General features: G+C 65.0%; 47 protein-coding genes and 1 other RNA gene (1 of these 48 running past the window's edge). 28 read left to right on the top strand and 20 right to left on the bottom strand.

Annotated elements, in window-relative coordinates; all coding sequences use genetic code 11:
• From bamB to ndk, 6 genes are all read right to left on the bottom strand, one after another.
• A protein-coding gene (gene bamB / locus XCSCFBP4642_RS0111180) for an outer membrane protein assembly factor BamB (protein WP_029219855.1) crosses the window boundary here: on the bottom strand, positions 1-951 show its 5' portion. 267 nt of this gene lie to the left of the window's left edge; the window shows 951 of its 1,218 coding nt (coding positions 1-951); it begins with the start codon at positions 949-951; the stop codon falls past the left edge of the window.
• A complete protein-coding gene (locus tag XCSCFBP4642_RS0111175) occupies positions 951-1,589 on the bottom strand; it encodes a YfgM family protein (protein ID WP_029219854.1) in 639 nt (212 codons plus the stop codon). The genes bamB and XCSCFBP4642_RS0111175 overlap by 1 nt, the downstream gene beginning before the upstream one ends.
• Positions 1,590-1,659: 70 nt before the next feature.
• Positions 1,660-2,514 carry a helix-turn-helix domain-containing protein gene (locus XCSCFBP4642_RS0111170; protein WP_029219853.1) on the bottom strand — a complete coding sequence of 285 codons (855 nt, stop codon included), beginning with the start codon at positions 2,512-2,514 and terminating at the stop codon, positions 1,660-1,662.
• Positions 2,511-3,299 carry a type IV pilus biogenesis/stability protein PilW gene (gene pilW / locus XCSCFBP4642_RS0111165; protein WP_029219852.1) on the bottom strand — a complete coding sequence of 263 codons (789 nt, stop codon included), beginning with the start codon at positions 3,297-3,299 and terminating at the stop codon, positions 2,511-2,513. Before pilW ends, XCSCFBP4642_RS0111170 begins: the two co-directional genes overlap by 4 nt.
• A 10-nt stretch (positions 3,300-3,309) precedes the next feature.
• Positions 3,310-4,515, bottom strand: a complete 1,206-nt coding sequence (rlmN, locus tag XCSCFBP4642_RS0111160) for a dual-specificity RNA methyltransferase RlmN (RefSeq protein ID WP_033898271.1) — start codon at positions 4,513-4,515, stop codon at positions 3,310-3,312.
• 18 nt (positions 4,516-4,533) lie between these two features.
• Complete coding sequence (gene ndk, locus XCSCFBP4642_RS0111155) at positions 4,534-4,959, bottom strand: nucleoside-diphosphate kinase (protein ID WP_029219850.1); 426 nt, start codon at positions 4,957-4,959, stop codon at positions 4,534-4,536.
• 216 nt (positions 4,960-5,175) lie between these two features.
• Here ndk and XCSCFBP4642_RS0111150 point away from each other — a divergent pair, with 216 nt between their 5' ends.
• From XCSCFBP4642_RS0111150 to XCSCFBP4642_RS0111140, 3 genes are all read left to right on the top strand, one after another.
• Positions 5,176-5,808, top strand: coding sequence for a TetR/AcrR family transcriptional regulator (locus XCSCFBP4642_RS0111150; RefSeq protein ID WP_029219849.1), 633 nt, complete (start codon positions 5,176-5,178; stop codon positions 5,806-5,808).
• A 24-nt stretch (positions 5,809-5,832) separates the two neighbouring features.
• On the top strand, positions 5,833-8,268 hold the full coding sequence (locus XCSCFBP4642_RS0111145; RefSeq protein WP_029219848.1) for a 3-hydroxyacyl-CoA dehydrogenase/enoyl-CoA hydratase family protein: 2,436 nt from the start codon (positions 5,833-5,835) through the stop codon (positions 8,266-8,268).
• A gap of 164 nt (positions 8,269-8,432) precedes the next feature.
• Positions 8,433-9,638 (top strand): acetyl-CoA C-acyltransferase, encoded by a 1,206-nt coding sequence (locus XCSCFBP4642_RS0111140; protein ID WP_029219847.1) that lies wholly within the window; start codon positions 8,433-8,435, stop codon positions 9,636-9,638.
• 311 nt (positions 9,639-9,949) lie between these two features.
• Here XCSCFBP4642_RS0111140 and crcB read toward each other — a convergent pair whose 3' ends face one another.
• From crcB to XCSCFBP4642_RS26965, 3 genes are all read right to left on the bottom strand, one after another.
• Positions 9,950-10,351 (bottom strand): fluoride efflux transporter CrcB, encoded by a 402-nt coding sequence (gene crcB, locus XCSCFBP4642_RS0111135; protein WP_029219846.1) that lies wholly within the window; start codon positions 10,349-10,351, stop codon positions 9,950-9,952.
• A 179-nt stretch (positions 10,352-10,530) separates the two neighbouring features.
• Positions 10,531-11,904, bottom strand: coding sequence for a replication-associated recombination protein A (locus tag XCSCFBP4642_RS0111130; RefSeq protein ID WP_029219845.1), 1,374 nt, complete (start codon positions 11,902-11,904; stop codon positions 10,531-10,533).
• Between the two features lie 4 nt (positions 11,905-11,908).
• On the bottom strand, positions 11,909-12,202 hold the full coding sequence (locus XCSCFBP4642_RS26965) for a hypothetical protein (protein WP_228325723.1): 294 nt from the start codon (positions 12,200-12,202) through the stop codon (positions 11,909-11,911).
• Here XCSCFBP4642_RS26965 and xopZ point away from each other — a divergent pair.
• The gene (gene xopZ, locus XCSCFBP4642_RS0111120; protein WP_084624784.1) at positions 12,131-16,186 is read left to right on the top strand and encodes a XopZ family type III secretion system effector; all 4,056 of its coding nucleotides are present in this window, start codon (positions 12,131-12,133) and stop codon (positions 16,184-16,186) included. The two genes, XCSCFBP4642_RS26965 and xopZ, sit on opposite strands and share 72 nt — an antisense overlap.
• 126 nt (positions 16,187-16,312) lie before the next feature.
• On the opposite strand, the gene lolA is transcribed toward xopZ, so the two are convergent.
• The 3 genes from lolA to XCSCFBP4642_RS0111105 form a co-directional block, all read right to left on the bottom strand.
• Positions 16,313-16,942, bottom strand: coding sequence for an outer membrane lipoprotein periplasmic chaperone LolA (lolA, locus tag XCSCFBP4642_RS0111115; RefSeq protein WP_029219843.1), 630 nt, complete (start codon positions 16,940-16,942; stop codon positions 16,313-16,315).
• Positions 16,943-17,049: 107 nt separating this feature from the next.
• Positions 17,050-18,975, bottom strand: a complete 1,926-nt coding sequence (locus XCSCFBP4642_RS0111110) for a DUF3857 domain-containing transglutaminase family protein (protein WP_033898269.1) — start codon at positions 18,973-18,975, stop codon at positions 17,050-17,052.
• A 285-nt stretch (positions 18,976-19,260) separates the two neighbouring features.
• Positions 19,261-21,618, bottom strand: a complete 2,358-nt coding sequence (locus XCSCFBP4642_RS0111105) for a DNA translocase FtsK (protein WP_029219841.1) — start codon at positions 21,616-21,618, stop codon at positions 19,261-19,263.
• A 285-nt stretch (positions 21,619-21,903) separates the two neighbouring features.
• Between XCSCFBP4642_RS0111105 and trxB the strand changes: the two genes are divergently transcribed.
• The 4 genes from trxB to infA all read left to right on the top strand — a co-directional run bounded on the left by trxB (position 21,904) and on the right by infA (position 25,319).
• Positions 21,904-22,872, top strand: a complete 969-nt coding sequence (gene trxB, locus XCSCFBP4642_RS0111100; RefSeq protein ID WP_029219840.1) for a thioredoxin-disulfide reductase — start codon at positions 21,904-21,906, stop codon at positions 22,870-22,872.
• Between the two features lie 57 nt (positions 22,873-22,929).
• Positions 22,930-24,048, top strand: a complete 1,119-nt coding sequence (locus XCSCFBP4642_RS0111095; RefSeq protein ID WP_029219839.1) for a GNAT family N-acetyltransferase — start codon at positions 22,930-22,932, stop codon at positions 24,046-24,048.
• A 222-nt stretch (positions 24,049-24,270) separates the two neighbouring features.
• Entirely contained in the window at positions 24,271-25,020 is a 750-nt protein-coding gene (gene aat / locus XCSCFBP4642_RS0111090; protein WP_029219838.1) for a leucyl/phenylalanyl-tRNA--protein transferase, read from the top strand.
• Between the two features lie 80 nt (positions 25,021-25,100).
• Positions 25,101-25,319 (top strand): translation initiation factor IF-1, encoded by a 219-nt coding sequence (gene infA / locus XCSCFBP4642_RS0111085; protein WP_002813418.1) that lies wholly within the window; start codon positions 25,101-25,103, stop codon positions 25,317-25,319.
• A gap of 200 nt (positions 25,320-25,519) precedes the next feature.
• Here the strand turns inward: infA and clpA are convergent, their stop codons facing one another.
• Positions 25,520-27,802 (bottom strand): ATP-dependent Clp protease ATP-binding subunit ClpA, encoded by a 2,283-nt coding sequence (gene clpA, locus XCSCFBP4642_RS0111080; protein ID WP_029219837.1) that lies wholly within the window; start codon positions 27,800-27,802, stop codon positions 25,520-25,522.
• Positions 27,803-27,944: 142 nt separating this feature from the next.
• The gene (clpS, locus tag XCSCFBP4642_RS0111075) at positions 27,945-28,265 is read right to left on the bottom strand and encodes an ATP-dependent Clp protease adapter ClpS (protein WP_029219836.1); all 321 of its coding nucleotides are present in this window, start codon (positions 28,263-28,265) and stop codon (positions 27,945-27,947) included.
• A gap of 238 nt (positions 28,266-28,503) precedes the next feature.
• On the opposite strand from clpS, the gene XCSCFBP4642_RS24615 reads away from it, so the two are divergent.
• The 5 genes from XCSCFBP4642_RS24615 (at position 28,504) to XCSCFBP4642_RS0111050 (ending at position 32,418) form a co-directional block, all read left to right on the top strand.
• Complete coding sequence (locus tag XCSCFBP4642_RS24615) at positions 28,504-28,962, top strand: NUDIX hydrolase (protein ID WP_033898268.1); 459 nt, start codon at positions 28,504-28,506, stop codon at positions 28,960-28,962.
• The gene (gene mnmA / locus XCSCFBP4642_RS0111065) at positions 28,959-30,095 is read left to right on the top strand and encodes a tRNA 2-thiouridine(34) synthase MnmA (RefSeq protein WP_029219835.1); all 1,137 of its coding nucleotides are present in this window, start codon (positions 28,959-28,961) and stop codon (positions 30,093-30,095) included. The genes XCSCFBP4642_RS24615 and mnmA overlap by 4 nt, the downstream gene beginning before the upstream one ends.
• Entirely contained in the window at positions 30,095-30,709 is a 615-nt protein-coding gene (hflD, locus tag XCSCFBP4642_RS0111060) for a high frequency lysogenization protein HflD (protein WP_029219834.1), read from the top strand. The genes mnmA and hflD overlap by 1 nt, the downstream gene beginning before the upstream one ends.
• Before the next feature lie 147 nt (positions 30,710-30,856).
• A complete protein-coding gene (locus XCSCFBP4642_RS0111055) occupies positions 30,857-32,047 on the top strand; it encodes a methyl-accepting chemotaxis protein (RefSeq protein WP_005914458.1) in 1,191 nt (396 codons plus the stop codon).
• An 86-nt stretch (positions 32,048-32,133) separates the two neighbouring features.
• Positions 32,134-32,418 (top strand): hypothetical protein, encoded by a 285-nt coding sequence (locus tag XCSCFBP4642_RS0111050; RefSeq protein ID WP_029219833.1) that lies wholly within the window; start codon positions 32,134-32,136, stop codon positions 32,416-32,418.
• Positions 32,419-33,284: 866 nt separating this feature from the next.
• Here the strand turns inward: XCSCFBP4642_RS0111050 and XCSCFBP4642_RS0111045 are convergent.
• Both XCSCFBP4642_RS0111045 and XCSCFBP4642_RS0111040 read right to left on the bottom strand, forming a co-directional pair.
• The gene (locus XCSCFBP4642_RS0111045) at positions 33,285-34,304 is read right to left on the bottom strand and encodes an IS5 family transposase (RefSeq protein WP_029219295.1); all 1,020 of its coding nucleotides are present in this window, start codon (positions 34,302-34,304) and stop codon (positions 33,285-33,287) included.
• A 272-nt stretch (positions 34,305-34,576) separates the two neighbouring features.
• Positions 34,577-37,363 carry a bifunctional diguanylate cyclase/phosphodiesterase gene (locus tag XCSCFBP4642_RS0111040; RefSeq protein WP_029219832.1) on the bottom strand — a complete coding sequence of 929 codons (2,787 nt, stop codon included), beginning with the start codon at positions 37,361-37,363 and terminating at the stop codon, positions 34,577-34,579.
• A gap of 159 nt (positions 37,364-37,522) precedes the next feature.
• Here XCSCFBP4642_RS0111040 and XCSCFBP4642_RS0111035 point away from each other — a divergent pair, with 159 nt between their 5' ends.
• Together XCSCFBP4642_RS0111035 and XCSCFBP4642_RS0111030 are read left to right on the top strand one after the other, a co-directional pair.
• Positions 37,523-39,616: a sensor histidine kinase gene (locus XCSCFBP4642_RS0111035; RefSeq protein WP_029219831.1), complete on the top strand. Its 2,094-nt coding sequence runs from the start codon at positions 37,523-37,525 to the stop codon at positions 39,614-39,616.
• A gap of 3 nt (positions 39,617-39,619) precedes the next feature.
• Positions 39,620-41,341, top strand: a complete 1,722-nt coding sequence (locus XCSCFBP4642_RS0111030) for an EAL domain-containing protein (protein ID WP_029219830.1) — start codon at positions 39,620-39,622, stop codon at positions 41,339-41,341.
• A 127-nt stretch (positions 41,342-41,468) separates the two neighbouring features.
• Here XCSCFBP4642_RS0111030 and XCSCFBP4642_RS0111025 read toward each other — a convergent pair whose 3' ends face one another.
• Positions 41,469-42,695 (bottom strand): ATP-binding protein, encoded by a 1,227-nt coding sequence (locus tag XCSCFBP4642_RS0111025; protein ID WP_029219829.1) that lies wholly within the window; start codon positions 42,693-42,695, stop codon positions 41,469-41,471.
• 133 nt (positions 42,696-42,828) lie between these two features.
• On the opposite strand from XCSCFBP4642_RS0111025, the gene XCSCFBP4642_RS26955 reads away from it, so the two are divergent.
• A non-coding RNA gene (locus tag XCSCFBP4642_RS26955) (sX9 sRNA) lies at positions 42,829-42,905 on the top strand.
• A 485-nt stretch (positions 42,906-43,390) separates the two neighbouring features.
• On the opposite strand, the gene XCSCFBP4642_RS0111020 is transcribed toward XCSCFBP4642_RS26955, so the two are convergent.
• The 3 genes from XCSCFBP4642_RS0111020 to flgA all read right to left on the bottom strand — a co-directional run bounded on the left by XCSCFBP4642_RS0111020 (position 43,391) and on the right by flgA (position 44,760).
• Entirely contained in the window at positions 43,391-43,723 is a 333-nt protein-coding gene (locus XCSCFBP4642_RS0111020; RefSeq protein WP_029219828.1) for a flagella protein, read from the bottom strand.
• Positions 43,724-43,737: 14 nt separating this feature from the next.
• Positions 43,738-44,049: a flagellar biosynthesis anti-sigma factor FlgM gene (flgM, locus tag XCSCFBP4642_RS0111015; protein ID WP_014503328.1), complete on the bottom strand. Its 312-nt coding sequence runs from the start codon at positions 44,047-44,049 to the stop codon at positions 43,738-43,740.
• Positions 44,050-44,115: 66 nt separating this feature from the next.
• Positions 44,116-44,760 (bottom strand): flagellar basal body P-ring formation chaperone FlgA, encoded by a 645-nt coding sequence (gene flgA, locus XCSCFBP4642_RS0111010; RefSeq protein WP_029219827.1) that lies wholly within the window; start codon positions 44,758-44,760, stop codon positions 44,116-44,118.
• Between the two features lie 338 nt (positions 44,761-45,098).
• Between flgA and XCSCFBP4642_RS0111005 the strand changes: the two genes are divergently transcribed.
• The 12 genes from XCSCFBP4642_RS0111005 to flgL all read left to right on the top strand — a co-directional run bounded on the left by XCSCFBP4642_RS0111005 (position 45,099) and on the right by flgL (position 57,359).
• Positions 45,099-46,043 carry a chemotaxis protein CheV gene (locus tag XCSCFBP4642_RS0111005; RefSeq protein WP_029219826.1) on the top strand — a complete coding sequence of 315 codons (945 nt, stop codon included), beginning with the start codon at positions 45,099-45,101 and terminating at the stop codon, positions 46,041-46,043.
• A gap of 319 nt (positions 46,044-46,362) precedes the next feature.
• On the top strand, positions 46,363-46,764 hold the full coding sequence (flgB, locus tag XCSCFBP4642_RS0111000) for a flagellar basal body rod protein FlgB (protein WP_029219825.1): 402 nt from the start codon (positions 46,363-46,365) through the stop codon (positions 46,762-46,764).
• 3 nt (positions 46,765-46,767) lie between these two features.
• The gene (flgC, locus tag XCSCFBP4642_RS0110995; protein ID WP_029219824.1) at positions 46,768-47,175 is read left to right on the top strand and encodes a flagellar basal body rod protein FlgC; all 408 of its coding nucleotides are present in this window, start codon (positions 46,768-46,770) and stop codon (positions 47,173-47,175) included.
• Positions 47,176-47,209: 34 nt separating this feature from the next.
• The gene (locus tag XCSCFBP4642_RS0110990) at positions 47,210-47,875 is read left to right on the top strand and encodes a flagellar hook assembly protein FlgD (protein ID WP_029219823.1); all 666 of its coding nucleotides are present in this window, start codon (positions 47,210-47,212) and stop codon (positions 47,873-47,875) included.
• 31 nt (positions 47,876-47,906) lie between these two features.
• Positions 47,907-49,130 (top strand): flagellar hook protein FlgE, encoded by a 1,224-nt coding sequence (gene flgE / locus XCSCFBP4642_RS0110985; RefSeq protein ID WP_029219822.1) that lies wholly within the window; start codon positions 47,907-47,909, stop codon positions 49,128-49,130.
• A 144-nt stretch (positions 49,131-49,274) separates the two neighbouring features.
• Complete coding sequence (gene flgF / locus XCSCFBP4642_RS0110980; RefSeq protein WP_029219821.1) at positions 49,275-50,030, top strand: flagellar basal-body rod protein FlgF; 756 nt, start codon at positions 49,275-49,277, stop codon at positions 50,028-50,030.
• Between the two features lie 412 nt (positions 50,031-50,442).
• Complete coding sequence (gene flgG / locus XCSCFBP4642_RS0110975) at positions 50,443-51,228, top strand: flagellar basal-body rod protein FlgG (protein WP_029219820.1); 786 nt, start codon at positions 50,443-50,445, stop codon at positions 51,226-51,228.
• Positions 51,229-51,266: 38 nt separating this feature from the next.
• On the top strand, positions 51,267-51,959 hold the full coding sequence (gene flgH, locus XCSCFBP4642_RS0110970) for a flagellar basal body L-ring protein FlgH (protein ID WP_016901722.1): 693 nt from the start codon (positions 51,267-51,269) through the stop codon (positions 51,957-51,959).
• A gap of 10 nt (positions 51,960-51,969) precedes the next feature.
• Positions 51,970-53,088 carry a flagellar basal body P-ring protein FlgI gene (locus XCSCFBP4642_RS0110965; protein ID WP_029219819.1) on the top strand — a complete coding sequence of 373 codons (1,119 nt, stop codon included), beginning with the start codon at positions 51,970-51,972 and terminating at the stop codon, positions 53,086-53,088.
• Position 53,089: 1 nt separating this feature from the next.
• On the top strand, positions 53,090-54,268 hold the full coding sequence (locus XCSCFBP4642_RS0110960) for a flagellar assembly peptidoglycan hydrolase FlgJ (RefSeq protein ID WP_029219818.1): 1,179 nt from the start codon (positions 53,090-53,092) through the stop codon (positions 54,266-54,268).
• Between the two features lie 11 nt (positions 54,269-54,279).
• On the top strand, positions 54,280-56,154 hold the full coding sequence (gene flgK / locus XCSCFBP4642_RS0110955; protein WP_029219817.1) for a flagellar hook-associated protein FlgK: 1,875 nt from the start codon (positions 54,280-54,282) through the stop codon (positions 56,152-56,154).
• Positions 56,154-57,359, top strand: a complete 1,206-nt coding sequence (gene flgL, locus XCSCFBP4642_RS0110950) for a flagellar hook-associated protein FlgL (RefSeq protein ID WP_029219816.1) — start codon at positions 56,154-56,156, stop codon at positions 57,357-57,359. Before flgK ends, flgL begins: the two co-directional genes overlap by 1 nt.
• The last annotated feature ends 171 nt before the right edge of the window (positions 57,360-57,530 follow it).

Genomic DNA, 57,530 nt, shown 5'->3' with positions numbered 1-57,530 from the left:
CCACACCGATCCAGCGTTGTCGGACACCACTACCACAGCGGAGGACACCCCAACGCCGCCGGCGCCGCCATGATCGCGCGTCCACAGCGGACGGCCGCTCGGGCCTTCCAAGGCGAGGGTTTCGTTCTTGAAACTGGTGGCGTACAGCGTGGTGCCATCCAGCACCGGTGCGCCGTCCACGTCGGACATACGCTCCAGCTCGGTACGGCCTTCCGGCACGCCAATGGCCTGCTCCCACAACGGACGACCGTCCTGCAGCGCCAGCGCACTCAAGGTGCCGCTGTCGTTGCCGACGAATACCACGCCCGGGCCGGTCACGATCGGCGCATTGCCACGCACCGACAGGGTCGGGCCTTCCTCGGCGTGGAACCAGCGGCGCTCGCCGGTAGCGGCATCGAACGCGGTCACGCGACCATCATTGCTGCGCACCAGCACCAGATTTTGCGCGATCGCCGGTGCGGCGATCACTTCGTTCGGCACCTTGGCGCGCCACTTTTCAGTGCCGTCGGCCTGGTTCAGGGCAATCACATCGCCGGACAGACTACCGATCACCACCAGCCCTTCGCCAACCCCGGGACCACCGGACAGGCGCTGCTTGAACTTGCGGTCGTTGCGCTCTTCCTTCTTGGGCGCGTATTCCCACACGCGCTTGCCGGTCTGCAGGTCCAGTGCCTGCACGCCGCCAGTGATGGCCGCTGCATACACCTTGCCATCGGCAACAGCCGGGCGCTGACGCACCCCGATATGCCCTTCGCCCTTGCCCACCCCGGTGGACCAGATCTTGTCGACCTTGACCGAAGGCTCGAACTTCACCAGCTCAGCCGGCTCCTGCGCCTTCTTGGCCGCCGCATCCTTGCCCGCAAACCAGCCCTTGACGGTGCTGCAACCGGCCAACGAGGCGCCCATCAGGGCGATCAACGCAATGCGCTTGTACATGGTGTCCTGCTTCATCAAATCTGCTCCGCCGGATCGGGCACCTTGCCGCCCACATCCATCAGCTTGGTTTCCAGCAAACGGCGCTGCGGCGAGGCCACATCCACCGTGGGCAGTGCCCGGGTATACAGCGCACGCGCCTCATCGGGCTTGCCCTGCGCGACCAGTGCATCGCCACGGATTTCCAGGCTGGCATGGTCCTGCGCATCGGCCAGCAGCTTGATCGCTTCGTCCGGCTTGCCGCTTTCGATCAGCACGCGCGCCAGGCGCTGCTGCACGATCTGCTTGAGCTCGCCTTCGGCGGGTACGTCACGCAGGGTCTTGATCGCTTCGGCATTCTTGCCGGCATCGACCTGGGCCTTGGCCAGACGCAGTGCCGCAAGCTCGGCGTAGATGCCGCCCTTGCCGTCGTCCAGTGCCACGATGTCCTTGGCGGCCTTGTCCAGGTTCTTGGCCTGGATCGACTTCACCACCGCCTCGTAACGGGTGTTGGCTTCAACCAGCTCGGTATTGGTGCGCTTTTGCCACCACTGCCAGCCCAGGATCAGTGCCAGCCCGAGCAGGACACCGCCCACCAGACCCGCACCATTCTTTCTCAACCAGGAACGAACGCGTTCGCCTTGTTCGTGTTCGTCCAGCAGATCGTCGATCGCCATGCGTACTCTCGCTCCGTCATCCCGGAGGCGCGGAACATCAAAAGGGAAAAATGAAAAACCGCAGTCCGCTTCACTCGGAAGCAGGCACCACGGAGCCGTCGGAGGATACCGCAAAACGTGCCACGTTAGCGCGCTGGAACGGTTTCACGTCGACGATACTGCCGCCTTGCTGAACCTCTACCGCCGACGCGTTGCCCAGCACGATGCGGCCTACCTGGCCCGGCGAATAGGTGCGATGTTCGCCGGAACGAATCAGCGCCTTCTCCACCGCAGTGCCATCCGGCGCCAGGATCTGTACCCAGCTGTCGCCCCTGAAACTCAGTGACAGGCTACCGCCAACGGCTGGCGCCGGCGTTTCGCTGGCCGGGGTCGCGCGCGGTACCGGCGTCATCGACGCGATATACGGCGCCGGCTGTTCGTGTGGCGCGGCCGCAGGCTGCGCTGCGGTGGCGGCCGGGTCACCGGCCTTGGTGGCCACGGGCATGCTGTCCAGCGACACCGTGCTTGGCGCCTTGCCATCCAGGTGCGAGCGGGTCGCGTACCAGACCGGCACGGCGAACACGCCGGTGATGACGACGTACATCGCCTTGCGCGCGGTACTTTCGAAAATACGGCGCGCACGCGGCGTATGGGTGTGGCTCACCAGCCTGACCGGCTCGACCGGCGCGATGGTGGCTTGCTGCAACAGCGGCTCCAGGTCGACCTGCAACAGGCGCGCATAACTGCGCAATTGCCCGCGCACGAACACCGGCGCGCCGAGGCGCTGCCAGTCTTCCTGCTCCAGCGAACGCACCACGTGGGCGGGCATGCGCAGCTTGCCCGCCACCTCGTCCACACTCAGACCTGCTGCCTCGCGCGCTTCGCGCAAGTGCTGTCCGCAGCCCTTTTCCTGCTCGAAAGGGTTCGGATTGGAATCACTGATCACAATGCATTGGCCCCGGGATTAGCGGTCGCTGCGTCAGGAAATTCCTTGACCAACCGCTGTTGGTAACGGCCGGCAGCTACCTTGTCGCCCAGCCCTTGCTCAATCTGAATGGCGAGTTGTAACACGGAAGCCGTTGCCGGTGCAGCCGCGAGCCTCCGCTCGACAAATGCGCGTGCCTCGAAAAAATTGCGGCGCCCCGCTTCCAGACGCGCCATCGATTCCAGCGCATAGGAATTGTTCGGGTCCAATTCCAGCGCCTTGCGCAGATCGCCGATCGCACGTTCGGGCTGACCAGCCTTCAACGCACAACCACCGGCATTACCGAGCGCAGACGCTGGCGATGCGTAGGTTCTGTCGGTGAGTGCCCGATCGAACCACAGCAGCGATTCGGCAGGCGAGCCATTCGCGCACAGCCAGGCACCGTAGTTATTCAGCACATCGCCACGCTGGGGAGCCAGCTCGGCAGCGCGGCGGTACGATGCGCCCGATCCGGTCACATCGCCCCTGGCGCCCTGGATCAGGGCCAGCATGCCGATGGCATCCACCGACTGCGCATCCTTCTTCAACGCCGCCCGCACCTGCTCCTCGGCACCGGCGTAATCGCCGGTCTGCAGCCGGTTGCGGGCCAGGCCGAGCTTCTCCTGGACGGCAAGACGATTCTTGGTGGCCTTGTCGTCGCGGAACGAATACACCGGCGCGACTTCTTCCACACTCTTGGCCGAACCGGCCTTGGCATTGCGCCCGCCGCAGCCGACCGCGCACAACGCGATCGCCACGGCCGCCATTAACGCGAGTTCACGCTGCCGCATCTCGACCGGCCTGCCCTTCCAATGTGCGGCGGAACTCCGCCTGGCGACGGGTGCGGTCCATGACCTGCCCCTTGAGCTGCCCGCAGGCCGCATCGATGTCGTCGCCGCGGGTACGGCGCACCATCGTCAGCACCTGAGCGTCGAGCAGGATCTTCTGGAATGCACGGATCTCGGTTTCGCCGGAGCGCTCATAGCGCGTGCCGGGGAATGGGTTGAACGGAATCAGGTTGACCTTGCCGGCGTCCTGGGACTGCACCGCATTGTCGAACTGACGCATCAGCCGGGCCAGCTGGCGCGCATGCTCCGGCTGGTCGTTGATGCCCTTCATCAAGGTGTATTCGAAGGTCACCGAATCGCGCTTCTTGCTGCCTCGCAGATAGCGGGCGCAGGACTCCATCAACTCGGCAATCGGGTACTTCTTGTTCAGCGGCACCAGGCTCTCGCGCAAGGTGTCGTTGGCAGCATGCAGGGACACCGCGAGCGAGACATCGCTCTCGGTGGACAGCCGGTCGATCATCGGCACCAGGCCGGAGGTCGACAGCGTGACCCGCTTGCTGGCCAGGCCGTAGCCCAGGTCGTCGCGCATCACGCTCATCGCGCGTACGACGTTGTCGAAATTCATCAGCGGCTCGCCCATGCCCATCATCACTACGTTGGTGAGGCGGCGCTGCTGGTGCGGCACGTTGCCCAGATGGCGCGCCGCCACCCACACCTGCCCGATGATCTCGGCGGTGGTCAGGTTGCGGTTGAAGCCCTGGGTGGCGGTCGAACAGAAGGTGCAGTTCAGGCCGCAACCGACCTGGGAGGACACGCACAGCGTGCCGCGGCCCTTGTCGGGGATGTAGACGGTCTCGATCGCATTCTTGCCGTCGGTGCCCATGGCCAGCAGCCACTTGTGGGTACCGTCGGTGGAGGGCTTGTCGAAGACGACATTCGGGACAAGGACCTCGGCATGCTGGTGCAACTTCGCACGCAATGCCTTGCCGAGGTCGGTCATCTGGTCGAAATCGGTGACGTAGCGGTGGTGGATCCACTTCATCACCTGATGGGCACGGTAACGCGCTTCGCCAAGAGTCTCGGCGAAGAAGCGCTCAAGTCCCTCGCGATCGAGGTCGAGCAGGTTCTGCTTGCGCACCGGCGCTGCGGGGACGGGAACGTCCTGCAGCACGGCGGGGATCACGACCTCATTCACGATTCGACTCTCTCGGCCTCAGCGCGAGACCACTTCCGTAGCGGCAAAGAAATACGCGACTTCGTTGGCAGCGTTCTCGACCGAGTCCGAGCCGTGGGCGGCGTTGGCATCGATCGAATCGGCGAAGTCGGCGCGGATGGTGCCCGGCGCAGCGTCCTTGGGATTGGTCGCGCCGAGCAGGTCGCGGTGCGCAACAACGGCGTTCTCGCCTTCCAGCGCCTGGATCATCACCGGGCCGGAGATCATGAACTCGACCAGCGCGTTGAAGAACGGACGCTCGCGGTGCACGGCGTAGAAGCCCTCGGCTTCACGGCGCGACAGCTGCTTGTACTTGGCGGCCACAACCTTCAGGCCAGCCTTCTCGAAACGGCTGTAGATTTCGCCGATGACGTTCTTGGCAACGGCGTCGGGCTTGATGATGGACAGGGTGCGCTCCAGCGCCATGGGAATTCTCCGTTGGGCGGGCCACTGAAGGCCCGAGGTTATCATGAAAAAAACCCGCGTCAAAACGCGGGCTTAGGCTTCTTTGCGATGGTCAATTCTATCTCGTTGGCCATTTGTTTGCATACCGCCCCCTGAATCGTGCTGCAGTGCCGCATGACCAGTGCACGATCCTGGCCGTAGACTCAAACAATCGTTTGATTGAGCCTGACCCGACGCATGCCCAAGCCAGCCCACTTCTCCACCAAGGACCGCATTCTCGGTGCGGCCGAGGAGCTGTTCGCCCAGCATGGATTTGCCGGCACCTCGCTGCGCCAACTCACCACCCAGGCCGACGTCAACATCGCCGCGGTCAACTACCACTTCGGCTCCAAGGAAAACCTGGTCAACGAGGTGTTCCGCCGGCGCATGGACGAGATGACCACCGTACGGCTGCAGCAGCTGGAAGCGGCGAAGAAGTCGCAGCCCGGCGAACTCACCGCGGTGCTGGCGGCGTTCGTCGAGCCCGCGCTGGCGATGGCGCAGGACCGCCAGAACGGCGGCGCCTTCGTGCGCGTGATCGCCCGCGCCTATGCCGAAAAGAACGACAACCTGCGCAAGTTCCTGTCCGACCACTACGGGCATGTGCTGCGCGAATTCGGCAAGGCCATCGCCGCCTGCGTGCCGGGCCTGAGCAAGGAGGAGCTGTACTGGCGGCTGGACTTCCTGGCCGGTGCGCTGACCTATGCCATGGCCGATTTCGGCCTGATCAAGCGCCCGGCCGGCGTCAGCGAGGCCGACCACCGCGCCCGCGCGGCGCGCGAACTCATTCGTTTCGCGGAACCCGGTTTCCGTGCTCATTCCACACCGTAAACGTTCCACCAAGAGGCTATTGCTATGTCCAATCCATTGCTAGTTCGTCGCGCCGCCGTGCTCGGTGCCGGCGTCATGGGCGCGCAGATCGCCGCGCACCTCACCAATGCCGGCGTCGACACCGTGCTGTTCGACCTGCCTGCCAAGGACGGTCCGGCCGACGGCATCGTGCTCAAGGCCATCGCCAACCTGGGCAAGCTCAGTCCCGCCCCGCTCGCCAGCAAGGCGCTGGCCGAAGCGATCACCCCGGCCAACTATGGCACGTCCGATGACAGCAGCGGCCTGGAGCAGCTGCGCGATTGCGATCTGATCATCGAGGCGATCGCCGAGCGGATGGACTGGAAGCAGGACCTGTACAAGAAGATCGCGCCGTTCGTCTCCGAGCATGCGGTGCTGGCCTCCAACACCTCGGGCCTGGGCATCAACAAGCTGTCGGACGTGCTGCCCGAGCAGTTGCGCCACCGTTTCTGCGGCGTGCATTTCTTCAACCCGCCGCGCTACATGCACCTGGCCGAGCTGATCCCGGCCAAGGGCACCGACAAGGCCGTGCTGGAAGGCCTGGAAGCGTTCCTGGTGACCACGCTCGGCAAGGGCGTGGTGTATGCCAAGGACACACCGAACTTCATCGGCAACCGCATCGGCGTGTTCTCGATCCTGTCCACCATTCACCACACGCAGGAGTTCGGCCTGGGCTTCGATGAAGTGGACGGCCTGACCGGCCCACTGGTCGGCCGCCCGAAGTCGGCGACCTACCGCACCTCCGATGTGGTCGGCCTGGACACCATGGCGCACGTCATCAAGACCATGGGCGATACGCTGCCAGACGACCCGTGGCACCGGTACTTCACCTCGCCGAAGTGGCTGGACGCGCTGATCGCCAAAGGCGCGCTGGGCCAGAAGGTCGGCGCCGGCATCTTCCGCAAGGTGGGCAAGGACATCGTGGTGCTTGATCTGGAAAATTTGAAGAGTCTGGCCAAGGATGACCAGGCTTCTGCGGAGGGATCCGCAAGTCCCTATCGTCCGGCTGACCGGGCCGCTGCGCCGGAAGTGATCGAGATCCTCAAGATCAAGAACCCGGCCGAAAAGTTCGCCAAGCTGCGCGAAAGCCAGCACCCGCAGGCGCAGTTCCTGTGGGCCACCTTCCGCGACCTGTTCCATTACAGCGCCTATCACCTGGCCGATATCGCCGAGACCGCGCGCGACGTGGACCTGGCGATCCGTTGGGGCTACGGCTGGTCGCTGGGCCCGTTCGAAACCTGGCAGGCCGCCGGCTGGAAGCAGGTGGCGCAGTGGATTGCCGAAGATATCTCCAACGGCAAAAGCATGAGCAGCGCGCCGCTGCCGAACTGGGTGTTCGATGGTCGCGATGGCGTGCATGGTGCCGAAGGCTCGTACAGCCCGGCACGCGACGCCAAGCTGCCGCGCTCGGCACTGCCGGTGTACAAGCGCCAGCGTTTCCCGGACCCGCTGCTGGGCGAGAAGTTCTCGCCGGGCGAGACCGTGTTCGAAAACGACGGCGTGCGCATGTGGCATGACGGCGACGACATCGCCGTGGTCAGCTTCAAGACCAAGATGAACACCGTTTCCGACCACGTGCTCAATGGCCTGCAGGAAGTGGTGGGCCGCGCGGAGAAGGACTTCGCCGGATTGGTGATCTGGCAGCAGAAGGAGCCCTTCTCTGCCGGCGCCGATCTGGCCGGCGCGCTGGGTCTGCTGCAGGCCGGCAAGGTCGATGCATTCGAAGCGCTGGTCGCCAACTTCCAGGCCACCAGCCAGCGCATCAAGTACGCGCAGGTGCCGGTGATTTCGGCTGTGCGCGGGCTGGCGCTGGGCGGCGGTTGTGAGTTCCAGATGCACAGCGCCAAGACCGTGGCCTCGCTGGAGAGCTACATCGGCCTGGTGGAAGCCGGCGTCGGCCTGCTGCCGGCCGGTGGTGGCCTGAAGGAGATCGCTGCACGCGCTTCGGTTGCGGCGGGTCCGGGCGGCGATGTCTTCGCCGAGCTGAAGAAGACCTTCGAAACCGTGGCGATGGCCAAGGTCTCCAATTCGGCCGTCAATGCGCAGGAACTGGGCCTGCTGCGCGCCACTGACAAGGTCGTGTTCAACAGCTACGAGAGCCTGCACATCGCCAAGGCCGAAGCGCGCGCCCTGGCCGAGGGCGGCTACCGCGCCCCGCTGCCGGCACGCCGCATCCAGGTCGCCGGCGATGTGGGTATCGCCACCTTCAAGATGCTGCTGGTCAACATGCTGGAAGGCCGTTTCATCAGCGACTACGACTACGAGATCGCCACCCGCATCGCCACGGTGGTCTGCGGCGGCGAAGTCGATCGCGGCGCGCTGGTGGACGAAGAATGGCTGCTCAAGCTGGAGCGCAAGCACTTCGTCGAACTGGCCCAGCAGGAAAAGACCCAGGCGCGGATTGGGCACATGCTCAAGACGGGAAAGCCGTTGAGGAACTGAGATTGGTGATTCGGGATTGGGGATTCGCAACGGCGATTCCCCAGTCCTGCACGACCTTCGCTTCCACCAAATTCATCCGCCGGGTTGGACCATTCGGACATTGGGATTCGCTTTGACGAATCCCAAATCCCAAATCCCGAATCCCGGCTATCGGAGATAGCCAAATGAGCAAGCAGATTCAAGAAGCCTACATCGTCGCCGCCACCCGTACCCCGGTCGGCAAGGCGCCCAAGGGCGTGTTCCGCAATACCCGTCCTGACGACATGCTGGCGCACGTGTTGCGTGCAGTCGTGGCGCAGGCGCCGGGGATCGATCTGTCGCGCATCGACGACGCCATCATCGGCTGCGCCATGCCCGAGGGCGAGCAAGGCATGAACGTGGCGCGCATCGGCGTGCTGCTGGCCGGCCTGCCCAACAGCGTGGCTGGCCAGACCATCAACCGCTTCTGCTCGTCCGGCATCCAGGCCGTGGCGATGGCGGCCGACCAGATCCGTCTGGGCAACGCCGACCTGATGCTGGCCGGCGGTACCGAGTCGATGTCGATGGTGCCGATGATGGGCAACAAGGTCGCGATGTCGCCGAGCGTGTTCGCCGACGATCACGTGGCCATTGCCTATGGCATGGGCATCACCGCCGAGAAGGTGGCCGAAGAATGGAAGGTCTCGCGTGAGGATCAGGATGCATTCGCGCTGGCCTCGCACCAGAAGGCCATCGCCGCGATCGCCGCCGGCGAGTTCCGCGACGAGATCATCCCGTATGAGATCCATTCGCACCAGCCCGACCTGGCCGGCAATGTCGTCGCCCTGCGCAAGCGCCTGGTCGACACCGACGAAGGCCCGCGCCCGGACAGCTCGCTGGAAGGCCTGGCCAAGCTGCGCCCGGTGTTCCGCAACGGCCAGTTCGGCGGTAGCGTCACCGCGGGTAATTCTTCGCAGATGAGCGATGGCGCCGGTGCCGTGCTGCTGGCCTCCGAGCAGGCGATCAAGGACTACGGCCTCACCCCGCTTGCGCGTTTTGTCAGCTTCTCGGTCGCTGGCGTGCGCCCGGAAGTGATGGGTATCGGCCCGATCGCCGCGATTCCAAAGGCGCTCAAGCAGGCCGGGCTGACCAAGGACCAGCTCGACTGGATCGAGCTCAACGAAGCCTTCGCCGCACAGGCGTTGGCCGTGATCCGCGACAGCGAGCTGGATCCATCCAAGGTCAATCCGCTGGGCGGCGCGATTGCACTGGGCCACCCGCTGGGCGCCACCGGCGCGATCCGTGCCGCCACGCTGGTGCATGGCCTGCGCCGTCGTCAGCAGAAGTACGGCATGGTCACCATGTGCATCGGCACCGGCATGGGCGCTGCGGGCATCATCGAAGCGCTGTAAGGCACGTTGAAGCGCGGGGTCGGCCTTCCGGGTCGACCTGGTGTTTCCGTCTGTGTAATCGACCCGCCGATATCAGGCTTTAGCGATTAAATCGCCATGCCGTCACCAAAAGGGCGTGCGCAAGCACGCCCTTTTCTTTCTCGATCAATGCGGTCTTGCCAAAGTCGTGGCGATCCAACGCATATCCCCCGCGTGCCCATTGAAACGCTATGCATTGCATTCTGATGCAATGGTCATGTCGCCGCGGCGACTGAAGCCGTCGATCTAGTTGCAATAGGTACGCCGCAGACCCCGCGACCAACTAGCGGCGCTCAGCGCGCCACCAACCATTGACCGGTCCGCGCACCTGCAAAGACCAGCGCCAGTCCAGCCAGCAAGGTCACCGCCAGATAGATGCCGATCATCGTCGAGCGGTCGGTGCGCGCAAACACCAGGCACTCCATCATCAGCGACGAAAACGTGGTCAGCCCACCGATCACGCCGACGATCAACAAGGCCCGCAGCGGCCAGCTCGAGGGCCCGCGTGCATCCAGCCAGACCAGCAACACGCCGGCCACGAACGACCCGAGCAGATTCACCGTCAGCGTTCCCCACGGGAAGCCGGTGCCGAAGCGCTGGATCAACGAGGCACCGATCGCAAAACGCAAGCCCGATCCCAGTGCGCCACCGGTCATCGCCAGCACCAGCTGTTGCCACCACACCGGTGCATTCATGCGCGCACCCCGCGACCAAAGCGTGTCTTCGACAAAAAAATGTGCAACATCGGCCTCATCCTTCCTGAGTCAAGAGCGATGCCGGGGCACAGACCTGCCGCCCCGGCGGGGCGGGCAGGCATCACCAGCGCGCAGGGTGCGTGCGGCTCGAGGAGGAATGCCATCTCCTGTGCGGCCGATTATGCCGTGGGCTTGTCGGCCTTGTCAGCCCGTGCCTGCGCGCGCGCCTCACGCAGCCGATCGAGCTTTTCCTTCAGCTTGATCTCCATCCCGCGCGGCACCGGATTGTAGTACACGCGCTCGCCCATCGCATCGGGGAAGCCGGTCTGATCCAGCGCGATGCCGCCCTCGGCATCATGGTCGTATTGGTAATCCTGGCCGTAGCCCAGCGTCTTCATCAACGTTGTCGGTGCGTTGCGCAGATGCAGTGGTACCTCCTGCGTGCCGGTGGCGCGCACTTCGGCCTTGGCCTGGTTGAAGGCAGCATAGCCGGCGTTGGATTTGGCGGTGCTGGCCAGGTACAGCACCAGCTGTGCGAATGCCAACTCGCCTTCCGGGCTGCCGAGGCGCTCGTAGATGTCCCAGGCTTCTAGCGCCATGCTCTGCGCGCGCGGATCGGCCAGGCCAATGTCCTCGATCGCCATGCGGGTCAACCGACGCGCCAGATACGCAGGGTCGCACCCGCCATCGAGCATGCGCGTCAGCCAATACAGCGCTGCATCCGGGTTGGAACTGCGTACGGACTTATGCAACGCCGAAATCTGGTCGTAGAACTGCTCGCCGTTCTTGTCGAAGCGGCGCGTACGGTCGGCCAGCACCTGCAGCAACGTCTGCGGCGTAATCTCGCCACCCTCGCCTGCCGCCAGTTCCGCGGCAATTTCCAACAGCGTCAGTGCCCGACGCACATCGCCGTCGGCGGCGCTGGCGATTTCCAGCAGCGACGCTTCGCTGACCCGGATCGTCTCCGTCCCCAAGCCGCGCTCGGCATCGCGCAAGGCACGCTGCAAGGCTTCGACAATATCCTGCGGCGACACGCCTTCCAGCACATGCACGCGGCAACGCGACAACAACGCTGAGTTCAACTCGAAGGACGGGTTTTCAGTGGTCGCACCCACGAACAAAATCGTGCCGCGTTCGATATGCGGCAAGAACGCATCCTGCTGGGCCTTGTTGAAGCGATGCACCTCATCGACGAACAACACGGTGCGGCGGCCACCGGCAAAACGCTGCGCCGCCTCTGCCAGCACCTGCCGCACTTCCGGCAAGCCGGAGAGGACGGCCGAGATCGCCTTGAATTCGGCGTCTGCGTAGTGCGCCAGCAACAAGGCCAATGTGGTCTTGCCGCATCCCGGCGGGCCCCACAGGATCATCGAGTGCACGCGCCCGGATTCGACCGCGCGCCGCAAGGCGCTGTCGGGAGCCAGCAATCGCTTCTGACCCACCATCTCGTCAAGCGTGCGCGGCCGCATCCGCTCTGCCAGGGGCCCCATGGCGCTGCGATCGACATGCAGCAGATCGGGTGTGATCGAGTCGGGGCGTTTGGCTTTGCTCACCCCTTCATTCTACGGCCTGCGCCGGACGTTCCACCACGCAGTGTTCGGCCATCGCTGAGACGCCGACGTTCTCTTTCCAAGCGACCACTTCGCTCAGGTGCAACGCATCGACTGCGCAACGCAATACTGTTACTGAGTAACGAGTGACCGCAATCGCTTGCCGGCATTCCGCATCGGCCACGAGCTGCGCCAGCGCAAGCATCAGGTTCAGCGTACAGATTTCACCATGCCCCGCATTCCGCTTCTCCCTTCCGTCATCGCCGCTTGTCTTCCAGGGATGGCCGAGACCATCGCGCATCCATCCAAGCCTTCTGCGCAGCGGCAGACGCACAACAAATTGGCGACTCCGGACCCATGCGCGTTCGAGGCGGAACTGATCCAGGCACAGGAAGATCCGCTGGGTTGGTCCGCGACGCTGCTTGAGCAAGCAAGACAGCCAAGCGTCGTCGACCCCGGATTGAAGGCCGCTCCCAAACGCAAACACGCTCTCCCGCGGCCCTGCAGGAAGGCCGCAGAGCGATTGGGGCTCAGTAGCGGTGCTCCAGAACCACATACGAGCCTGCTGCGCTATTCCTCGGTGCAGTACGAGCGGGACACACCAGCCGGCCCATCGGATCGCAACGCCGATGCCGCCCGTGATTTGCGAGCAGCCCCGCTGCTGTCCGATGCCACCCAGCATCTCAATGAGGCGCTGATCGCCCGCCTGGAGCAATCCAACAACGACCTGGCCGCACGCATCTCCCGGCGTCGCCAGGACGAACTGACCTACGCGCATGCACAAACGCTACAGGCTGCACGCGAGCAGTTGGCCCTGAGAGCCCGGCGCGCCGCCAACCTCAGCGACAGCATCAACGCGCTGACGCGCGAACGTGCCGAACTGCTGCAACAGCTGCATGGATGCAATGGGCAGACTGATGCCGTGGCGGCCGCGATCCACGATCTCGAGTCGGACATCCTCTCCGCACGCGCGGTATTGAACGCGCTACCGGGCGATCAGCCGGCGCGCGCGCGCAGCGATGCGCTGGCCAAAGCGGTGTTTTTCGGCCGCGGCTCGGCACAGGCAGCACAAGCAGAGCAAGCACTTGCGAAAGCTAACGCGGAGATCGATCAATTGCGAAGCGCGTATGCGCAAGCACGCGATGCGTTGCAGTCAGATCAAGCAGGCAGCTCTGCCAACATGCCGGCGTCTCGCACGCTCGGCTCGCACCTTGCCGCAGAACGAAACCGAGAAATCGAGGCACTGCGTCCACGGCTGGGGCGCAACGAGAACATGCTGACCCTGCAACGCACGCATGCCGAGCGCTGTCGGCGGCATGCGCGGCGCCTACAGCAGCGCCTCGACCAGGTCGAGGCAAAACTGCAGCAGGCGCGACATTCGTCGCGGATCAACACCGAGGAGTTGTGGCAGCACGAACAGACGGTCAGCACGCTGGAAGCTGCGAACGGCGACATGCGGCGCATGGTGGAACATGCAGCCGCGCAGCCGCCGGCCGATGAGGCCCGGCCCGTCGCTGCCGATATTTTCGCCAACACCATGGAGGCACTGCTCGAGGCCCTACCCGGCTTTGGCGAGGAAACCATCGACCCCGTGAGTCGACAGGTTCTGCGCGCCTGGGCTGACGGTCTGCATGGCCGCAGCGCCGCGTTCGGAAGCGACGCCTTGCAGCCGGTCGACGCGTTGCGCATCGCCCTGCAGGCCTTGGCCATCGCCAGCGGGGGCGATGCCACGGCAGCGGCCGACGTGCTGCGACGCCTGGGCGTGGTGCAGTTGCGTGAGCTGATTCCGCCGCCACAGGTCTCCATCGCTGCCGAGGCGGTCCAGCCAATGGAGACCCTCACCGCCTGCGTCGGCCTGTTGGCCAGCGTTCCGCGCGGCATGCAGGTTCTTTCGCACATGCTGCGCGAAGAACCCACGCCCCCCTCCAGGGAATGCTTGGAGGCGGCGCAGATTCACCTGCGTGCCAGCCACCGGCTTGCACTGACGCCGGACGCAGAACAGGCTGAACGCACCTGGCTGGGCGATGCGCAGATGGGAGCGCGCCATGCCGTGCATGGAAACTCCCCGCTGCAGGGCCTGCAGTCTGCAACCGATGCCCAGCGCAGCGCATTTCACGCATTCCGCAATGGCTACGAAACCACCCGGGCAGGTTCACCCTATGCGCGCGTCAACGCATGCCTGCAGATGTTTGCGCAATGGGCGGTAGCAGGCAGCGGACGGCGCGGCAAGCGCGCCCTCAATCCCTTCAACGCACTTGAGCTGGGAATGAAGGTCGGAGCCTCCGAAGCGCTTCCCACAGCCGTGCGGCGCGCCAACGACGCGTTTCGCGAAGCGGCCGGCCACCTGACCAGCTGGCTCGTCGCGCGCCGCCAGATCCAGCTGGCGGGCGGGCGAATGCCGTCGCAGGACGAACTGGCAATGCAGGCGCTATTGGAATACACGCAGTGGCTCCCACACGAGCAGAACGCGACCGACCTGACCTTCACCGCCAAGGTGCTGGGCACGATCGAACGGCGTGGCCAGGAGCTTCAGCGCTCGGTGGCTGCCTCCGTGAACGAGACCGACGATCTGCAGCTGGCGGCGTGCCATCCGGCGATTGCGTCCGCATGGGTTGCATTACGCGCGGGCCGCATGCGTCTGCCGGAAACGCTGCGTCTGATCCAGCGCGGCCTGCTCGACCATGCCGGACAGCCGAGCGACCTGCCGGTCGGTGCAGCGTCCCTGGATGTAGAATTGGCGTCGCACGCACGCAACCACTTTCATCGGGCCATTGGTCATGCCAGTCGCCTTCTGCATGAGGGCGACACCTCCCGCGTCAGATCGCCGCGTGCGCTGTTCGAATGCCTGCGCAACCTGATGGAACGGCTGGAATGGCGCGACAAGCTGCGTCTCACCGAGCAACGTGTGATCGGACTCAATACGACGCCGCTGTCGGCCGCGCTTGCGATCATCCCCAGCGGCCTGGGACTGAAACTCTCCGCGGGCGGCCAGACCAGTTCCGATCGCTCGGTGGAGATTTACATGGGGCGGACGGGGTTGTCGCTGCAGATCGGGCGGCAGAAGGCGCGGCAGTTCAACGCCAGTACCGGCATTAGCGCGGGCGTGCTGCTGCCGGGCACCGAACACGCACCGGTGGGTATCACGGGCGCAGCCGAGTGGCGCATCAAAAAAGAATCGGGCACCGAGCATGGCGTGCAAATCCGCGTACCACGGCGGGGCAAGGGCCAGGAGCTGGAGCAGCGCGCGCAATTCCTGGCCATGTTTGAACACTTGCTGCAACTGGCCGAGCAATCCGGCGGCGATGCAGGCCGGTTGAGCGAGCGCGATTTTCTGGGGGAACTGCTGGCGCACCACCCCAGCATCACCGTTGGCTTGATCGGCCATGCCGACCGCAACGCCTCGGCAACTGAATCCAGCCTCAGCGTCGCTGCCGGCGTGCGTATGGGAAACATGGACGGCCGACCGCGGCGCGCCACCCTGGGGGCGTCGCTCGGCGTGAAAGCGCGGCGGGAAGCCTCCCGTTCGCAGACTCCGATCGAAGGCTACATGACCATGGTGCTGAAAGATTCGAGCGCGCAATCCAGGGTAGAGATCGCAGGGCGCGCATCGGCCAGTGTCGTCGCCCGGCAGTGGACGCACCCAAGCACCGGCAATGCGCCGCCCACACCAGCGGCGCGGCTGTCCATGGCCACGCTGGATCTCGGCTACAGCAGGGAACTGCGCTCGGCCGGCAGCAATACGTTCTCCACCTTGTGGATGTTCAACAACGAAATCGATCCTGTGCGCACGGATCGCGGTTTCGAATTCTTCAATTTCGCCTCATTCGAACGCGAAGTGAAGCGCAACTGGCAGTTATGGATCCACTACGGAATCTCCAAACTGCAGGGCAAGGTCGACGACCAGCGGCTCTACATGGTGGCCGAGCGCCAGTTGCAGGACTTCATCGACCGGGTCCGCCTCCACATGCAAGACAACAAGTTCGCCTCGCTGATCGTGGACTGGGTGTTGCAGGCAGAGGCTGCACCACGTCTTGACGCGTTGCGCGCGCAGGCCCAGCTATTGCGGATCGCCGGATGCGAAGCGCAAGCGGCGGAAGCCGATCGCGCCTTTGATGAGCTGATCAGCCACCCGAGCATCTGGGAACCGACCATCCTGATCCTGCGCGAAAAGGGCAAACGCCAGCGCGAACGTGGCCTCGATTTCTTCATCAAACGCCAGACCAACCACGCGGCGGAGGCGAGTCGGACGGTTGGTCAGTGGATCCCGTACGAGCCAGTCCCGTAGCGCGCAGGCATCGCTCTTGTGCGGGTGCATCGGTCAGGTCACGACAACTGCCGCACGCTCGCAAGCACAGCCGCTCGCTGCACCATGCAGCATCATGCACTCATCTCGCGCGTCCCGCAGACGCTTCTACTGCGCGTCGCCCACCACGTCCACGCCCTGGGCCGGCGTATAGCGAAAGGTGTCTGCAGCAAACGCCGGATTGCGCTTCCAGCCGCTAAAGCTGATCGCAGTGCGCTGGCCGACCGCGTCCACCACGTCCATCCGGGCCAGGCCATTCTTGCCGAACCCCAGCGAGGCGATCTGGAAGCTGGCGTCGGTGTCCAGCTTGGGCGTCAACGACAACCATTGCAGGCCGTCGCGTGGCGCGGCTTCTTCGCTGACATCGTACTTCTTGTCCAGAAGCGCCGGGTCGATCAATGCAACCAGCGGGCTGTTCTGTTCTTCACTGCCCTGTGCGCGCACGGTGACCTGCTCCAGATCGGGGTCGAATACCCAGACCTTCGTGCCGTCGGCCACGATCAGCTGCTTGTAAGGCTTGGCATATTCCCAACGGAACCGACGCGGTGTCGCCAGTGCGACCCGCCCGCTCGAGGTTTCCTTGACCCGGCCGTTCGCGTCGGTCACCCGCTGACTGAACTGCCCATCCAGCCCCTTCAACCCTCGCGTGAAGGTGTCCAACTCCTGGCGCGCACCGGCAAACGCGGTGCTGGCAAACAGAGCAGTGGCGAGGACGGCATAACGGAGCTGGCGATGCATCGCGGTCTTCCAGAAGGACATGCGGTAGATTCTGATACTTCGCAGATGAATGGGCGAGCGCTATCGCACGACATGTTCAGATGGCAGCGTGTACGCGGCAATCCGCCTCATTGTGCCGTCTGCACCCTGGACAGATCGCCATAGACGATCTGCCCGCGAAACCCGCGCCGCACCTGTTGGTAGAGCTCGCGAAACGCGCGGTAATCCTGTGGCTGGCACAACGCCTGCGGCCCGCGCACGGCGGCACGCTGCAGGCGATGCACAGCGGTGACCGTCTGCCCCTGCCGTGTCCACTCAACCGTGTATTCGCCGGCGGCATTGCGAAAGGTGCTGCTGCGCGGAATGGCGATAATCGGCACCGTCTCGGGAAAGCTCACCACGTAGGTTTCCTCGCGCACGCTGTCGTTGCAGTAGAACGGGGTCAGATTGTCTTCGGCCGAGGTGGTCGTATAGACCGCGCGCGTGGATTCGGCACCTGGCATATCCGGCAAGGTCATGCCGCCGACCACCGAAAAGTCCACCGCGTCGCTGGCCTGGAAGGAGTAGCGATAGTTGAACGGCGTATCCAGATCCAGCGGATCGCCCTGGATCAGCAGATCGCCGGTGCCGACGAAGCCGGACTGGGCGATGATCGATTCTTCGATGCGGTTGCGGTTCTGCGCATTGAGCTGCGCGAACATCGCGCGCAACCCCACTTCGCCGGTCGGCCCGCTATCCAGCGTGGTCAGCCCTAGCAGCCCGCCCTGCGGGGTGAAGCGGTATTCGGTCCGCGCAACATAGCGATTGACCTTGCGGTCGTTCGGCGGCGTGTGGGTGAGCTTGCCGTCGCGCGTATGCACCACCGGCGCGCCCAGATCGCCGGCCGGCAGCTGGCCGAAGCGCGCATACGGGTTGGTGGAGTCGACGTACAGATCGAAGGCCGGGATATAGGTGATGGCGTGATTGAAACGCCCCAGCACCGGGATCGCCGGCAATGTCGGCCCGCCCTCGGCACCGATCAGGACCGGCGTACTGGCGATGCCCTTGGCCGCCAGCAACGCCTCCAGGATCACCGTGTGGTCCTTGCAGTCGCCATAGTGGTTGGCCAGGATGCTGTCGGCGCTGTTGGGCTCCAGCCCGCCATTGCCCAGGTACACCGCTACGTAGCGGATATTGCGCGCCACCCATTCGTACAGGGCCGCCGCCTGTGCACGCGGCTCGTCGATCCCCTTGGTGACCTGGTCGGCCAGTGCCTGGATCGCCGGGGTGACCGCTGCGGCGCGCCCGCCCTTGACGTGATACGCCAGGCCCATCTGCGACCAACTATCGAAAGTGCTGGCCATCAAGGTGGGGCTGAACTCCCAGCTCGCCGCGCTCCAGTTCTGGTTCTTCATCGGCGCGGCGCGCTGGTACCGCCATTCCCAGCGCGCCTGATCGCCGCGCACCACCGGTTTGGTGCCGCCCTGCAGCCCACGCACCGACAGATGCATCGGCAACGACTTCGGTGCCACCAGCGTGACCACCGCATCGTCGTACTGCGCAAAGACGCTGAAGGTTTCCCACAGGCTGAAATAGCCAGGGAAATACGGGGTGTTCTGCGCTCGCCGCACCCGGTAGACGATGCGCGCCCCCGGGGCCAGGTTCGGGAACACCACCACCTTGACCTTGCGGTCGGCGTACATCGCCGCCGAGGCGCTGGAATAGCTTTCCTGGGTATAGATCTTGTCGTTGGCCACCTCCTGGCGCAGGCCCTCGGCGGTGACGGTGTAGGCCTGAAGCACCTCGAGCGTTTCCATCTTCTCGCTATAGCTCAGGCGCACCTGGCTGAACTGCTCCACCGCCGACTTGGTCTTGAGCAGGATCTCGTATTCGTCGGTCTCCACGCTGCTGGCGTCCGCGCGCACCTCGTAGTCGGCGCGATAGCGCACGAAGCTGTAGTTGGTGTCGGCCTGGGCGCGAGCGGCCGCCGGGGCAGGCGTGGCCTGCTGCTGGGCCTGGGCCAGCAGCGGTGCGGAGTACAACAGCACGAGCAACAGCAAGGGACGATGCAGCATGGGTCTCGATCACGACAGGCCAAGGTGGCGCGTACTGCACAGGGTAGCCGTTGTGCCCGGCAATGACAGGCATGGACTTCCAACTCTGCCGCATCGTTGCGCATATAGACGCCACCGGCAACCGACGAGAGGCGCGGCGAACAACCCGGTGCGCGCACCTCGCCAGGCAAAGCGATGCACCCTTCGACCCAGGTCACGCAACCAACGCCTGCGGGCAACGCCGAGCCGCCATCGACCCGCAAAGGTCCGCTCCGGCGCGCTGCACGCCGGTAATGGTCGCGGCGCCTACTTCGGCGGCGGCGGTGCCAGCACGCTGCGGTCGCCGTTGTGCTCGGGCGGGCTGACCACACCGGCCGCTTCCATCGCCTCGATCAGGCGTGCGGCGCGGTTGTAGCCGATCTTCAAACGGCGCTGCACGCCGGAAATCGACGCGCGCCGGGTCTCGGTCACGATGCGCAGCGCCTCGTCGTACAACGGGTCCGATTCATCGCCGCCACCGCCAGTGCTTTCCGGCAGGCCGGTGGCGCCGACCACGGTGCCGTCACCCATCGTCTGCACTTCGTCCAGCACGCCTTCGACGTAGGACACCGGCCCGCTGGCCTTGAGGTGCTCGACCACCCGATGCACTTCTTCGTCGCTGACGAAGGCGCCATGCACGCGATCCGGCAGCGCCGTGCCTGGCGGCAGATACAGCATGTCGCCGTTGCCCAGCAGCGCTTCGGCGCCGGATTGATCCAGAATGGTGCGCGAATCGATCTTGGAGCTGACCTGGAACGCGACGCGGGTGGGGATATTGGCCTTGATCAGGCCGGTGATCACGTCCACCGACGGCCGCTGCGTGGCCAGGATCAAATGGATGCCGGCCGCGCGTGCCTTCTGTGCCAGGCGCGCGATGAGTTCTTCGACCTTCTTGCCGACGATCATCATCATGTCGGCGAATTCGTCGATGAAGATCACGATGAACGGCAGCGTTTCCAGCGGACGCGGCGCCTCGCCCAGCTCCGGGTTCGGCTTGAACAGCGGGTCCATCATCGGCTGGCCCGCGTCGATGGCGTCCTTGATCTTCTTGTTGAAGCCGGCCAGGTTGCGCACGCCCACCGCGCTCATCAGCTTGTAGCGGCGCTCCATCTCGGCCACGCACCAACGCAGGCCGTTGGCGGCCTCCTTCATGTCGGTGACCACCGGCGCCAGCAGATGCGGGATGCCCTGATAAACGCTCAGTTCGAGCATCTTCGGATCGATCATCAGCATGCGCAGTTCCTTGTGCGAGGCCTTGAACAGCAGGCTCAGCACCATCGCATTGACTGCCACCGACTTGCCCGAGCCAGTGGTACCGGCCACCAGCAAGTGCGGCATGCGCGCCAGATCGGCCACGGTCGGGCGGCCGGCGATGTCCTTGCCCAGGGCCAGCGTCAGCGGGCTGGCCGACTTGTCGTATTCCTTGGAGCGCAGCAGCTCGGACAGGAAGATCATCTCGCGGCTGACGTTGGGGATTTCCAGGCCGATCACCGACTTGCCCGGGATCACGTCGACCACGCGCACCGACTTCACCGACAGCCCGCGCGCGATGTCCTTGTCCAGCGAGCTGATCTGGCTGACCTTGATGCCCGGTGCCGGTTCGATTTCGAAACGGGTGATCACCGGGCCCGGATAGGCGCCGACCACCTGCGCCTCGATACGGAAATCCTTGAGCTTGAATTCGATCTGCCGCGACAGCGTTTCCAGGGTTTCTTCCGAATAGCCCTTGGCCTGCGGCTTGGGGTCGTCCAGCAGGGCAAGCGGCGGCAGATCCGAGCCATCGGTACTGACGCCCTGGAACATCGGAATCTGGGTATCGCGCTTGGCGCGTTCGCTCTTTTCCACCACCGGCGCCGGCGGCGGCTCGATCTTCACCGGCTCGCGCTTGGCCTGCTTGACCGCATCGACCTTGCGCACTTCCTCGCGCTCTTCGCGCATCACCCGGGTCTGCTGCCACTCGCTGGCCTGATGGGTCTTGCGCTGCATCAGCGGCCCCAGCGCCAGCACCCACGTGCCGATCCGCTCCATCACCGCGAACCACGACAACCCGGTGGCCAGCGTGATCGACACCAGCAACAACACCACCACGAACAGGTTGGCGCCCAGCGCGCCGAAGCCTGAGCTGAGCGAGCCGCTGACCAGCTTGCCAAGAATGCCGCCAGCCTCCGCCACCTCGCCCTGGAACAGGCGTAGATGCAGGAACCCGGTCGACGAGATCAGAAAGCCCACCATGCCGACAAGCCGCAGCGCCGGCCCAAGATCGCTCTGGCTCTGCTCCTCGCGCTCGCCGATCAGCGCGATCCAGGCCACCGCGCCCAGGATCACCGGCAACAGGAAGGCCACGTAGCCAAATAACTGCAGCAACACGTCAGCGGCCATGGCACCGAACCGGCCGCCCATGTTGTGGATCGGCGCGACCAGATTGCCGGTGCGCGACCACCCTGGATCGGTGGCCGAATAGGTAAACAGGCTGGCCAGCAGATACAGCAGCAGCGGCGCCACTGCGATCAATGCCAGATCACGCCACAGCTTCTGTCGGCGCGGATTGTCCGCCACCGCCGTCTTGCGCGACGACGCCTTGCCCTCTGCGGGCTTGCTGCTGCGTTCGGGAACCTGCTTTGCCACCTGTAGCCAGACCTTAGAAAAATGCTGTTAGTGGTTGATAATAAACGACTGCGGCTGCGGTTACAGTAGTCGGGCGAGCGCCGGCTGCCGCGGCAGGCGGCAGTCAACGAAAAACGCCGCACAAGGCGGCGTCGGACAAGCAATGTGGGGGGGCCATGCCATCTGCGGTTCAAGCAGTTCCATCGCGCCGCCTTGATTCACCGGGTGGGGACCGCCACTCTATGCCGCCACGGGGGCGCCAATCGTGCTGGCGCCATCCCACCAATTCCTAGATCGCGAGTATACATGAGCGCCTCTTCTGCCAGTCCCGCCAAGCATTCCCGCCTGCTGATCCTGGGCTCCGGCCCGGCCGGCTGGACCGCCGCGGTCTACGCCGCACGCGCCAACCTCAAGCCGGTGGTCATTACCGGCCTGCAGCAGGGCGGCCAGCTGATGACCACCACCGAGGTGGACAACTGGCCGGGCGACCCCCACGGCCTGATGGGTCCGGACCTGATGAACCGCATGCAGGCGCACGCCGAGCGCTTCGACACCGAAGTCATCTTCGACCACATCCACACCGCCGACCTGTCGCAGCGGCCGTTCCGGCTGATCGGCGATAGCGCCGAGTACACCTGCGACGCGCTGATCATCGCCACCGGCGCCACCGCCAAGTACCTGGGCATCCCGACCGAAGAGGCCTTCAAAGGCCGCGGCGTCTCCGCCTGCGCCACCTGCGACGGATTCTTCTATAAGGACCAGGACGTGGTCGTGGTCGGCGGCGGTAACACCGCGGTCGAAGAAGCGCTATACCTGTCCAACATCGCCCGCAAGGTCTACCTGGTGCACCGTCGCGACACCCTGCGCGCGGAAAAGATCATGCAGGACAAGCTGTTCGCCAAGGTCGCCGCCGGCAAGATCGAAACCGTCTGGCACCACGCAGTGGACGAAGTGCTGGGCAACGATGCTGGCGTGACCGGCGTACGGGTCAAGTCCACTATCGACGGCGGCACCCGCGACATCGATGCGCACGGCTTCTTCGTGGCCATCGGCCACCACCCCAACACCCAGTTGTTCGACGGCCAGCTGGCGATGAACAACGGCTACCTGGAGATCCGCTCCGGCCTGAACGGTGCCGCGACCGAGACCTCGGTGGCCGGCGTATTCGCAGCCGGCGACGTGGCCGACCAGCATTATCGCCAGGCCATCACCTCGGCCGGCTTCGGCTGCATGGCAGCGCTGGATGCCGAGCGTTATCTCGACAAGAGTGCCTGAGGTGACCATCGACCGCCGGTCGCGCCCTGCGACCGGCCTGCCCTGCGGGCAGCACGGATGAACGTCACCGCACGCTGGTGCCGTCGGCTGGACGAATTGCCGGCCGGCGCCTGGGACGCGTTGCACGATGGCACGCACCCCTTCATCGGCTACGCGTTTCTGGAAGGACTGGAGCGCGAGGGCTGCCTGCGCCCGGACTGGGGCTGGAACCCACTGCATCTGACCCTGTGGGAAGGCGACACGCTGGTCGCCGCAGCGCCGGGGTATCTGAAGAACAACTCGCACGGCGAGTTCGTGTTCGACCACGCCTGGGCCCACGCGTATGCGCGTTACGGGCAGGAGTATTTCCCCAAGTGGCTGTGCGGCGTGCCCTACTCGCCGGTGACCGGCCCACGCCTGCTGGGCGCGCCCAAGTGGCGGCCGCACCTGCTGGCGGCGATGCGCGAGCTGGTCGAGCGCAGCGGCCTGTCGTCGGCGCATGTGAATTTCCACCGGGCAGACGAAGACACCGCCTTTGACGGCGACTGGCTGGAACGCAACGACCTGCAGTACCACTGGCACAACAGCGCCGGCTGGACCGACTTCGAGGCATTCCTCGGCGCCATGGACCACAAGCGGCGCAAGAACATCCGCCAGGAGCGGGCCAAGGTGCAGCGCGCCGGTATCCGCCTGCGCGTGGTCCATGGCAACGACGCCAGCCAGGACGACCTGGCGGCGATGTACGGCTTCTATCTGAAGACCTTCAACGAGTACGGCAATTCGCCCGCACTCACGTCGCAGTTCCTGCGGCACCTGGCAACGGCCATGCCGCGCCAGCTGGTGATGTTCCTGGCCGACCTCGACGGCCGCCCGATCGCCGGCGCGCTGTGCCTGCGCGGCCACGACACCTTGTACGGGCGTTATTGGGGCGGCGACGCCCTGCCCGGCCTGCACTTCGAAACCTGCTACTACCAGGGCCTGGAATACTGCCTGCGCGAGGGCCTGACCCGCTTCGAGCCCGGCGCGCAAGGCCAGCACAAGATCGCGCGCGGCTTTCTGCCGACGCTGGTACGCAGCCGCCACTGGATCGCCGACCCCGGCTTTCGCGAGCCGCTGGCGCAATGGTGCGCGGACGAGCGCGTGGCGGTTGCCCACCATGCCCGCGAGCTGGCCGAGCACAGTCCGTTCCGAGACTGAGCCAGTGCGCCGACTTCAGCGGGCAATCCGCTGATCCATCCGCCCGAGGTAGATGCAAGGCAGAGTAAGAGTCGTCAGCAAAACTGCTGCGCAGCCGCCAGATGGACATGCCCGGTGTTCGGACTCGGCATGCACCATGCGCGACCCCAGGTGCTGAGCGCGTCGTCCACCCGCACCCGATGACTGCTCGCTACGTTCTGGTCGCCGCTCTAAACTCGCCGGATGTCGCGCGCCCTTCCCTTCCTGCTTTCCGCCGATCCCACCGCGCCGTTTCCGCCTGCCGAGCAGGCATTGCGCGAGCCGGATGGCCTGCTGGCGATCGGCGGCGACCTGTCGGTGCCGCGCCTGCTCAATGCCTATGCGCATGGCGCATTCCCCTGGTTCTCCGATGGCCAGCCGCTGCTGTGGTGGAGCCCGGACCCGCGCATGGTGTTCCGGACCGATGGCGTGCGCCTGTCCTCGCGCTTCAGGCGCCAACTGCGTACCAGCACGTGGACCGTGCGCGCCGACACGGCGTTCGAACACGTCATCGCGGCCTGTGCCGCGATTCCGCGCGCAGGCCAGGATGGCACCTGGATCACGCGCCCCATGCAACAGGCGTACGTCCGGTTGCACCACCTCGGCCATGCGCATTCGCTGGAGGTATTCGACGGCGCACACCTGGTGGGCGGCATCTATGGGGTGGCGATCGGCCGGATGTTCTTCGGCGAAAGCATGTTCAGTGCGCGCAGCGGCGGCTCCAAGGTGGCGCTCGCCGCCCTGGCTGCCGACCTGCATACGCGTGGATGGCCACTGCTCGATGCGCAGGTGGAAAACCCCCATCTACTGAGCCTGGGGGCAGAACGCCTGCCGCGGACTGACTTTCTGCAGCAGGTAAAGCAGCAGGTGGCGCAGCCGGAGCCGGCAGGCAGCTGGTCCGTGCGCTACGGCGAGCGGCTGGCGCGCGAGCTGTGCGAGGCGCGCTTAACATAAAATTTGCACCACCGGGAGATGGGGCGTAAAATGCCGTCCCTTACGGCCCTGTCGGGCCAGCCGTGATTGCACAGGATTACATGTCGAAAGACGACTCCATTGAATTCGAAGGCAGCGTCAGCGAGACGCTCCCCAACACCACGTTCCGGGTCAAGCTGGAGAACGGGCACGAGATCATCGCCCACATCTCCGGTCGCATGCGCAAGAACTACATCCGCATCCTGACCGGCGACCGGGTCAAGGTCGAGATGACGCCGTACGACCTCACCAAGGGCCGTATTACCTACCGCATGAAGTAAGCGGTTTTGGTGCTGAGACGCGAGGCGGCCCATGGCCGCTTTTTGTCGTGCCTGTCATTCGAAGTTTGGCGTCTACTCGGGGACTTGAGATTCTGCTGGTCACCTCATGGACGATAGATGGCCACTGATGGTTGCTACAGATCAGCAGGCATAAAAGAAGCCGCTCGCAAGAGCGGCTTCTTGTCGACCATGGCCTGCGATCAGTCGACCGTGGCAGGTAGCAAACGCTCCGGCTCTGGATGCGCCTCCACCACCAGCTCGCCATCCTTGACGTCGATGTTGACGCGACCGCCTTCCACCAGCTTGCCAAACAGCAGCTCGTCGGCGAGCGGACGCTTGATCTTCTCCTGGATCACGCGCGACATCGGGCGTGCGCCCATCAACGGGTCGAAGCCATGCTGGGCAAGCCAGTCGCGCGCGGTCGGGGTGGCCGACAGCGAAACATGCTTTTCCTGCAACAGCATTTCCAGCTCGATGATGAACTTGTCCACCACACGCAGGATGTGGTCGAAGCCCAGCGGCTGGAACTGCACGATGGCATCCAGACGGTTGCGGAACTCCGGCGTGAAGCCGCGACGGATCGACTCCATCGCATCGGTGGAATGGTCCTGCTTGGTAAAGCCGATCGACCGTCGCGATGCCTGGGTGGCACCGGCATTGGTGGTCATCACCAGGATCACGTTCTTGAAGTTGGCCTCGCGCCCGTTGGTGTCGGTCAGGATGCCGCGGTCCATGACCTGCAACAGAATGTTGAAGATGTCCGGATGCGCCTTTTCCACCTCGTCCAGCAGCAGCACGCAGTGCGGCGTCTTGACGATCTTTTCGGTCAACAGACCGCCTTGATCGAAGCCCACATAACCCGGAGGCGCGCCGATCAGGCGGCTGATCGAATGCGCTTCCATGTACTCGGACATGTCGAAGCGCACCAGTTCGATCCCCAGCTGCAGCGCGAGCTGCTTGGTGACCTCGGTCTTGCCGACACCGGTCGGGCCGGCGAACAGGAAGTTGCCGATCGGCTTTTCCGGATTTGCCAGGCCCGAGCGCGCGAGCTTGATCGAGCCGGCCAGCGTCTCGATCGCCGGGTTCTGCCCGAAGATCACCATCTTGAGGTTGCGCTCCAGATGCTGCAGCACGTCCTTGTCGGTCGCGCTGACCTGCTTGGCCGGAATCCGCGCCATCTTGGCGACGATGGTCTCGATCTCCTCGATATCGATCAGTTCCTTGCGCTTGCCTTCCGGCAGCAGACGCTGACGCGCACCGGCCTCGTCGATCACATCGATCGCCTTGTCCGGCAGCAGGCGGTCACCGATGTGCTTGACCGACAAGTCCACGGCCGCCTGCAGCGCGTCATCGGCATAGGTCACGCCGTGATGCGCCTCGTACTTGGGCTTGAGGCCCTGCAGGATTTCGAAGGTCTCGCCCACGGTCGGCTCGACGATGTCGATCTTCTGGAAGCGACGCGCCAGCGCACGGTCCTTTTCGAAGATGCCGCGGTATTCCTGGAAGGTGGTCGAGCCGATGCAACGCAGCTCACCCGAGGCCAGCGCCGGCTTGATCAGATTGGAGGCATCCATGGTGCCGCCCGATGCCGAGCCGGCACCGATGATGGTGTGGATCTCGTCGATGAACAGCACCGCGTTCGGCACCTTCTTCAGCGCGGTCAGCACACCCTTGAGGCGCTTTTCGAAGTCGCCACGGTATTTGGTGCCGGCCACGAGCGCGCCCAGGTCGAGCGAGAAGATCACCGCATCGGCCAGCACGTCCGGCACGTCGTTGTCGACGATGCGCTTGGCCAGGCCCTCGGCGATCGCGGTCTTGCCCACGCCGGCCTCGCCCACGTACAGCGGGTTGTTCTTGCGGCGGCGGCACAGCACCTGGATGGTGCGCTCGATCTCGTCGGCACGCCCCACCAGCGGGTCGATCTTACCGTTGCGCGCCTGCTCGTTGAGGTTGGTGGCGTACTCGGCCAGGGCATCGCCCTTGCCCTCGCCTTCCCCACCCTCGCTCTTGGGCTCGCCGTCGGACGCGGAGGGCTGCTCGCCGTCTTCGCCCAGCTTGGCGATGCCGTGGGACAGGTAGTTGACGATATCCAGCCGGGTGATGTCCTGCTGGTTCAGGAAATAGACTGCATGTGAGTCCTTCTCGCCGAAGATGGCGACCAGCACGTTGGCGCCGGTGACTTCCTTCTTGCCGGAGGACTGTACGTGGTAGACCGCGCGCTGCAATACGCGCTGGAAGCCCAGGGTTGGCTGGGTGTCGCGGCCGTCGTCTTCGGCAAGACGCGACACCGAGGCCTCGATGGCCTGCTCCAGGTCGTTGTGCAGGCGCAGCTGATCCGCGCCGCAGGCCTTGAGCACGGCCTGTGCGGAAGGGTTGTCCAGCAGCGAGAGCAGCAGGTGCTCGACGGTCATGAACTCGTGACGCGCCTCGCGTGCTCGCTTGTAGCACTGGCCGATGGTTTGCTCTAGGTCTTTGCTGAACATTGGTAACTCCGAACGGCTGTTGCCAACAATATGCGGCTTTTGTCGGGATTTTCCACAACCCTATCGAATAGGTATGTTCAGACGGCGTTAGCACGCGATTGCGGTCACACCGTTGCACTGCTGGAATGATCCGATGACGGTCTCAGCTCTGTTCCATCGTGCACAGCAGCGGATGCTGGTTCATGCGCGAAAACTCGTTGACCTGCGCAACCTTGGACTCGGCGACTTCGCGGCTGTAGACCCCGCAAACGCCGCGCCCGCGGGTGTGGACGTGCAACATGACCTGGGTGGCGCGCTCCAGGTCCAGGTTGAAAAACTGCTGCAGGACGGTCACCACGAAGTCCATCGGAGTGTAGTCGTCGTTCAGTAGCAACACCTGGTAGCGCGGCGGTGGCGCTACCTCCGGCTTGCTGGCTTCGACCGTGAGGCCGTGATCGTGTTCGTGGGAGGTCTTCCGAGGCATCCGGTCATTATACGGTTCATCGCCGCGCGCATTGGACGATTTGCGCCGCGGCCCGCACAATTTGTCTCTGATTCCATGGCTTGCCCTTGATGACCGATTCCCTGACCGCGCCGGCACTGGCGCCGTCGACGACTGCCGACACGCGTCGCTGCACGCCACGCTCCGCCCTGCGCCGCCCTTCCGGCTGCCGTCCTGCCGCAGTACCGGGCCGTGCACTGCCGCGCACCGGAGTCTTCCCATGAGCGCACAGGAACAGCGTTGGCATCCCGATGTCACGGTGGCCACCGTGGTGGTGCGCGACGGACGCTTGCTGCAGGTCGAAGAGCGCATCGGTGGCCGCCTGCTGCTGAACCAGCCGGCCGGGCATCTGGAGCCGGATGAGAGCCTGCTCGACGCAGCCGTGCGCGAAACCCTGGAAGAGACCGGCTGGGACGTGCGGCTGACCCACTTCATCGGCACCTATCAGTGGCTGGCGCCGAGCGGCCAGTGTTACCTGCGCTTTGCGTTCGTGGCCGATGCGCTCACCCACCATCCCGAGCGCAGGCTGGATACCGGCGTGGTGCGGGCACTGTGGATGACACCGGAGGAATTGCATAGCGCCAGCGAGCGCTTGCGCAGCCCTCTGGTGTGGGAGGTGGTGGCCGACAACCTGGCCGGGCAGCGGCATCCGTTGGCGCTGGTGCGGCACGTCGCATGAGCACGCCACGTATCGTGGTGGGCGTGTCCGGCGGGGTGGATTCGTCGGTGGCGGCCTGGCAGCTGGCGCAACAGGGCGAGTCGATCGCCGGGCTGTTCATGCAGAACTGGGCCGACGACGGCAGCGGCGATTGCCGCGCCGAAGACGACCGCCGCGACGCGGTCGCGGTCTGCGGGGTACTGGGCATCCCCTTCCATTTCCGTGATTTCTCCGGCGAATACTGGAGCGGCGTGTTCGAACATTTCCTGGCCGAATACGCGGCCGGGCGCACCCCGAATCCTGACGTGCTGTGCAACCGCGAGGTCAAGTTCAAGCATTTCCTGGATGCCGCGCAGGCGCTGGGCGCCGAGCGTATCGCCACCGGGCATTACGCCCGGGTTGCGTACAGCGGCGGGCGCTGGCGGCTGCTGCGCGGTGCCGACCGGGGCAAGGACCAGAGCTACTTCCTGCACCAACTGGGGCAGACCCAGCTGGCCGCCACCCTGTTCCCGATCGGCGAACTGGAAAAAAGCACGCTGCGCCGTATCGCCCAGGACGCCGGCCTGCCGACCCATGCCAAGAAGGATTCCACCGGGATCTGCTTCATCGGCGAGCGCGACTTCCGCGCGTTCCTGGGCCGCTACCTGCCCGCGCGCACCGGCGAGATCCGAGACCCGACGGGGCAGCACATAGCCAGGCACCCCGGCGTGTTCTATTTCACCCTGGGCCAGCGCGAAGGCCTGAACATCGGTGGGGTGCGCGGCCGCGCGGCGGCGCCGTGGTACGTGGTGGGCAAGGATGTGGCCAGCAACGTGCTGTACGTTGACCAGGACCGCGACAGCCCGCTGCTGCAGTCGCGCTGGCTGCAATCCGAGCTGGCCCACTGGGTCACCGGTGCGCCGCCGGCGCGCAGCTTCAGTTGCACCGCGCAGACGCGCTATCGGCAGCCGGACGAGCCGTGCACGGTGGACGTGCAAGGCGACGGCAGCGTGCAGGTGCGCTTCGAGCGGCCGCAGCGGGCGGTAACGCCCGGGCAGTCGCTGGTGCTGTACGACGGCGAGGAATGCCTTGGCGGCGCGGTGATTGCCGCCACCGATGCGCCGCTGGAGCGTCAATTGGCAGGATCTTCTTCTTCCCCCGAGGGTGTGGCTTGATGAGTGTTTCCATGGATCACCGTGTGCTGGCGCTGGCCGGCGTTGCCCAGGCCCTGCAGCAGGTGCGGCGGATCGCCGAAACCGGACATTCGGAGGCGGCCACGGTGCGCACCGCCATCGACAGCGTGTTCCGGGTGGATGCGGCCTCGCCGGAGGCGGTCTACGGCTCGACGGCGGCCCTGGCGCCCGGCCTGCGCCTGCTGCACAACTACTTTCGCAACCAGGGCCAGGACGAGGTGTTGCCGCGGCTGGCGCTGGCGGTGTTGCAACTGGAGCGCCGCTTCGTGCGCGACAACGCGACCGTGGTCACGGTTTCCAGCGGAATCGCTGCAGCGGCGCGTCAGGCACACAGCCTGGGCGACAGCGCGCATCCGGATGTGTTGAGCTCGCTGGGCGGGCTCTATGCGCAGACCATCAGCCACCTGCGTCCCAAGGTCATGGTGCAGGGCAACCCGCACTACCTGGGCCAGGCCGGCGTGGTGGCCGAGATCCGCGCGCTGCTGCTGGCGGCGGTGCGCTCGGCGGTCCTGTGGCGGCAGATGGGTGGCAGCCTGTGGGATTTCCTGTTCGCCAAGCGCGCGATGAGCGAAGCGGTGGATCGCGCACTGCGTTAAGCGGCGCCGAAATACCGGATGAAAGCGCCCGCAACGGGCGCTGGCGCCAGCCAGTGACGGCGGCGTGCGCCAGACGAGATGGCGATCGTCGCTAAAGACCACGGGGGTAGTGCCGATACAGCAACCGTGACTCTGCCGAGAACGCCCATGTATTCACGTCCACTCATCCGTCTAGCCGCTCCTCTGGCTCTGACCTTGCTGTTTCCCTTCGCTGTCGGATTCGACTGGCCCGCTTCGGTGCGCTGGGCGATCCTGGCGACCATGACCCTCAGTTGGCTGGGTTTCGCTGCCTGGGTGACGTACTCCCAGTTCCGGCCTAACCCGGACCAGGCCCGCATCCTGCGCGAGCAGGACCAACTGCTCAACGAACTGCGTACGTTCGTCAGCAACGAAGTCGACGGTTCGCGCTCGGAAGTCGAGCGTGCCCGCGAACTGATCCGCCAGGCCGTGTCCGGTCTTGGTGGCAGCTTCGAAGCGATGAACCGCAAGTCGCGCCAGCAAAGCCAGGCGCTGGCCCGCATCGTCGACCGTGCCGGTGACGACGGCAGCGCCGGTGTCGATGTCGCCCGCTTCGCCCAGCACGCCAGCTCCCGCATGGAGCAGTTGGTGGAAGCGCTGGAACAGGTGAGCGGCCAAAGCACCAACACCGTCCATCACATCGATGAGATGGCCCAGCATCTGGATGGCATCTTCGCGCTGCTGGAAGACGTCAAGTCGATCGCCGACCAGACCAACCTGCTGGCCTTGAACGCCGCCATCGAAGCAGCACGTGCCGGTGAAGCCGGTCGTGGCTTCGCAGTGGTCGCCGACGAGGTGCGCAACCTGTCCGAACGCTCCACCACCTTCAACGAACAGATCCGCAAGCTGGCACACAGCTCCAAGGAATCGATCGCCAAGGTGCGTGAAACGGTCTCGCAGCTGGCCTCGCGCCACATGGACCGCTCCCGCGAGGCGCGCCACGAATCGGCCGCCATGCTGGAGAACGTCGCCCAGATCAACGCCTCGTTGGGCGATGGCATGCGCGAAATCTCCGAGTGCGCGCGCTCCATCGATGGCAGCGTGGCCGAAGCGGTGCGTGCCCTGCAGTTCGAGGACATCGCCACGCAGACGCTGAGCGGCATCCACACCCACCTCGATCGCCTCACCGCGATCAACCGCGAGGCGGTGGCGCTGCAGGAACTGCTGCATCGCAATGGCGGCGTGTACGACAGCGATCTGGTCGCCGCGCTGGCCAAGGTGTCCAACCGCCTGCGCGACATGCGCGTGGAGTGGGAGCGTCCGCCGCACAAGCCGGTGGCGCAGCAAGGCATGGGCGCCGGTACGGTCGAGCTGTTCTGAGACCGATGCCGACCCGCATCCCCTGATCCCGACAGTCCCCGGCCTTCCGGGGATTTGTCGTTCCGCAACAACCTGGTATTCCGCTGATGACGCTCCTTGCCCCGCCCACCGATGCACCCACCGCCGTGCTGGAATCAGCCGCGCTGGCGGCTGCACACGCCCAGCGCATTGCGCAACGCGACGCTGCCCGGCCCGCGCTGCGCAGCATGCGCATGCCGGCCGCGCTGGAACGGCTGGAGCGTGCCGCCCGTGCGGAAGTGCAGGCAATGCAGAACCCGCGCCGCAGCTGCAGCGAAGAAGAACTGCTGTTTGCGACCGTGGCCTGGGATCTGGGTCTGGATGGCGCAGCCGTCGACGTATCCGGACGCTGACGTTTTTGTGCGACAGCGGGGCGGGGCGTGCCTCGGCAGGCGCCCCGCTGGCTGTATTCACTGCCCGACCTGTGCCGTTTGTGCATCAGGGCGTGCCACCCGGCGTGGCTCCGAACACGCAATGCCTTGCGATTGCAGCACCAGGGTGAGATCTCCCCTGCCCGTCTGCTCGACGACTTCTACGACATAACGCAACACGTCGATCGGATGATCTGCGGCCTGGCTGCGGGGTCCTTGCCTGCCTACCGTCACTGGTCACGCCTTGAATCCGGTCCTGAGGTCTCTTGAGCGGAATCCATGCCGCAAAAGGTCCCGCGATGATGAGCGGACCGCGCCGGCACGACGCTACTTCTGCTCAGAATCGCGGCGTGTACCTTTTCGGTCGTCTGGCGGGCGATGGATCAGGTGTAGAGCGCCTGGCTTTGCAGGTTGGTTGCAGGGCCCTTGTCCGCCCACCATCGCAGGACACGCCGCAAGTAAATCCGTGTGGGCTCTTACGCGGCATCCATGCCGCGTAAGGTCCTGCGACGGTAGGCAGACAAGGACCAGTCGAGATAATCGGTGTGTGTGGTGCAAGCGACGCGTGAGGTGAATTGCATGGATCGCCGTGTATACGATCAGATCCCCGTCGCAAATTGAGCACCAGAAAAGTATTCAAAATGCAGCCTACAAGCTTTCCATGCTCCTAGCCCAAGCCGAGCAACGGGACAAGCTTTCAATAAAGGGCACCTCGAATAACCATGCCGGAGTCGATGTGGCGCATGCATGGAGGTGACGATGCTTGGAAACATCAGCACTCTGACATGGTCGGCCAAGCTCTCAGCTCGCCGACGCTGCGCGCGAGGCGTTCTTCTGGCCTGCGGCATTCATACCGGCCGCATCCCGGCCTGCTGCAATCGTGCCAGACGCAGCAGGTTATGGCCGGCAACCTTCAATCCGATGACCACCTTCGCACGTGCCAAGCCGAGCGTGCGTAGACACTTGCCACCTTGTTGCGTCAGTCGCGCGAATGCGTGCTCGACAAACACCCGATCTTTCGCGATGCGCTGATTGCGCCGCTGCTGGGCCGAGCTCAATGCGTTGCCGCGTGTACCTTTGTGCTGGATGTCCACACGATATCCCTCTTGCTTCAAGCGGGCTTCACGGTCCCGGTCGGCATAAGCGCTATCGGCACGAAGTATGCGTGCGGTATTACCCGCATCCAGCAACCGCTCGAAGTACCGGCTGTCATGCACGTTCGCGCTGCTGACCTCGTGCACGCGAATGAATCCCCAGCGACGATCGACATTGGCGTGCAACTTGTAACCGTAATAGGAGCTGCCGTGCTTGCTCGTCCAGCGCGCATCCACGTCCTTCTGCGCGCGCTTGGCATCGCTCCAATCCTCCGGGATGTCGTTCTGCTTGATGCGCGCGTTTTCCTCGCGCGTGTTGCGCTGGATCGGCGCACTGACGATGCTGGCATCAATGATCTGCCCGCCACGGGCAATGTAACCGGCGCGCGCCAGTTGTCCGCTGATCGCCGCATCGATATCTCCGATCACGTCATTGTTCTTCAGCCGCTCGCGCCATACCCAGATCGTCTTCGCATCCGGCACCTTGCCGCTCTTCTCCAGACCGACGAACCGAACGAAGCTACGCCGATCCAGCAACTGATACTCCAACGCATCGTCGGAAAGGTTGTACAACTGCTGCAACAGCAACACCCTGATCATCACCTCAGTCGGCCACGCTGGCCGGCCACCCTTGGCCTTCGGCCCGAGCGACAGCCTCGCATCCACCGCACGGGCAATACCGCCAAAGTCGATGTGACGCGACAACACGGCCAGCGGATCACTCAATTGCTGACGTTTAGCATCACGTTCTTCACCGGCGAACAAACTGATCATCTGTAGCACCCTCCGCTAGCATCGCATTACGTCAATGATGACAGGATACTGGGGTTTTTAGAGGTTCCCTAAAGCAGCCGACCAACTCTCTGGTGCGGCGCCCTTGCCGGTTGCGGGCTCCTTTGCGGCATAGATGCCGCCAAGGAGCCTCCGCGGACGGATTCACGGCGTGTCCCGAGCTTAGCGAGGGCATCGCGCCCTCGACTCGCTGAGCTTTCGAGCGGCGCATTTCAATAGGCGGCGGGCGACGCCTGGCGCTGCGACAGCTTGCGTCAGTTGGCGAGGACCAGCCGCGCGCCCAGCCGCATGCCGGCGTCGGCCTCGCGCAGCCACTGCGCCATGTCACGCGGCGACAGCGGGCGTGAGTAGAAATAGCCCTGGATTTCGTCGCAACCCTGCTGGCGCAGCAATGCGTCTTCCTGCACCGTTTCCACGCCTTCGGCGACCACCTGCATGCCCAGCGCGTGACCCAGATGCACGATGGCCTGGGTGACTTCGGCGGTATTGGCGTCGTCGAGCATGCCTTGTACGAAGCTGCGGTCGATCTTCAGGCGCTGCACCGGAAAGCGGTTGAGGTAATGCAGGTTGGAGAAACCGGTACCGAAGTCGTCCACCGCCAGCAGCACGCCGTTCTGTTCGAACAATTCAAAGCAGCGGCGCAGCGAGTCCGAATCGCGGATCAAGGCCGATTCGGTCAGCTCCAGTTCCAGCCGTGACGGCGACCAGCTGTTGTCGCGGCAGATTTCCAGCACGCGCTCGGCAAAGCCGCGCTCGCGCAACTGCACCGCCGACACATTGACCGCGATACGGCTGAAGTTGAGCCCGGCGCGATCCCAGACCACCGCCTGGCGGCAGGCTTCACCGATAACCCATTCGCCCAGGCGCACGATCTCGCCGCACTCTTCGGCGATCGGGATGAATTCGGCCGGGCTGCACGGGCCATGGCCGGGGCGATTCCAGCGCATCAGCGCTTCGATGGCCGGCGAGGCGTCGCCGACGGTGTTGACCAGCGGCTGGTAGACCAGCGTGAACTCTTCGCGCTCGAGCGCGCCCTGCAGCGCATGTTCGAGCTCCAGGCGGCGCTGCGCACGCAACAACACGTCCTGGCTGTAGTAATGGAAGGTGTTGCGGCCGGACTCCTTGGCTGCGTACATCGCCGCGTCGGCCGCGCGCAGCAGGCTGTCAAAGTCCGACAACCCTTCGCCCTGCAACGCGATGCCGATGCTGGCACCGAGCTTGAGGGTCACGTGGTCCTTGCGCAGCGGCTCGCCTAGCGCTGCAATCAGCTTGCGCGCCACGTGGCCGGCATCTTCGGGCTCGGACAGGTCGCGCAGCAGCACGATGAACTCGTCGTCGCTGAAGCGGCCGAACAGGTCGCTGTTGCGCAAGTGCTGGTGCAGGCGCGCCGACGCGAGTTTGAGCAGGTTGTCGCCGGTGGCATGACCGAACGAGTCGTTGATGCTCTTGAAGCCGTCAAGATCGATCAGCAGCATAGCCATGACCTGGCCGCGCTCGTGCGCCTCGCGGATGGCGTTCTCTGCCTGCTCACGCAGCAGGAAGCGGTTCGGCAGGCCGGTCAGGCGGTCGTAGTGCGCCAGCAGCTCGATGCGTTCGTTGGCCTCGCGCTCGCGGGTGACATCGCGGAACAAGGCCACGAAGCGCGGCGGCAGGCCTTCACGACGGTCCAGTTCGATAAGGACCTGCACCCAGATGCGCTGGCCGGAATTGCGATAGAAGCACAGCTCCAGTTGCTCGGGCAGGCCGCCGTCTGAGATGCGCAGCAGCGCCGCTTCGAACGCATCGCGCGAATCCTGGGTGTACAGCGCAAGCGCCTGCTCCAGGGTGATGTTTTCCTTGCGCAGGCCGTGGATGCGGTAGCACTCCTCGGTCCACTGCATGCGGCGGGTGTCGACCTCGATCTCGCAGCCGCCGATCTTGCCCAACGCAGACACGCGATTGAGCAACTCGGTACGCCAGCGGATCAGGGCGTCGGTCTGGCGTTGTTCGGTGACGTTCTGCAGCTGGCCAAGGACACGCACCATGCTGCCGTCGCCATCGAAGACCGGCTGCGCCCACACCCGCAGGTGATGCGGATTGACGCCGAGCAGGCCGTTGACCTCTAGCTCGAAATGCACCGGCAGGCCTTCATGCTTGATCTTGCGCCAGGCACTGCGCAGTTGCGCAACCGACGGCCGGGCGAGCAGACGCAGCAGATCGCGAATGCCCTGCAGACGCAGCTGGGTCATACCCAGCTGCTGCAGGAAATCCTGGGAGATCCAGAGCTGGTCCTTCAACGAATCCCAGCTCCAGCTGCCCATGCTGGCGATCCGCTGGGCTTCTTCGAGCTGGGCCTGCTGCTCGCGCAGCTGCTGCTCGAGCAATTTGTGGTGATGCACATCGGTATGCGTGCCGACCATGCGCAACGGGCGGCCATCGGCGGTGCGCGATACCACGCGGCCGCGATCCAGGATCCAGCGCCACTGGCCATCGTGCTGGCGCAGCCGGAATTCGGCCACATAGGTGTCGGTGCGACCATCCAGATGCGCCTGCACCGCGGCACTGACGTGCGCGTGATCATCGGGGTGGATCAGACCGGAAAGTGCGGTGAGGTTGTTCGGCAGCGGCTGCTCGGAATAGCCGAGCATGCGGGTCCATCGTTCGGAACGGTACACCACGTCCGCCGGGATATCCCAGTCCCACAATCCGTGGTCGGCGCTGTCCAGGCCCATTTCCCAGCGGCTGGTGCCATCGGCGCCCATCGGCTCGGGAATGCTCAAGGTAAAGGCCATCACCTGGCCGTGCTCGTCGCAGACCGCGCGCAGCCAGCCTTCCAGCCGCCCGCCACCGGTGCCGGGCAGCACGCAGGCGGTCATGCCGCCGCTGTCGGCCACCTGGGCTCGACTGCTTTCCAGCACTTCGGCGTATGCGCCGAGGGTTGCCGGCAGCCCGAGGGACTGCGCAACGCGATTGGCCGCCAGGGGCTGGCCATGCGCATCCAACAACACCACCGCTGAGGTCAGCGGGTGCTGCAGCATGCTTGCAATGACGCCTGAGTCCACTCTGGAACACTCCGAAGGATCGACCCCTGGCTCGGAGTCGCAATGGATAACGGCCGTTCGGCCGATTAGTTGAGGCGCCTGTTTCGGGGCGCGACCGAACCGGGCGCAGTTGCGGCTAAGATGGCTCCATCGCCAGCTCCTTAGGTCGTTCGCGGACCCATGCACCAACCTGTCGCCGCGCCCGCATTCTCGTCCCCTCCTGTTTCCCGACTTCGCCTGGCCGAGCGCCTGCAGCAAGGCCTGTGGACGCTGACCGGCCTCTACCTGCTGATCGGCGTGCTCTGGCTGCTGCTGGGCAACCGCCTGCTAAACCTGGCCGGTGCCGCCACGCCGGAGCGCTGGTCGGACGCCAGCTTTTTGCTGCTCTCCAGCATCGTGATCCATCTGGTGCTGCGGCGCTTTGTGGCCTTGATCGTGGACGAGCATGCGCAACTGGCGCAGTCCGAGGAACTGCTGAAAGCCAAATTCCTGGCGCTGCCCAGCCCGGCTTTCATGTACGACCTGGCCAGCATGCGCATCCTCGATGCCAATCCCGCGGCGCTGGAATTTTTCGGTTGGGAGCGCGACGAGTTCCTGCAGCAGACACTACAGGCGATCTGGCCCAATGCCGATGGCGACCGGCTGGAAGAGATCATCACCCAGATCCGTGGCAAGGGCGACACCACCTGCGTGCTCAACGAAGACCTGCTGACACGCAGTGGCCCGCGGCATGTCGAGGTACGCAGCAACCAGTTGCATTTGGCCAGCGGCCCTGCCCGCCTGGTGGTCACGGTGGACCGCAGCGAAGAGCGGCAGGCACAGCACCTGCGCGACGAAGCACTCGAACGCCTGGAGGAAGCGCAGAGCATCGCGCGGCTGGGCTCCTGGCAGCTGGACCGCACAACCGGCCTGGGCCGCTATTCGTCGGCGGTGTATCGCGTACTGGGGCGCAGCGTGCCCATGCATCGACGCGAACATCGGCTGGAAGAATTGCTGACCGCCTCCGACAGCGCAACCCAGGCGCGGATCGAACGCATGATCGAAGACATGTGTACCGGCGGCGAGGTGCAGATCGACGTACTGCTGCCGCTCACCGGCGGCGATTCGCAGCCACGCACGGTGCATCTGCGCGCCGAGAGCGTGACCCTGCCCGGCGGTGCACGCCATGTGCACGGCACCTTGCAGGACGTGAGCGAACGCGAACAATCGCGGCGCCTGCTGCGCGAGCGCGAAGAACAATTTCGGGAGTTGGTGCGGGTGCTGCCGGACGGCGTGCTGATCCTGGCCGACGAGCACGTGATGTACGCCAATGCCGCCGGTTCCATCCAGTTCGGCTTCCAGGGCGAGACCATCCTGGGCGAACCGCTGCAAATCCTGGTCAGTGACACCGACCTGCCCATGGTGCGCGAGTATCTGCGTGCCGGCAGCGACCGCAACGACCCTGTCTCCAGCGCACGGGCGATGCGTCGCCGCGACGGCAGTACCTTCTACGCCGGCTTGTCGGCCGGCGATATCCGCTATGGCGGGCGCAGCTGCAAACTGCTGGTGGTGCGCGACCTGAGCGAACCCGAGCGCATGCGCGATGCGCTGGCCGAGAGCAATGCCGAGCTGCAGGCGATGGCCAAGCGGCTGTTCTCGCTCCAGGAAGACGAGCGCCGCGCCATCTCGCGCGATCTGCATGACGACATCGGCCAGGCGATCACCGCGATGAAGCTGTCGGCGCATGCCGCGCTGGACGAGCTGGACCCGGTCGCGCGCCGTGAGGATCTGCTGGAAGTGGTGTCGCTGGCCGACTCCACCGTGACCAAGCTGCGTAATCTGTCGATGCTGCTGCGTCCGCCGCAGCTGGATGCGCTGGGCCTGGAAGCGGCCTTGCGCTGGCAGGCCTCGATGCTGTTCCGCGCCTCGCAGGTGCGGCTGGAGCTGGATATTCAGCCCCTGGACGCGCGCCCCGGCAACGAGATCGAGCAGGCCTGCTTCCGGATTGCCCAGGAAAGCCTGACCAATGCGTTGCGTCACGCCTGTGCGGGCGAAGTGCGCATGCGCCTGCACTCGATCGACAGCACCAGCTTCAGCCTGGAAGTCAGCGACGATGGCGATGGATTCGAGCCCGAAGGTCCGCGTGGACTGGGGCTGATCGTGATGCGTGAGCGTGCGCAAACCGTCGGCGGCGTGCTCGCGATAGAATCGGCTCCCGGAGCAGGCACGCGCGTCACGTTGCGCCTGCCCTATCACCCGGCCGGCGAGTCCGTCCACGAAGATGGTGGACGTTGAGTCATGTGGAGCCCCGTGATCCCGCCCGGACTGGAAATCGTCAAACCGACACGCCTGGGCGCAGGCAATCCCGAATTGCTGCATCTGGTCGACGCCGCCGCCTCCGGCGGCCAGCCATTGATGATCTTCCACGTCGACATCGACCACTTCGCCTCGATCAACGAGAACATGAGTGGCGAAGTCGGCGACCAGGCGCTGACCCTGGCCGCACGCCGCCTGCAGGAGTTCCTGGGCAGCCGCGGCAAGTTGTGGCGCCACGGCAGCGACGAAATGATCATTGTGGCGGTGCGCCGCGACGACATGCCACTGCCGGAGGATTTTGCCGAGGAGGTCCGCCAGCAGCTGGAATTGCCGCTGTCGGTGCTGCCGTACACGCTGTTCATGACCGGCAAGGTCGGCATCAGCCTGTGTCCGGAGCACTCCACCTCGCTGTCCACGCTGCTGGATTACGCCGAGGAAGCCAGCTACCAGGCTGCGCGCGAAGGCGGCAATACGGTGCGGCTGTACACGCGCAACTCCGCCACCAACGCGCATAGCGAAAGCATCATTGCGCGGCAGATCGTCGATGCCATTCCGCATGGCGAGCTGCGCCTGCGTTATCAGCCGCTGGTGAGCGCCCGTGACGGCCGCATCGTCGGCATGGAAGCGCTGCTGCGCTGGCAATCGCCCACCCTGGGCATGCTGGTGCCGGAGCGCTTCATGCGCACCGCCGAACGACTGGGCGTGATCGTGCAGATCGGCGAGTGGGTGCTGCAGAACGCGGTGCGCCAGGCGCGGTTATGGCGCGACCAGGGTTTCGACGATTTCAGCATTGCGGTGAACGTCTCCACGCTGCAGCTGTTGCGCCCGGGCTTTTTCAACGAAGTGATGGCGATGCTGCAGACCGCAGGCGTGCCGGCGCAGTTCGTGACCCTGGAGATCAACGAAAGCGCGTTGACCAACAATGTCAACTTCGTCCACGAAACGATGGCCAACCTGCGCAATGAAGGCATCAGCCTGAGCCTGGACAACTTCGGTACCGGCGATTCCAGCCTAAGCGCGCTGGTGCGCTACCCGGTAGACCGGCTGAAGATCGACCGTAGCTTCATCAAGAGCGCACCGGCCGGCAGCCGCGAGGCGGCGATCGCGCGCGCCATCATCGCCATGGGCCATCAGCTGGGCATGACGGTGATCGCCAATGGCGTGGAATCGCAGGCGCAGCTGGGCTTTTTGCGGCGCAACGATTGCGACATCTTCCAGGGGTATCTGTTCGGCGAACCGATGTCGGCCGAGTCGGCCGGCATGGCGTTGCGCCGGCGCTACCTGCGCCCGGAATCGTTCGCCGAAAGCCGCCCCGACCGCACCCTGCTGCTGCTGGACGACGAAGAGAACGTGCTGCGCTCGCTGGTGCGCCTGTTCCGCCGCGACGGCTACCGGATTCTGGCGGCAGGCAACGTGCGCGACGCCTTCGACCTGCTGGCCACCAACGATGTGCAGGTGATCCTTTCGGACCAGCGCATGAGCGACATGAGCGGCACCGAGTTCCTGGGCCGGGTCAAGATGCTCTACCCCGACACCGTGCGTCTGGTGCTGTCCGGTTACACGGACCTGGCTACCGTCACCGAGGCGATCAACCGCGGCGCGATCTACCGCTTCCTGACCAAGCCCTGGAACGACGACGAACTGCGCGAGCATATTCGTCAGGCATTCCGCACGCATGACGAACTGCGTAACGGCCGGGAATAGGGATTGGGGATTCGGGATTGGTTAGAAGCGGGCTCTTGCATCGTTGCGCCAGATGGCGCGGTGATCAATGGCAACAGCGACGCCCGCTGTTGCGAATCCCAAATCCCGAATAACGAATCCCGGCACGTCAGCGCGGCTGCCGGATCGGCAACACGATCCTGAAACTGGCGCCCTGCCCCGGGATGCTTTCCACGTCGATGCGGCCGTGGTGCTTGTTGATGATGCCGTAGGAGATCGACAGGCCCAGGCCGGTACCGCTGCCCACCGGCTTGGTGGTGAAGAACGGGTCGAAAATGCGCTGCAGCAGATCGGGGGCGATGCCGGCGCCACTGTCCTGGAACTGAATCCAGACGTTTTCTGCTTCATCGCGGCCGGTGGTGACGGTGATCGTGCCGCGTTCGACAATCGCCTGGCCGGCGTTGAGCAGCATGTTCATGTAGACCTGGTTGAGCTCGGACGGCAGGCATTCCACCAGCGGCAGCTCGGCGTAGTTGCGCTCCAGAGTCACTTTGTACTTGAGCTCGTTCCAGATGATGTTGATCGTGGATTCAAGGCCGGAATGCAGGTCCACCATCTTCCACGACTCGGAGCGGTCCGAGTACGAGAAGTCCTTGAGGTCGCGCACGATGCGGGTCACCCGCTCGATGCCTTCGCGCGATTCGGACATCAGCTGCGGCAGGTCGCGGCTGATGAAGTCGATGTCGGCACGGTTGCGGATTTCGTCGATTTCGGGAATCAACGCCTTCGGGTCTGGCGCCTGCAGCGCGCGCTCGTAAGCCTCGATCAGGGTAAACAGGCTGCGCAGATATTCCTGCAGGCTGCCGAGATTGGAGTGCACATAACCGATCGGATTATTGATCTCGTGCGCCACGCCAGCGGCCAGCTGGCCGATGGAGGCCATCTTTTCCGACTGCAGCAGTTTGTCCTGCGCGCCGTTCAGGCGCATATAGGCCTGGCGCAGCTCGGCGTGGCGTTGCTGCAACTCGCGCTCGTAATCCTGCTGACCTTCGATGTTGTGGAACAGCGCCAGAAAATGGCCCACGCCCTGCTCTTCGTTGTAGTACAGGTGCGCAATGACCACACGATCGGCCACCGGCAGGCTGCCGGTCCAGCTGCCCTTGCTGCGCGCCTGGTTCAACGCGTCCGACGGCAGCACCTGCGAAATCCGCTCGCCCAGGTTGCGGTCGTCGGCGGGATCTTCCTTGCACAGGCTCTGCCGCGCGACGGCGTTGGCCAGGATCAGCTGCCCGTCGGCGCGGAACAGCAGCACGCCCTCCAGCATCTGGTCGCCAAAGGCGCGCAACGTGGTCGAGGACGGCAACAATGTCTGATTGAGAAAAAACTTGGCGGTCACGGGACGAGGCGGCAGGAAGGACGCCTCAATATACGCCGAACCCCCAGGGCGCCATATCGCCACTTGGTCTTAGAGCGGCCAATACACCTACTGCGCGGCCGGCAGCCGGGCGTGGGCGGTGCCTGGAGTCGGCATGCACCGATCGGACACGCAGATCCGGAGTGCGTCGTCCACAGCCATCTGACGACTGCTCGCTACGTTCTGTTAGCGGCTCTTGGAGCAGCACGCAGGGAGGCTGCACGATCGGCAGGCGGACGCTGGCGGGATCAATTCGCCGCGTGCGCAGCGTGACCAGGACGCCCGTGCCTCAGACAGGCGGGCACGACCGCTGCATCACAATGCGTGTCTGGAGATGGATGGCGCTGACTGCACGCCGTCCGTTCCGGGCAAATGCGGACCAAGGCCTAACCGAAACGCCCGCAGGAATGACCTCGGCTCTGGCCTCCTCAAGATCCCGGCCGACTTAGGGAAACTCTGAACAACTCCCCCTGATCCTGCGACAATCGCACAGAGGCACCAGGACGATGACGATGCAACTGACCTTCGGCGACGCGGAGTACAACAGCAAGCGNGCCGAAAACGGCAAAAAACCGGGGGTTTGAGCGCCCTCAGCGCGGCGGATGTGGCGTGTTTCGTTTTCCGGCTGCGTTGATCAGACCATCCTTAGCGCGCGCCATTGGCGCAGCGCAGGCAGGTCAGGCAACGGCCAGCGAACGTCCGCCGCGCAGCACGCTGGATTGGCCCTTGGCGTCGTACGACGGCCCACTCTCGGTCCGGCCCAGGTGACGCAACGCCCAGTTCACTTCACGGCGGCGGCGGGCCAGCAGCGCGCCATTGGCACGGTTGGCTTCAGCCAGCTCGCGCAGGCGCTCTTCCTGGCCTTCGGGCATTGCCGCTTCCAGGCCGCGCAGCGCAGACAGCTTGTCCTGCGTGTGCCGCATCAACCCATCGATGTCGTTCTCGAGTAATGCCTGGCGTTCGCCGGCCAGCGCATCGCTGAGACGTTGCAGGAACTCGTTCACGCTCATCCTTTCAGTCGGGATCAACCCGCCAGTTGCTGATTCAGATCCATCATGCGGCTGGCGATGGCATCCGGGTTGATGGAGTAGCTGCCGTTCTGCAACGCATCCTTCACGGCCTGGACGCGACCGGTGTCGATCGCCGAGGACTGCGAAAGCTCGCGCTGCAGGTTCTGCAGGTTGGTCGCCTCGCCGGTCAGCTTGACGCTGTCGGTGGGCGGGGTAGCGGCAACCGGGGACGCGCGATCTTCGCCGGCCGAGGCGATCTTGCTGCTGGTGGCCGCGGTACGAAGGGTGGCAGCGGTCGGTAGATTGCCTTCAATTTTCTGGGTCATGTCAGGAACTCCTCTACAGGTCGTAGGGGATAACGGCACCCAGAAAAAAAACTTTATAGCAATTTTTTATCTGGAGACCACAACGGTTCCGCTCGCTTCAACAATCCCCTGCACCACCCGCCGTGACGAGGAATTTTCCACCGAAACCCGCTCGTTTTCCCCGGCATCGGAGAGTGCGCGACCGCTCATGCGCACCTCCAGACCGCCGTTGCGCGCCACCAGCGGGACGGTGTCGCCGCGCCGCACCAGCCGCTGCGTCACCAGATCGTTGGCCGAGAGCAGCGAGCCGGCCGGCAGGACGCGGCGGGCGGACTTGCCCACTGCGGCCACCGGGTCGGCCAGCACCGCACCGACGATGCGGGCGGCGTCACGCTTCTCGATACTGATATCGGCCAGCGAGATGGTTTCTCCAGCGCTGATGCCGCGGCGCAGCACCAGCACGTCCTGATTGCGGCGCACCTTTAGCGGCACGAACAGGCGCCAGCCGGCCGGCTGCGGGCAGGCCACTTCCACCGTGTTGGTCCCGGTGGGCTGGGCCTGCAACGCGATCGGACAGGCCGGCATGCGCAGCCCCGGATCGAGCGTGGCCTCGGCTTCGGCATCGGGGCCCACGGTGGCCAGCGCCGCCGCACGGATGGAATCGACAGACTGATAGCTCTGGGCCCAGGCCGGAGCGGCAGCCAACAAGATGACGAGCAGGAGCAGGCGCATGGGACCAGATCCGGAAGAAGACGGGAACTGTCATGCAAGGGGTGTGCCGTTTTTCGGCCGGGATTTGGGATTCGGGATTTGGGATTCGCAAGGGCGGCCCTGTTGCTGATTGGTTTCCCCTCGCCACACACGGTCTCGGCACAGCGGCCTAACGACTAGCTGACGCACACCTTCCCTGATCCCAATCACCCAATCCGGCGCTTGAGCGAATCCCAATCCCGCCTCCCCAATCCCCGCTCTAAGACAAATCCCGAATCCCGAATCCCAAATCCCGACAGCGCCCCACGCCAACCGTAAAACCACTCAAGTTTTCCAAGGGCGCTGTCGATATCTGCCCCATGACCCACGATCTGCTCAACCGCATCGACCAGCGCACCCGACTGGCTGGCCACAATCGACTGGCCCTGCTGCTGTTCCGGCTGGGCGGACGCCAGCTTTTTGGCGTCAACGTCTTCAAGGTGCAGGAAGTGCTGCGCCGTCCGGAACTGTTCCAGGTACCGGGCCTGCCGAGCGAGTTCGCCGGCGTGGCCGACGTGCGCGGGCGCTCGGTGCCGGTGCTGGACCTGGGGCTGGCCATCGGCCACCCGGAACGCGATTCGCACTGCGAAAGCGGCCCAGGCTACCTGGTGGTGGCCGAGTTCAACCGCTCGGTTCAGGGCTTTCTGGTCAGCGGCGTGGAACGCATCGTCAATATCGCGGTGGAAGATATCCATCCACCGCCGGAACTCGGTGCCGAAGCCACTTATTTGACGGCGGTGACGCGCTTCCAGGGCGAACTGATCCAGGTCATCGACGTGGAAAGCGTGCTGGCCGACATCGCCAAGGTCAGCAAGGACGTGCAGCTGGATCCCTCGCTGCAGCTGGTGGCCTACGACCGCCAGTTCCAGGTGCTGGTGGTGGACGACTCGCGCGTGGCGCGCCAGCAGATCCGCAGCGTGCTCGACCAGCTCGGCGTCTCGGCCACGTTGTTGTCCGACGGTCGCCAGGCGCTGGATCACCTGCTGCAGGTAGCGGCATCGGGCGAAAATCCGGCCGACCGCTATGCCATGGTCATCTCCGACATCGAAATGCCGGCGATGGACGGCTACACGCTGACGACGGAAATCCGGCGCACGCCGGGCCTGCAGGGCCTGTACGTGCTGCTGCATACCTCGTTGTCGGGCGTGTTCAACAACGCCATGGTCGAGCAGGTCGGCGCCAACGCGTTTGTGGCCAAGTACAGCGCCCACGAGCTTGCCGACTACGTGCTGGCCCGCCTGAAGGTGGTTGCCGAAGCGGCCTGAGCACACGCTCGGGCCGTGCAGTCGATGGGCGCGAGCGGCCATCTCCAGCGCCTGTTCCCGCAAAAAGGCGTCTAGCGGCGCAATTGCAGCGGGGTGAGCACACCCGTCGCCAGGTCCTGCTTCCTGCCAGACAGTCTGGTCGGTCTGCAAGTTGCATGGCTAACAGCTGCAACTTCCCAGCGGGCAACCTACGTCGCAATCTCTGCCTACCAAGCCCGTCTTTCGGCTGCTCCGAGTGCCCTCCCGGCGCGGCCCCTATCCCACCTCGATTTGGCACAAACATTGCTTCCTCCCTGGCAACACCTCGCGGGAGAGCACCATGTCCAATCCCTTCTCGTCCTTTCTAGGCATCCACGGCGATGCTCTGCCGCTACGCGAGCAGCGCATGAAGCTCATTGCCAGCAATCTGAGCAACGTGGATACCCCTGGCTACAAGGCCAAGGACCTGAACTTCGAAGCCGCACTCAAGGCGGCCGAAGGCGTGCGTGACGGCACCCTGCTGCAGACCACCGACGCCAAGCACTACGAGATCGGCGGCAGCGCCGGGCTCAACCCGTTCCAGATCACCCGCGAAGCCGACCAGCCCAGCCTGGACGGCAATACCGTCGATCCGGACGCCGAACGTGCCGCCTACGGCCGCGCCGCGCTGGAATACCGCGCCTCGCTGAGCTTCCTCGAATCCAAGGTGCGCTCGATGCTCACCGCGATCACCGGCCAATAAGTCATGAGCAATCTTCCCATCTTCGATGTGGCCGGCTCGGCGCTGCACGCGCAGTCGGTCCGCCTGAGCACCATCGCTTCCAACCTGGCCAATGCCGACTCCGTCGCCGGCTCGGCCGAGGCGACCTACAAGCCGATCGAGCCGATCTTCCAGGCGCAGCAGAGCCGCCAGGACCCCAGCCTGACCTCGGTGAACGTCAAGGAGATCGCCACCACCAACGCGCCGCCGATCCGTCGCTACGAGCCCGGCCACCCGCTGGCCGATGCCGACGGTTACGTGTTCTCGCCCGACGTGGACCCGGTCTCGCAGATGGTCAACATGATTTCCGCCTCGCGCAATTACCAGGCCGGCGTGGAAATGCTCAATACCGCCAAGGAACTGGCGCTCGCGACCCTGACCATGGGTCGCTGACCCGTCCTAGCCCTTACCTAACGGAACACTCCAGATGAGCACGATCGGCAGCGATCTCTACAAAAGCCTCGGCCTGACCAGCAGCAGCACCGTCGCCAAGAAGGAAGAAGCGCTCGGCCAGGCCGACTTCCTCAAGTTGATGACCGAGCAGCTGCAGCACCAGGACCCGCTCAAACCAATGGAAAACAGCGCGTTCCTGGGCCAGCTGGCGCAGTTCTCCACCGTGCAGGGCATTGGCGACCTCAATACCAAGGTCGGCAACTTCTCCGATTCGATGAACGCCGACCAGGTGCTCAAGGGCGCCGCGCTGGTCGGGCATAACGTGCTGGTGCCGTCGGCGCAGGTCGCCATCGATGCCACCGGCTCGGCCAAGGGTGTGGTCGCCGCGACCTCGGCGGGCATCGTCAATTTCGAAATCACCGACGCCAACGGCACCTTCGTCAAGCAGCTGAGCGTGCCCGCCGACGCCGCCGGCGAGGTCTCGTTCGCCTGGGATGGCACCGACGCCAACGGCAACCGCATGGCCGCCGGCAAATACGGCATCACCGCAACGCAAACCGACACCGCCGGTGCCAAGAGCAAATTGTCCACCTATGTCGATGCACCGGTGGACAGCGTCACGATCGGCTCGGACGGCCTGTATCTCAACCTGACCGGGCTAGGCACTTCCCCGCTCGCCAACGTGCTCCGCGTCAGCTGAGCCGGCAACCGACACTCAAAGGACCTCATCCATGGCTTTCAATACCTCGTTGTCCGGCATCAACGCAGCCAATGCCGATCTGAACGTCACCTCCAACAACATCGCCAACGTCAATACGACCGGGTTCAAGGAATCGCGCGCCGAGTTTGCCGACATGTTCCAGAGCACCAGCTATGGCCTGTCGCGTAACGCGGTGGGTTCGGGCGTGCGGGTCAGCAACGTGGCGCAGCAGTTCTCGCAGGGCAATATCGACCCGACCGGGCGCAGCCTGGACCTGGCGGTCTCCGGCGAGGGCTTTTTCACCGTCTCATCCAACGGCGCCAAGATGTACACCCGCGCCGGCAATTTCCAGACCGATTCCAACGGCTATGTGATCAACCCGCAGGGCGCGCGCCTGCAGGTATTTGCGCCCAATCCCAGCGGCAATGGCTTCGACGTCGGCCGCCTGTCGGACCTGCAGCTGCTGACCACCGACAGCCCGCCCAAGTCCACCTCCACGGTCAACCTGGCCTTCACCCTGCCCGGCAACGCCACCGCGCCGACAGTGACCCCGTTCAGCCCGGCCGACGACAAGACCTATAGCCACTCCACCGGCGGCATCAACGTCTACGACTCGCTGGGCGTCAGCCATGTGCAGACCTCGTACTTCGTCAAGACCGCCAACCCGAACGAATGGCAGGTGCACAACTACGTGGACGGCGCCGCGGTCGGTGCCCCCACCACGCTGCAATTCTCCGACACCGGCTCGCTGACCACCCCGGCCAATGGCATCATCGCGATGGACCCGTTCACCCCGAGCACCGGCGCCGGCGTGTTGAACATGCAGCTCAACGTCAGCGGCTCCACCCAGTATGGCGAAGCCTTCGCCCTGCGCGACACCCGCCAGGACGGCTACGCCAGCGGCAAGCTCAACGAGATCAGCATCGATACCAGCGGCGTGGTGTTCGCACGCTACTCCAACGGCGCCGACAAGCCGCTGGGCCAGGTGTCGCTGGCCAGCTTCGTCAACCCACAGGGCCTGCAGTCGCAGGGCAACAACATGTGGGCCGAAAGCTACACCTCCGGCGCCGCCCGCGTAGGCGCACCGGACACTTCGGACCTGGGCCAGATCGAATCCGGCTCGCTGGAAGCCTCCACGGTGGACCTGACCGAGCAGTTGGTGAACATGATCGTGGCCCAGCGCAACTTCCAGGCCAATTCGCAGATGATCTCGACCCAGGATCAGGTCACCCAGACGATCATCAATATTCGTTAAGAGCCGGGAGTGGTGATTGGGGATTAGGGATTCGCAAACGCTGGTATCACGTCCATCGGATGCCAGCCCGCGGCCCTAACCTCACCGCCAGTCACAGCCCGCTTTTACGAATCCCAAATCCCGAATCTCAAATCTCGGTGCCCCATGGACAAAGCCCTCTACGTCGCAATGACCGGTGCCCGCGCCTCCCTGCAGGCGCAGAGCACCGTGTCGCACAACCTTGCCAACGTCGATACGGTGGGATTCAAGGCCGCGTTGGCCAATACCGAGGCCTTCAAGATCCAGGGCGAGGGCTATCCGTCGCGGATCGATGCGCTGCACGTGGACCAGGGCTTCGATCGCAGCCAGGGCCATCAGAAGGTGACCGGCAACCCGCTGGATGTGTCGCTGCAGCAGGACCGCTGGCTGGCGGTGCAGTCGCCCGACGGCAGCGAAGCCTATACCCGCAACGGCGAACTGGCGCTCACCGCCAATGGCCAGCTGGTCACCGCCAACGGGCACGCGGTGCTGGATGAAGGCGGCAACCCGATGACCATCCCGCCGCACCAGGCGATGGAGATCGGCAGCGACGGCAGCATTTCCATCATTCCGCAGGGCGAAGGCCCGCAGACCATGGCCATCGTCGGCAAGATGAAGGTGGTCGATGCCCCCGCCGACCGTTTGACGCGGCGCCCCGACGGGCTGATGCGCAACACCAGCACCGACCCGGCGCAGGCGTTTGCGGTGGCCACCGGCAAGACCATCAACAGCGGCATGCTGGAGGGCAGCAACGTGGATGCGGCCGGCGCGCTGGTGGAGATGATTCAGCTGCAGCGGCAGTTCGAAATGCAGGTCAAGATCATCAAGAACGGCGACGACAATGCGCAATCGGCCAATTCGTTGTTGCGGGTGAGCGGCTAAGCGCCACTGGCGCCCACTGCCGCACCGCCGGTTGGCTTGCCGCGCTGCCGAGCACCTGGATGGCGGCCGCCCAGGGGACGTGGCTCGCGTTGACTCCTGCGGTCTCGCAAGTGGTTCGTACGCGGTTGACGCTGACTACCCAACCCGAGCAACAAGTAGCTTTTCACACGACCACCGATTCACTCTCTGGTGCGGTGGCCTCGCCGATTGCGGGACCGTGTGGCGGCATGGATGCCACCACTTCCGCTTAGCCGCTGCCCACCCGCCGCCAGCCTGCCGCGCGCAGGCCGTCGCGTCCGCTTCACGTAATCAAGCGCACAGCCGGCAGAAATCCGACGCGGCTTTGGCACGGCACGTGCATATACCCACCCGTACCCGGAACACATCCCCGGGTCTAACGAGGAATCGGGTCATGAATCAGGCTTTGTGGGTCGCTAAAACCGGACTGGATGCGCAGCAGACGCGCATGTCGGTCATTTCCAACAACCTGGCCAATACCAATACCACCGGCTTCAAGCGCGACCGTGCCGCGTTCGAAGACCTGTTGTACCAACAGGTGCGTGCGCCGGGCGGTTCCACCTCCGCGCAGACGCAGCTGCCGACCGGCCTGCAGTTGGGCACCGGCGTGCGCGTGGTCTCCACGTTCAAGGGCTTCGATCAGGGCAGCCAGCAGCAGACCGGCCGCGCGTTGGACGTGATGGTCAACGGCCGCGGCTTCTTCGAAGTGCAGATGCCCGACGGCACCTCCGCCTACACCCGCGACGGCACCTTCCAGATCAACGCCCAGGGCGAACTGGTCACCAACAGCGGTTACCCGCTGCAGCCGGGCATCCAGATCCCCGAAGGCGCGCAGTCGCTGACCATCGGCAACGACGGCACCATCAGCGTGACCCTGGCCGGGCAGGCCGCCGCGCAGGAAATCGGCGCGCTCACGCTGACCGACTTCATCAACCCCTCGGGTCTGCAGGCCAAGGGCGAAAACCTGTTCGTCGAGACCACCGCTTCGGGCCCCGCGCAGAACGGCAGCCCCGGTCTCAACGGCCTGGGCACCACCGTGCAGGGCGCACTGGAAGGCAGCAACGTCAATACCGTGGAAGAGCTGGTGAGCATGATCGAAACCCAGCGCGCCTACGAAATGAACGCCAAGGCCATCTCCACCACCGACTCGATGCTCGGTTACTTGAACAACAACGTCTGATCGGCTCGCCGCCCGTCGTCCTCTCAGGAACTTATGCCATGTCACGCCTGCCCTCTCTCTCCTCCCTGTGCCTCGCCATTGCCTGCAGCGCGCTGCTGGGTGGCTGCGTGGCTGCCGGCGATGTGCGGCCGTTCGCCGAACTGGCGCCGATCGTGCCGGTGGTCGCACCGGTGGCGCAGCCGACTGCCGGCGCCATCTACGCCGCCGGCCCGAGCCTGAATCTGTATGGCGACCGTCGCGCCCGCGATGTCGGCGATCTGCTGACGGTGAACCTGGTGGAAAGCACCACCGCCTCGTCCACCGCCAATACCAGCATCAGCAAGAAGGACGCGACCACCATGGCCGCGCCGACGCTGCTGGGCGCCCCGCTCACCGTCGGTGGTTTGAATGTGCTGCAAAACTCGCTGAGCGGCGATCGCAGCTTCGATGGCAAGGGCAACACCGCGCAGAGCAACCGCATGCAGGGCAGCGTGACCGTCACCGTGATGCAGCGCCTGCCCAACGGCAACCTGGTGATCCAGGGCCAGAAGAACCTGCGCCTGACCCAGGGCGACGAACTGGTGCAGGTGCAAGGCATCGTGCGCGCCGCCGACATCGCCCCGGACAACACCGTGCCCTCGAGCAAGGTGGCCGACGCCCGCATCGCCTACGGCGGCCGCGGCGCGATCGCGCAATCCAACGCGATGGGCTGGCTGAGCCGCTTCTTCAATTCCCGTCTGTCGCCCTACTGAGCCTGCGACCATGAACCTGTCTTCCCTGCCCTTCCGTCTGCTCGCTGCCGCCGTTGCGCTGTGCGCGATCGCCGCGCCGGCCAGTGCCGAACGCATCAAGGATCTTGCCCAGGTCGGTGGCGTGCGCGGCAATGCGCTGGTCGGCTACGGCCTGGTGGTCGGCCTGGATGGCAGCGGCGACCGCACCAGCCAGGCGCCTTTCACCGTGCAGAGCCTGAAGAACCTGCTTGGCGAGCTGGGCGTCAATGTTCCGGCGAACGTCAACCCGCAGCTGAAGAATGTCGCGGCCGTGGCCATCCACGCCGAACTGCCGCCGTTCGCCAAGCCCGGCCAGCCGATCGACATCACCGTCTCCTCGATCGCCAACGCGGTCTCGCTGCGTGGCGGCTCGCTGCTGATGGCGCCGCTGAAAGGCGCCGACGGCCAGGTCTATGCAATGGCCCAGGGCAACCTGGTGGTCGGTGGCTTCGGTGCGCAGGGCAAGGATGGGTCGCGCGTGTCGGTCAACGTGCCCAGCGTCGGCCGCATTCCCAATGGCGCCACGGTCGAGCGCGCGCTGCCGGACGTGTTTGCCGGCAGCGGCGAAATCACCCTGAACCTGCGCCAGAACGACTTCACCACCGTCTCGCGCATGGTCGCGGCCATCGACAACAGCTTCGGCGCCGGCACCGCGCGTGCGGTCGATGGCGTCACCGTGGCGGTGCGCTCGCCGACCGACCCGGGTGCGCGCATCGGCCTGCTGTCGCGGCTGGAAAATGTCGAGCTTTCGCCCGGCGACGCACCGGCCAAGGTGGTGGTCAATGCACGTACCGGCACGGTGGTGATCGGCCAGCTGGTGCGGGTGATGCCGGCCGCCATTGCGCATGGCTCGCTCACCGTCACCATCAGCGAAAACACCAATGTCAGCCAGCCGGGCGCCTTCAGCGGCGGGCGCACTGCAGTGACCCAGCAGTCGACCATCACGGCCACCTCCGAAGGCAGCCGCATGTTCAAGTTCGAAGGCGGCACCACGCTCGACCAGATCGTTCGCGCGGTCAACGAGGTCGGCGCGGCTCCCGGCGACCTGGTCGCCATCCTGGAAGCCCTGAAGCAGGCTGGCGCGCTGACGGCGGAGCTGGAGGTGATCTGACATGCGTATCGCAGCCTCGCCCATTGATCTCAACCCGAGCACCAAGGCCGATCCAGCAAAGATCGACAAGGTCTCCCGTCAGCTCGAAGGCCAGTTCGCGCAGATGCTGGTCAAGAGCATGCGCGATGCGAGCTCCGGCGACCCGATGTTTCCGGGCGAAAACCAGATGTTCCGCGAGATGTACGACCAGCAGATGGCCAAGGCGCTGACCGACGGCAAGGGCCTGGGCCTGTCGGCGATGATCTCCAAGCAGCTGAGCGGCGACACCGGCGGCCCGGCGTTGAATACCTCGTTGAACACCGCCGAGGCCGCCAAGGCGTACGCCCTGGTTGCCGGCAAGCGCGACGCCTCGTTGCCGCTGCCGAGCCGCGATGGCGCGGCGACCGGCGTCGGCGCAAGCACCGGCAGCGCTGCAGGCATCGGCGCAGGCAACCTGAGCGGGATCGGCATGAGCCAGGTGCTGGACCTGATCGCCGGGCGCACCGGCAGCAGCGAGGCCGGTGGCGACGATGCGGGCGCACTGAGCTGGCCGTCGGCCAACGACCGCTGGGCAGATGTAGCTGCCAGCGACGCGGCCGACGCCAATGCTGCAGTCAATGCGAGCGCCGCCAGCAGCGCGGCGGCCAGCCTGGGCGAGCGCACCCCGGAAGGCTTCGTCGCCAAGATCTGGACGCATGCACAGAAGGCTGCGCGCGAACTGGGCGTGGACCCCCGCGCGCTGGTGGCGCAGGCCGCGCTGGAAACCGGCTGGGGCCGTCGCGGCATCGGCAACGGCGGCGATTCCAACAACCTGTTCGGCATCAAGGCCACCGGCTGGAACGGAGCTAAGGTCACCACCGGCACCCACGAATACGTCAACGGCGTCAAAACCACCGAAACCGCGGATTTCCGCGCCTATGGCTCGGCCGAGGAAAGCTTTGCCGACTACGTACGCCTGCTGAAGAACAACAGCCGTTACCAGGGCGCGCTGCAGGCCGGCACCGATATCCGCGGTTTTGCACGCGGCTTGCAACAGGCTGGCTACGCCACCGATCCGGGCTATGCAGCCAAGATCGCGGCGATCGCCAACGGTCCGACCATCGAGCGTGCGGTGGCCGCCATCGGCAATGCGGCGGCCGACCTGTCCAACCGCTACGCCAGTACCGCCGAGCCGGCCGGACTCGGCACCATCCGCCGCTGAGGTAAACGCTCATGTCCATCATGTCCACCGGGACCAGCGCGCTGATCGCCTTCCAACGGGCGTTGTCGACCGTTAGCCATAACGTCGCCAACATCAATACCGAAGGTTACAGCCGCCAACGCGTGGAATTCGCAACGCGCACGCCCACCGATATGGGCTACGCATTCGTGGGCAATGGCGCCAAGATCACCGATGTGGGCCGGGTGGCCGACCAGCTGGCCATCTCGCGCCTGCTCGACAGCGGCGGCGAACTCTCGCGCCTGCAGCAGCTGTCCTCGCTGTCCAACCGCGTGGACGCGCTCTACTCCAACACTGCCACCAACGTCGCCGGGCTGTGGTCGAATTTTTTCGACTCCACCAGCGCGGTGTCGTCCAATGCGTCCTCCACCGCCGAGCGGCAGAGCATGCTCGACAGCGGTAATTCGCTGGCCACGCGCTTCAAGCAGCTCAACGGGCAGATGGACAGCCTGAGCAACGAGGTCAACAGCGGGTTGACGTCCTCGGTGGACGAAGTCAACCGTTTGACACAGCAGATCGCCAAGATCAACGGCACCATCGGCAACAGCGCGGCCAACGCGTCGCCGGACATGCTGGACCAGCGCGACGCGCTGGTGAGCAAGCTGGTGGGTTACACCGGCGGCACCGCGGTGATGCAGGACGGCGGCTTCATGAATGTCTTCACCGCCGGTGGTCAGGCGCTGGTGGTGGGCACCACCTCGTCCAAGCTCACCACCGTCGCCGACCCGTACCAACCGACCAAGCTGCAGGTGGCGATGCAGACTCAGGGGCAGAACGTCAGCCTCAGCGCCAATTCGTTGGGCGGCCAGATCGGCGGCCTGCTGGAATTCCGCAGCAGCGTGCTGGAGCCGACCCAGGCCGAGCTGGGCCGCCTGGCCGTGGGCATGGCCAGCACCTTCAACGCCGGCCACGCGCAGGGTATGGACCTGTACGGCGCGATGGGCGGCAACTTCTTCAACATCGGCTCGCCCACCACCGCCGCCAATCCGGGCAACACCGGCAGCGCGTCGCTGACCGCCAGCTTCAGCAACATGTCGGCGGTGGACGGGCAGAACGTCACGCTCAGCTTCGACGGCACCGCGTGGAAGGCCACCAGCGCCAGCACCGGCGCCGCCGTGCCGATGACCGGCACCGGCACCGCGACCAACCCGCTGGTGCTCAATGGCGTGAGCATGGTGGTGGGCGGCACGCCCGCCAGCGGCGACAAGTTCCTGCTGCAGCCTACCGCTGGCCTGGCCGGAACGCTGTCGGTGGCCATCACCGACCCGTCGCGCATTGCCGCGGCAACGCCGGTCAAGGCCACCGCCACCGTCGCCAACCTGGGCTCGGGCAAGATCAGCGACGTCAAGGTCACCAATGCGCAGAACCCGGCGCTGCTGACCCCGTCGTCGGTGGAGTTCATCGACGCCAATCAATACACCATCGATGGCGCCGGTCCGTTCGCTTACACCGCCGGGCAGACCATCAGCGCCAACGGCTGGAGCTTCGCGCTGGATGGCGCGCCCAAGGCCGGCGACACCTTCGGCGTCGGCCCAATGGGCGCCGGCTCCAGCGACAACGGCAATGCCAAGCTGCTGGCCAAGATCGACGATGCCAAAGCGCTCAGCGGCGGCACCGTCACGCTCAACGGGGCGCTGTCGGGCCTGACCACCTCGGTGGGTTCGGCCGCGCGTGCGGCCGACTACGCCGCCGACGCGCAGAAGGTCATCGACGACCAGGCGCAGGCCAGCCGCGATTCGATTTCCGGCGTCAACCTCGATGAGGAAGCCGCCAACATGCTCAAGCTGCAGCAGGCCTATCAGGCCGCCGCACAGATGATCTCCACCGCCGACACCATCTTCCAAGCCATCCTGGGTGCCGTACGCTGATGACCGACCGTATCTCCACCAGCATGATGTACAGCCAGTCGGTCGCCTCGATGGGGGCCAAGCAGGCGCGGCTGAACCAGCTCGAATCGCAGCTGTCCAGCGGCCAGCGCCTGGTCACCGCCAAGGACGATCCGGTCGCCGCCGGCACCGCGGTTGGTCTGGATAGAGCGCTGGCCGCGATCACCCGTTTCGGCGAAAACGCCAACAACGTGCAGAACCGTCTTGGACTGCAGGAAAACGCGCTCGCGCAGGCCGGCGACAAAATGGCGCGCGTCACCGAATTGACGGTGCAGGCCAACAACTCCTCGCTCAGTCCGGACGACCGCAAGGCGATCGCCTCCGAGCTGGTCGCCCTGCGTGACAGCATGGTCAGTCTGGCCAACAGCACCGACGGCACCGGGCGCTACCTGTTCGGCGGTACCGCCGACGGCAGCGCGCCCTTCATCAAGAGCAACGGCAACGTCACCTACAACGGCGACCAGACCCAGAAGCGGGTGGAAGTGGCACCGGACACCTTCGTCAGCGACGCCCTGCCCGGCAGCGAAATCTTCATGCGCATCCGCACCGGCGACGGCACCGTGGATGCGCGCGCCAACGCCGCCAATACCGGCACCGGGCTGTTGCTGGACTTCAGCCGCGATGCGAGCACCGGCAGCTGGAATGGCGGCAGCTACAGCGTGCAGTTCACCGCCGCCGACACCTACGAGGTGCGCGACAGCAGCAATGCGGTGGTCGGCAGCGGCACCTACAAGGACGGCCAAGACATCAACGCCGCCGGCGTGCGCATGCGCATCAGCGGCGCACCGGCGGCGGGCGACAGTTTCCAGATCGGCCCCTCCGGCACCAAGGACGTCTTTTCCACCATCGACGATCTGGTCGGCGCACTCAACTCCGACACGCTGACGCAACCGCAGAAGGCGGCCATGATCAACACGCTGCAGTCGTCGATGCGCGATATCGCCCAGGCCTCGTCGAAGATGATCGATGCGCGCGCCTCCGGCGGCGCGCAGCTGTCGGCGATCGACAACGCCAACTCCTTGCTCGAATCCAACGAAGTCACGCTCAAGACCACCCTGTCGTCGATCCGCGATCTGGATTACGCCTCGGCGATCGGGCAGTACCAGCTCGAGAAGGCCTCGTTGCAGGCCGCTCAAACGATTTTTCAGCAGATGCAGTCCTCGTCCTTGTTCAACCTGATCCGCTGATTTTGCAGCAGAAAACCTGCGTTTTGCTTCGCTCCTGCGCGTGAGTCCTTTGCACAGGCGGACGGAGTTTATTTTTTAAATTTACCTGATTAGCCCTGACCATCAGCCGCCTGTCGCAGGATCTGCGCCGCGCTGGGTGGATGCTGCTGTCACCTGAAGCCAACGAGGTGG

This window comes from Xanthomonas cassavae CFBP 4642, from assembly GCF_000454545.1.
In the GTDB taxonomy this organism is placed as follows: Bacteria; Pseudomonadota; Gammaproteobacteria; order Xanthomonadales; family Xanthomonadaceae; genus Xanthomonas; species Xanthomonas cassavae.
This window is presented reverse-complemented; position numbering and strand designations above follow the sequence as displayed.

What these genes read in the sequence shown, in the direction of transcription:
- XCSCFBP4642_RS0111175 (WP_029219854.1), bottom strand. Translation starts at nt 1,589, where the DNA reads ATGGCGATCGACGATCTGCTGGACGAACACGAACAAGGCGAACGCGTT.
- pilW (WP_029219852.1), bottom strand. Translation starts at nt 3,299, where the DNA reads ATGGCGGCCGTGGCGATCGCGTTGTGCGCGGTCGGCTGCGGCGGGCGC.
- ndk (WP_029219850.1), bottom strand. Translation starts at nt 4,959, where the DNA reads ATGGCGCTGGAGCGCACCCTGTCCATCATCAAGCCCGACGCCGTTGCC.
- XCSCFBP4642_RS0111150 (WP_029219849.1), top strand. Translation starts at nt 5,176, where the DNA reads ATGCCCAAGCCAGCCCACTTCTCCACCAAGGACCGCATTCTCGGTGCG.
- XCSCFBP4642_RS0111145 (WP_029219848.1), top strand. Translation starts at nt 5,833, where the DNA reads ATGTCCAATCCATTGCTAGTTCGTCGCGCCGCCGTGCTCGGTGCCGGC.
- XCSCFBP4642_RS0111140 (WP_029219847.1), top strand. Translation starts at nt 8,433, where the DNA reads ATGAGCAAGCAGATTCAAGAAGCCTACATCGTCGCCGCCACCCGTACC.
- crcB (WP_029219846.1), bottom strand. Translation starts at nt 10,351, where the DNA reads ATGAATGCACCGGTGTGGTGGCAACAGCTGGTGCTGGCGATGACCGGT.
- xopZ (WP_084624784.1), top strand. Translation starts at nt 12,131, where the DNA reads ATGCCCCGCATTCCGCTTCTCCCTTCCGTCATCGCCGCTTGTCTTCCA.
- XCSCFBP4642_RS26965 (WP_228325723.1), bottom strand. Translation starts at nt 12,202, where the DNA reads ATGCGCGATGGTCTCGGCCATCCCTGGAAGACAAGCGGCGATGACGGA.
- lolA (WP_029219843.1), bottom strand. Translation starts at nt 16,942, where the DNA reads ATGCATCGCCAGCTCCGTTATGCCGTCCTCGCCACTGCTCTGTTTGCC.
- XCSCFBP4642_RS0111110 (WP_033898269.1), bottom strand. Translation starts at nt 18,975, where the DNA reads ATGCTGCATCGTCCCTTGCTGTTGCTCGTGCTGTTGTACTCCGCACCG.
- trxB (WP_029219840.1), top strand. Translation starts at nt 21,904, where the DNA reads ATGAGCGCCTCTTCTGCCAGTCCCGCCAAGCATTCCCGCCTGCTGATC.
- XCSCFBP4642_RS0111095 (WP_029219839.1), top strand. Translation starts at nt 22,930, where the DNA reads ATGAACGTCACCGCACGCTGGTGCCGTCGGCTGGACGAATTGCCGGCC.
- aat (WP_029219838.1), top strand. Translation starts at nt 24,271, where the DNA reads ATGTCGCGCGCCCTTCCCTTCCTGCTTTCCGCCGATCCCACCGCGCCG.
- infA (WP_002813418.1), top strand. Translation starts at nt 25,101, where the DNA reads ATGTCGAAAGACGACTCCATTGAATTCGAAGGCAGCGTCAGCGAGACG.
- clpA (WP_029219837.1), bottom strand. Translation starts at nt 27,802, where the DNA reads ATGTTCAGCAAAGACCTAGAGCAAACCATCGGCCAGTGCTACAAGCGA.
- clpS (WP_029219836.1), bottom strand. Translation starts at nt 28,265, where the DNA reads ATGCCTCGGAAGACCTCCCACGAACACGATCACGGCCTCACGGTCGAA.
- XCSCFBP4642_RS24615 (WP_033898268.1), top strand. Translation starts at nt 28,504, where the DNA reads ATGAGCGCACAGGAACAGCGTTGGCATCCCGATGTCACGGTGGCCACC.
- mnmA (WP_029219835.1), top strand. Translation starts at nt 28,959, where the DNA reads ATGAGCACGCCACGTATCGTGGTGGGCGTGTCCGGCGGGGTGGATTCG.
- hflD (WP_029219834.1), top strand. Translation starts at nt 30,095, where the DNA reads ATGAGTGTTTCCATGGATCACCGTGTGCTGGCGCTGGCCGGCGTTGCC.
- XCSCFBP4642_RS0111055 (WP_005914458.1), top strand. Translation starts at nt 30,857, where the DNA reads ATGTATTCACGTCCACTCATCCGTCTAGCCGCTCCTCTGGCTCTGACC.
- XCSCFBP4642_RS0111050 (WP_029219833.1), top strand. Translation starts at nt 32,134, where the DNA reads ATGACGCTCCTTGCCCCGCCCACCGATGCACCCACCGCCGTGCTGGAA.
- XCSCFBP4642_RS0111045 (WP_029219295.1), bottom strand. Translation starts at nt 34,304, where the DNA reads ATGATCAGTTTGTTCGCCGGTGAAGAACGTGATGCTAAACGTCAGCAA.
- XCSCFBP4642_RS0111035 (WP_029219831.1), top strand. Translation starts at nt 37,523, where the DNA reads ATGCACCAACCTGTCGCCGCGCCCGCATTCTCGTCCCCTCCTGTTTCC.
- XCSCFBP4642_RS0111030 (WP_029219830.1), top strand. Translation starts at nt 39,620, where the DNA reads ATGTGGAGCCCCGTGATCCCGCCCGGACTGGAAATCGTCAAACCGACA.
- XCSCFBP4642_RS0111020 (WP_029219828.1), bottom strand. Translation starts at nt 43,723, where the DNA reads ATGAGCGTGAACGAGTTCCTGCAACGTCTCAGCGATGCGCTGGCCGGC.
- flgM (WP_014503328.1), bottom strand. Translation starts at nt 44,049, where the DNA reads ATGACCCAGAAAATTGAAGGCAATCTACCGACCGCTGCCACCCTTCGT.
- flgA (WP_029219827.1), bottom strand. Translation starts at nt 44,760, where the DNA reads ATGCGCCTGCTCCTGCTCGTCATCTTGTTGGCTGCCGCTCCGGCCTGG.
- XCSCFBP4642_RS0111005 (WP_029219826.1), top strand. Translation starts at nt 45,099, where the DNA reads ATGACCCACGATCTGCTCAACCGCATCGACCAGCGCACCCGACTGGCT.
- flgB (WP_029219825.1), top strand. Translation starts at nt 46,363, where the DNA reads ATGTCCAATCCCTTCTCGTCCTTTCTAGGCATCCACGGCGATGCTCTG.
- flgC (WP_029219824.1), top strand. Translation starts at nt 46,768, where the DNA reads ATGAGCAATCTTCCCATCTTCGATGTGGCCGGCTCGGCGCTGCACGCG.
- XCSCFBP4642_RS0110990 (WP_029219823.1), top strand. Translation starts at nt 47,210, where the DNA reads ATGAGCACGATCGGCAGCGATCTCTACAAAAGCCTCGGCCTGACCAGC.
- flgE (WP_029219822.1), top strand. Translation starts at nt 47,907, where the DNA reads ATGGCTTTCAATACCTCGTTGTCCGGCATCAACGCAGCCAATGCCGAT.
- flgF (WP_029219821.1), top strand. Translation starts at nt 49,275, where the DNA reads ATGGACAAAGCCCTCTACGTCGCAATGACCGGTGCCCGCGCCTCCCTG.
- flgG (WP_029219820.1), top strand. Translation starts at nt 50,443, where the DNA reads ATGAATCAGGCTTTGTGGGTCGCTAAAACCGGACTGGATGCGCAGCAG.
- flgH (WP_016901722.1), top strand. Translation starts at nt 51,267, where the DNA reads ATGTCACGCCTGCCCTCTCTCTCCTCCCTGTGCCTCGCCATTGCCTGC.
- XCSCFBP4642_RS0110965 (WP_029219819.1), top strand. Translation starts at nt 51,970, where the DNA reads ATGAACCTGTCTTCCCTGCCCTTCCGTCTGCTCGCTGCCGCCGTTGCG.
- XCSCFBP4642_RS0110960 (WP_029219818.1), top strand. Translation starts at nt 53,090, where the DNA reads ATGCGTATCGCAGCCTCGCCCATTGATCTCAACCCGAGCACCAAGGCC.
- flgK (WP_029219817.1), top strand. Translation starts at nt 54,280, where the DNA reads ATGTCCATCATGTCCACCGGGACCAGCGCGCTGATCGCCTTCCAACGG.
- flgL (WP_029219816.1), top strand. Translation starts at nt 56,154, where the DNA reads ATGACCGACCGTATCTCCACCAGCATGATGTACAGCCAGTCGGTCGCC.